At 40.1% G+C, this 52899-nt stretch carries 51 protein-coding genes, 1 tRNA gene and 2 pseudogenes; 33 read left to right on the forward strand and 21 right to left on the reverse strand.

Annotation, left to right across the window (positions count from 1 at the left end; genetic code table 11):
* Positions 1–12: 12 nt before the first annotated feature.
* Entirely contained in the window at positions 13–1062 is a 1050-nt protein-coding gene (gene tsaD / locus H4J65_RS12880) for a tRNA (adenosine(37)-N6)-threonylcarbamoyltransferase complex transferase subunit TsaD (RefSeq protein ID WP_182135592.1), read from the forward strand.
* Positions 1063–1097: 35 nt separating this feature from the next.
* Here the strand turns inward: tsaD and plsY are convergent, their stop codons facing one another.
* The gene (gene plsY, locus H4J65_RS12885; RefSeq protein WP_182198441.1) at positions 1098–1670 is read right to left on the reverse strand and encodes a glycerol-3-phosphate 1-O-acyltransferase PlsY; all 573 of its coding nucleotides are present in this window, start codon (positions 1668–1670) and stop codon (positions 1098–1100) included.
* Positions 1671–1918: 248 nt separating this feature from the next.
* On the opposite strand from plsY, the gene folB reads away from it, so the two are divergent.
* From folB to H4J65_RS12910, 5 genes are all read left to right on the forward strand, one after another.
* A complete protein-coding gene (gene folB, locus H4J65_RS12890) occupies positions 1919–2290 on the forward strand; it encodes a dihydroneopterin aldolase (protein ID WP_182198442.1) in 372 nt (123 codons plus the stop codon).
* Positions 2290–2784, forward strand: a complete 495-nt coding sequence (gene folK / locus H4J65_RS12895; protein ID WP_182198443.1) for a 2-amino-4-hydroxy-6-hydroxymethyldihydropteridine diphosphokinase — start codon at positions 2290–2292, stop codon at positions 2782–2784. The genes folB and folK overlap by 1 nt, the downstream gene beginning before the upstream one ends.
* Before the next feature lie 25 nt (positions 2785–2809).
* On the forward strand, positions 2810–3610 hold the full coding sequence (locus H4J65_RS12900) for an undecaprenyl-diphosphate phosphatase (protein WP_182135596.1): 801 nt from the start codon (positions 2810–2812) through the stop codon (positions 3608–3610).
* A 217-nt stretch (positions 3611–3827) separates the two neighbouring features.
* A complete protein-coding gene (locus H4J65_RS12905) occupies positions 3828–4982 on the forward strand; it encodes an acyl-CoA dehydrogenase family protein (RefSeq protein WP_182198444.1) in 1155 nt (384 codons plus the stop codon).
* A 436-nt stretch (positions 4983–5418) separates the two neighbouring features.
* The gene (locus H4J65_RS12910; protein ID WP_182198445.1) at positions 5419–6264 is read left to right on the forward strand and encodes a tetratricopeptide repeat protein; all 846 of its coding nucleotides are present in this window, start codon (positions 5419–5421) and stop codon (positions 6262–6264) included.
* Positions 6265–6573: 309 nt separating this feature from the next.
* On the opposite strand, the gene msrA is transcribed toward H4J65_RS12910, so the two are convergent.
* Positions 6574–7134 carry a peptide-methionine (S)-S-oxide reductase MsrA gene (gene msrA, locus H4J65_RS12915; RefSeq protein ID WP_182198446.1) on the reverse strand — a complete coding sequence of 187 codons (561 nt, stop codon included), beginning with the start codon at positions 7132–7134 and terminating at the stop codon, positions 6574–6576.
* Between the two features lie 468 nt (positions 7135–7602).
* Positions 7603–8727: a DUF3083 family protein gene (locus H4J65_RS12920; protein ID WP_182198447.1), complete on the reverse strand. Its 1125-nt coding sequence runs from the start codon at positions 8725–8727 to the stop codon at positions 7603–7605.
* 160 nt (positions 8728–8887) lie between these two features.
* On the opposite strand from H4J65_RS12920, the gene H4J65_RS12925 reads away from it, so the two are divergent.
* From H4J65_RS12925 to folA, 3 genes and pseudogenes are all read left to right on the forward strand, one after another.
* Positions 8888–9109 (forward strand): DUF3820 family protein, encoded by a 222-nt coding sequence (locus H4J65_RS12925; RefSeq protein WP_182183792.1) that lies wholly within the window; start codon positions 8888–8890, stop codon positions 9107–9109.
* A 372-nt stretch (positions 9110–9481) separates the two neighbouring features.
* Positions 9482–9655: pseudogene (gene rmf, locus H4J65_RS12930) on the forward strand (ribosome modulation factor).
* A 351-nt stretch (positions 9656–10006) separates the two neighbouring features.
* The gene (folA, locus tag H4J65_RS12935; RefSeq protein WP_182198448.1) at positions 10007–10495 is read left to right on the forward strand and encodes a type 3 dihydrofolate reductase; all 489 of its coding nucleotides are present in this window, start codon (positions 10007–10009) and stop codon (positions 10493–10495) included.
* Positions 10496–10638: 143 nt separating this feature from the next.
* On the opposite strand, the gene H4J65_RS12940 is transcribed toward folA, so the two are convergent.
* The 7 genes from H4J65_RS12940 to H4J65_RS12970 form a co-directional block, all read right to left on the reverse strand.
* Positions 10639–12657 (reverse strand): methyl-accepting chemotaxis protein, encoded by a 2019-nt coding sequence (locus H4J65_RS12940; RefSeq protein WP_182137038.1) that lies wholly within the window; start codon positions 12655–12657, stop codon positions 10639–10641.
* 163 nt (positions 12658–12820) lie between these two features.
* A complete protein-coding gene (locus H4J65_RS12945) occupies positions 12821–13639 on the reverse strand; it encodes a symmetrical bis(5'-nucleosyl)-tetraphosphatase (protein ID WP_182198449.1) in 819 nt (272 codons plus the stop codon).
* 9 nt (positions 13640–13648) lie between these two features.
* On the reverse strand, positions 13649–14041 hold the full coding sequence (gene apaG / locus H4J65_RS12950) for a Co2+/Mg2+ efflux protein ApaG (protein WP_182137040.1): 393 nt from the start codon (positions 14039–14041) through the stop codon (positions 13649–13651).
* Complete coding sequence (rsmA, locus tag H4J65_RS12955) at positions 14034–14855, reverse strand: 16S rRNA (adenine(1518)-N(6)/adenine(1519)-N(6))-dimethyltransferase RsmA (protein ID WP_182137041.1); 822 nt, start codon at positions 14853–14855, stop codon at positions 14034–14036. Before rsmA ends, apaG begins: the two co-directional genes overlap by 8 nt.
* A gap of 17 nt (positions 14856–14872) precedes the next feature.
* Complete coding sequence (gene pdxA / locus H4J65_RS12960) at positions 14873–15865, reverse strand: 4-hydroxythreonine-4-phosphate dehydrogenase PdxA (protein ID WP_182198476.1); 993 nt, start codon at positions 15863–15865, stop codon at positions 14873–14875.
* Positions 15862–17184, reverse strand: coding sequence for a peptidylprolyl isomerase SurA (gene surA / locus H4J65_RS12965; RefSeq protein WP_404851953.1), 1323 nt, complete (start codon positions 17182–17184; stop codon positions 15862–15864). Before surA ends, pdxA begins: the two co-directional genes overlap by 4 nt.
* Complete coding sequence (locus H4J65_RS12970) at positions 17184–19487, reverse strand: LPS-assembly protein LptD (RefSeq protein ID WP_182198451.1); 2304 nt, start codon at positions 19485–19487, stop codon at positions 17184–17186. Before H4J65_RS12970 ends, surA begins: the two co-directional genes overlap by 1 nt.
* 152 nt (positions 19488–19639) lie before the next feature.
* Here H4J65_RS12970 and H4J65_RS12975 point away from each other — a divergent pair, with 152 nt between their 5' ends.
* The 7 genes from H4J65_RS12975 to H4J65_RS13005 all read left to right on the forward strand — a co-directional run bounded on the left by H4J65_RS12975 (position 19640) and on the right by H4J65_RS13005 (position 25756).
* On the forward strand, positions 19640–20647 hold the full coding sequence (locus tag H4J65_RS12975) for an aminoglycoside phosphotransferase family protein (protein WP_182198452.1): 1008 nt from the start codon (positions 19640–19642) through the stop codon (positions 20645–20647).
* Between the two features lie 22 nt (positions 20648–20669).
* Positions 20670–21371 (forward strand): N-acetylmuramate alpha-1-phosphate uridylyltransferase MurU, encoded by a 702-nt coding sequence (gene murU, locus H4J65_RS12980; RefSeq protein WP_182198453.1) that lies wholly within the window; start codon positions 20670–20672, stop codon positions 21369–21371.
* A 36-nt stretch (positions 21372–21407) separates the two neighbouring features.
* Complete coding sequence (gene djlA, locus H4J65_RS12985; protein ID WP_182198454.1) at positions 21408–22217, forward strand: co-chaperone DjlA; 810 nt, start codon at positions 21408–21410, stop codon at positions 22215–22217.
* A gap of 175 nt (positions 22218–22392) precedes the next feature.
* Positions 22393–22683: a DUF2607 family protein gene (locus H4J65_RS12990; RefSeq protein ID WP_182198478.1), complete on the forward strand. Its 291-nt coding sequence runs from the start codon at positions 22393–22395 to the stop codon at positions 22681–22683.
* A 129-nt stretch (positions 22684–22812) separates the two neighbouring features.
* On the forward strand, positions 22813–24072 hold the full coding sequence (locus H4J65_RS12995) for an outer membrane beta-barrel protein (RefSeq protein WP_182137048.1): 1260 nt from the start codon (positions 22813–22815) through the stop codon (positions 24070–24072).
* The gene (locus tag H4J65_RS13000; RefSeq protein WP_182198455.1) at positions 24056–24967 is read left to right on the forward strand and encodes a metal ABC transporter solute-binding protein, Zn/Mn family; all 912 of its coding nucleotides are present in this window, start codon (positions 24056–24058) and stop codon (positions 24965–24967) included. Before H4J65_RS12995 ends, H4J65_RS13000 begins: the two co-directional genes overlap by 17 nt.
* Positions 24968–24988: 21 nt before the next feature.
* The gene (locus H4J65_RS13005) at positions 24989–25756 is read left to right on the forward strand and encodes a metal ABC transporter permease (protein WP_182185591.1); all 768 of its coding nucleotides are present in this window, start codon (positions 24989–24991) and stop codon (positions 25754–25756) included.
* Positions 25757–25841: 85 nt separating this feature from the next.
* On the opposite strand, the gene H4J65_RS13010 is transcribed toward H4J65_RS13005, so the two are convergent.
* From H4J65_RS13010 to tkt, 6 genes are all read right to left on the reverse strand, one after another.
* Entirely contained in the window at positions 25842–26621 is a 780-nt protein-coding gene (locus H4J65_RS13010; RefSeq protein ID WP_182185593.1) for a YdiY family protein, read from the reverse strand.
* Positions 26611–27441: a mechanosensitive ion channel domain-containing protein gene (locus tag H4J65_RS13015; RefSeq protein ID WP_220465144.1), complete on the reverse strand. Its 831-nt coding sequence runs from the start codon at positions 27439–27441 to the stop codon at positions 26611–26613. The genes H4J65_RS13010 and H4J65_RS13015 overlap by 11 nt, the downstream gene beginning before the upstream one ends.
* Before the next feature lie 264 nt (positions 27442–27705).
* Complete coding sequence (fba, locus tag H4J65_RS13020; protein WP_182137053.1) at positions 27706–28770, reverse strand: class II fructose-bisphosphate aldolase; 1065 nt, start codon at positions 28768–28770, stop codon at positions 27706–27708.
* Positions 28771–29189: 419 nt separating this feature from the next.
* Entirely contained in the window at positions 29190–30368 is a 1179-nt protein-coding gene (locus H4J65_RS13025) for a phosphoglycerate kinase (RefSeq protein ID WP_182198457.1), read from the reverse strand.
* A 78-nt stretch (positions 30369–30446) separates the two neighbouring features.
* A complete protein-coding gene (gene epd, locus H4J65_RS13030) occupies positions 30447–31460 on the reverse strand; it encodes an erythrose-4-phosphate dehydrogenase (RefSeq protein ID WP_182185600.1) in 1014 nt (337 codons plus the stop codon).
* 95 nt (positions 31461–31555) lie between these two features.
* Positions 31556–33541 carry a transketolase gene (tkt, locus tag H4J65_RS13035; RefSeq protein ID WP_182185602.1) on the reverse strand — a complete coding sequence of 662 codons (1986 nt, stop codon included), beginning with the start codon at positions 33539–33541 and terminating at the stop codon, positions 31556–31558.
* A 310-nt stretch (positions 33542–33851) separates the two neighbouring features.
* On the opposite strand from tkt, the gene H4J65_RS13040 reads away from it, so the two are divergent.
* On the forward strand, positions 33852–34001 hold the full coding sequence (locus tag H4J65_RS13040; RefSeq protein ID WP_182198458.1) for a hypothetical protein: 150 nt from the start codon (positions 33852–33854) through the stop codon (positions 33999–34001).
* A gap of 378 nt (positions 34002–34379) precedes the next feature.
* Here the strand turns inward: H4J65_RS13040 and H4J65_RS13045 are convergent.
* Positions 34380–34455: transfer RNA gene (locus tag H4J65_RS13045), tRNA-Arg, on the reverse strand.
* Positions 34456–34582: 127 nt separating this feature from the next.
* The gene (locus H4J65_RS13050; protein WP_182198459.1) at positions 34583–35746 is read right to left on the reverse strand and encodes a flagella assembly protein FlgT; all 1164 of its coding nucleotides are present in this window, start codon (positions 35744–35746) and stop codon (positions 34583–34585) included.
* A gap of 431 nt (positions 35747–36177) precedes the next feature.
* Here H4J65_RS13050 and H4J65_RS13055 point away from each other — a divergent pair, with 431 nt between their 5' ends.
* Entirely contained in the window at positions 36178–36822 is a 645-nt protein-coding gene (locus H4J65_RS13055; RefSeq protein ID WP_182198460.1) for a FlgO family outer membrane protein, read from the forward strand.
* Positions 36823–36850: 28 nt separating this feature from the next.
* A complete protein-coding gene (locus H4J65_RS13060; protein ID WP_259367613.1) occupies positions 36851–37315 on the forward strand; it encodes an LPP20 family lipoprotein in 465 nt (154 codons plus the stop codon).
* 97 nt (positions 37316–37412) lie between these two features.
* Here the strand turns inward: H4J65_RS13060 and H4J65_RS13065 are convergent, their stop codons facing one another.
* The 3 genes from H4J65_RS13065 to flgA form a co-directional block, all read right to left on the reverse strand.
* Positions 37413–37844: a flagella synthesis protein FlgN gene (locus tag H4J65_RS13065; protein ID WP_182137061.1), complete on the reverse strand. Its 432-nt coding sequence runs from the start codon at positions 37842–37844 to the stop codon at positions 37413–37415.
* Between the two features lie 26 nt (positions 37845–37870).
* Complete coding sequence (gene flgM, locus H4J65_RS13070) at positions 37871–38185, reverse strand: flagellar biosynthesis anti-sigma factor FlgM (protein ID WP_182137062.1); 315 nt, start codon at positions 38183–38185, stop codon at positions 37871–37873.
* A 74-nt stretch (positions 38186–38259) separates the two neighbouring features.
* Entirely contained in the window at positions 38260–38952 is a 693-nt protein-coding gene (gene flgA / locus H4J65_RS13075; RefSeq protein WP_182137063.1) for a flagellar basal body P-ring formation chaperone FlgA, read from the reverse strand.
* 183 nt (positions 38953–39135) lie between these two features.
* On the opposite strand from flgA, the gene H4J65_RS13080 reads away from it, so the two are divergent.
* The 14 genes and pseudogenes from H4J65_RS13080 to H4J65_RS13145 form a co-directional block, all read left to right on the forward strand.
* On the forward strand, positions 39136–40071 hold the full coding sequence (locus H4J65_RS13080) for a chemotaxis protein (protein ID WP_182137064.1): 936 nt from the start codon (positions 39136–39138) through the stop codon (positions 40069–40071).
* A gap of 39 nt (positions 40072–40110) precedes the next feature.
* Positions 40111–40941 (forward strand): protein-glutamate O-methyltransferase CheR, encoded by an 831-nt coding sequence (locus H4J65_RS13085; RefSeq protein ID WP_310649941.1) that lies wholly within the window; start codon positions 40111–40113, stop codon positions 40939–40941.
* Between the two features lie 65 nt (positions 40942–41006).
* Positions 41007–41405 (forward strand): flagellar basal body rod protein FlgB, encoded by a 399-nt coding sequence (gene flgB / locus H4J65_RS13090; protein ID WP_182185617.1) that lies wholly within the window; start codon positions 41007–41009, stop codon positions 41403–41405.
* Between the two features lie 2 nt (positions 41406–41407).
* Positions 41408–41827 carry a flagellar basal body rod protein FlgC gene (flgC, locus tag H4J65_RS13095; protein WP_182185619.1) on the forward strand — a complete coding sequence of 140 codons (420 nt, stop codon included), beginning with the start codon at positions 41408–41410 and terminating at the stop codon, positions 41825–41827.
* A gap of 18 nt (positions 41828–41845) precedes the next feature.
* The gene (locus tag H4J65_RS13100; RefSeq protein ID WP_182137067.1) at positions 41846–42535 is read left to right on the forward strand and encodes a flagellar hook assembly protein FlgD; all 690 of its coding nucleotides are present in this window, start codon (positions 41846–41848) and stop codon (positions 42533–42535) included.
* A 192-nt stretch (positions 42536–42727) separates the two neighbouring features.
* Positions 42728–44137, forward strand: coding sequence for a flagellar hook protein FlgE (gene flgE / locus H4J65_RS13105; RefSeq protein WP_220461151.1), 1410 nt, complete (start codon positions 42728–42730; stop codon positions 44135–44137).
* Between the two features lie 323 nt (positions 44138–44460).
* Entirely contained in the window at positions 44461–45204 is a 744-nt protein-coding gene (gene flgF, locus H4J65_RS13110; protein WP_182198462.1) for a flagellar basal-body rod protein FlgF, read from the forward strand.
* A 22-nt stretch (positions 45205–45226) separates the two neighbouring features.
* Positions 45227–46015 (forward strand): flagellar basal-body rod protein FlgG, encoded by a 789-nt coding sequence (gene flgG, locus H4J65_RS13115; RefSeq protein ID WP_182198463.1) that lies wholly within the window; start codon positions 45227–45229, stop codon positions 46013–46015.
* Positions 46016–46031: 16 nt separating this feature from the next.
* Positions 46032–46739 (forward strand): flagellar basal body L-ring protein FlgH, encoded by a 708-nt coding sequence (gene flgH / locus H4J65_RS13120; protein WP_182198464.1) that lies wholly within the window; start codon positions 46032–46034, stop codon positions 46737–46739.
* 26 nt (positions 46740–46765) lie between these two features.
* Positions 46766–47860 carry a flagellar basal body P-ring protein FlgI gene (locus tag H4J65_RS13125; RefSeq protein WP_182198465.1) on the forward strand — a complete coding sequence of 365 codons (1095 nt, stop codon included), beginning with the start codon at positions 46766–46768 and terminating at the stop codon, positions 47858–47860.
* A gap of 16 nt (positions 47861–47876) precedes the next feature.
* On the forward strand, positions 47877–48869 hold the full coding sequence (gene flgJ / locus H4J65_RS13130) for a flagellar assembly peptidoglycan hydrolase FlgJ (protein WP_182198466.1): 993 nt from the start codon (positions 47877–47879) through the stop codon (positions 48867–48869).
* A 59-nt stretch (positions 48870–48928) separates the two neighbouring features.
* The gene (flgK, locus tag H4J65_RS13135; protein WP_182198467.1) at positions 48929–50935 is read left to right on the forward strand and encodes a flagellar hook-associated protein FlgK; all 2007 of its coding nucleotides are present in this window, start codon (positions 48929–48931) and stop codon (positions 50933–50935) included.
* Between the two features lie 8 nt (positions 50936–50943).
* Entirely contained in the window at positions 50944–52146 is a 1203-nt protein-coding gene (gene flgL / locus H4J65_RS13140; protein ID WP_182198468.1) for a flagellar hook-associated protein FlgL, read from the forward strand.
* A 367-nt stretch (positions 52147–52513) separates the two neighbouring features.
* Positions 52514–52899 (forward strand): annotated as a pseudogene (locus H4J65_RS13145) (flagellin); the annotation flags it as partial.

A 52899-nucleotide genomic window follows, 5' to 3' on the forward strand; every position in this document is an offset into this window, starting at 1 on the left:
TAAAGAAAAATTATGCGAATTTTAGGTATTGAAACCTCTTGTGATGAAACCGGTATTGCGATTTATGATGATGGGCAAGGCAATTTACCCGCGGGTATAGTTGCACATAAGTTATATAGTCAAATCGCCGTTCATGCTGATTATGGTGGGGTAGTGCCTGAGCTGGCATCACGTGATCATGTCCGCAAAACTATTCCCTTAATAAAAGAAGTCCTAGCTGAAGCTAATTTAACCCCTGCTGATTTAGACGGTGTTGCTTATACGGCTGGACCAGGCTTAGTGGGCGCCTTACTTGTTGGTTGTTCAATTGGTCGTAGTTTAGCTTACGGCTGGAACTTGCCTGCTGTGCCCGTGCACCATATGGAAGGACATTTACTAGCGCCAATGCTAGAAGAGAATGTACCTGACTTTCCCTTCGTCGCTTTATTAGTGTCTGGTGGCCATACCATGTTGGTGCGTGTTGATGGTATCGGTCATTATGAATTATTAGGTGAATCTGTTGATGATGCCGCAGGTGAAGCTTTTGATAAAACAGCTAAATTACTAGGGCTTGATTACCCTGGCGGACCCGTATTAGCGAAAATGGCGGAAAGTGGTCGAAAAGGTCGTTATAAATTTCCAAGACCTATGACAGATAAACCTGGGCTAAACTTTAGTTTCAGCGGTTTGAAAACCTCAGCCGCTGTTACCATTCGAAAAGAAGAAAAAGCAGAATTAACACCTGAGCAAAAAGCACAAATGCAAGCTGATATCGCTTATGCCTTTCAAGAAGCCGTTGTTGATACGCTAGCCATTAAATGTAAACGGGCATTAAAACAGTGCAATTTAAATCGTTTAGTTATTGCGGGTGGTGTTAGTGCCAATACGGCGTTAAGAGAAGAATTAGCAGAAATAACCAAAAAGTTAGGCGGGGAAGTTTTCTATCCTAGGCCTGAGTTTTGTACTGATAACGGCGCTATGATTGCTTACGCGGGTTTACAACGCCTAAAAGCTGGTGTTGATACCGACTTAACCTTTAAGGCAACGCCACGTTGGCCCTTAGACACCTTAGAGCCGATTTAAGCTTGTAGGTTTGCGATTTAAACCGGTAATAAAGGCTACTTCTTGGTAAAAGATATTTTGCTTTCTTTGCCCTGTAGTAGCCTAACTATATTGTCTTTATGTCTAAATATGATCAGCGCTGATAACATCAATACAGGGTAGACATAAATGGGCTTTAATAACCAAGTATACAATGGCGCTATTGATAGGGTAACAATGGCGGCCAAACTCGAATAGCGACTAACTTTAGCGACCAATAACCAGGTTAAAATAAGTAGCCCGCCTAAGTCCAAACCAATAGGTAGTAGCACACCAAATGCAGTAGCAACCGCTTTACCGCCCTTGAAATTAAAAAATATCGGATACATGTGGCCTAAACAAGCGGCGAGAGCAATCATACCGAGATACAAGGGTTCTAAGCCTAAGAAATAACCACCCCAAACCGGTAATATGCCTTTAAGTATGTCGAAAATCAGCACAGACACCGCAACAAATTTATTACTTATACGTAAGACATTTGTCGCACCTGGATTTTTTGAACCTGCTGAGCGGGGGTCTGGTAAGTGCAGTAATTTGCAAAGTAAAATGGCACTCGAAATTGAACCTACTAAGTAAGCCATAATCACCATTAAAAACGTTACAAGTAAACTACTGATACTAAGCTCCTTCTAAAACAGGTGTTAGCAAAGTTATAAAAAAATTTATTCTTTTTAGCTTTTTGACATTGTAGCGCGATGTTTACTAGTTTTTCTAGACCTGCACAGGTAAACTCGCCATTTATTTTCTAAAGTATGTTATGGCGATTGCGGGTTTTATCTCGATTTTTATCTCGATAATGCAATGGCTAAATACTGCCAAGCCATGTAAGGGTTTTAGTGTGGATAAAGTCTATATTGAAGGGTTAACCTTTCAAACAACCATCGGTTTCTTCCAGTGGGAAAAAGAAATAAAGCAAACACTTGTTGTTGATTTAGTGATGGGCTGGAATACGGCGCAAGCTGCAGAAAATGACGAATTAGCTAAAACACTTGATTACGCAACAATTTCTGAAGCAATTGTTGAGTTTGCCAACGCTAATCCGGTAGATTTAATTGAAACGCTTGCCGAGCGTATTGCTGGCTTTCTAATTGCTGAATATAAAATTCCTTGGCTGCGCCTAAAAGTAATGAAACCAACAGCGGTGCATAATGCGACTACGGTAGCTGTTGAAATAGAACGTGGCGAACCGTTGTCAGGCCAAGCATTGTAATGGCTGAAATTTATATTTCGCTAGGTAGTAACATAAATCGTCAACATTATATTGAACAAGGCTTGCATGCTTTAACTGATGTATTTGGCTCGCTTAGCTTATCTTCATTATTTGAAAGTGAGGCTGTCGGCTTTGCCGGTAAAGCTTTTTACAATATGGTGGCTAGAGCAAGTACTGAGCTTACTTTGGCTGAAGTGGCGGCAATACTGCGCGAAATAGAGTTTGCGCACGGTAGAAACCAAGATGCCAAAAAATTTAGTCCGCGAACATTAGATTTAGATTTATTACTTTATGATGACATTATTGCTGATTCTCCAGCGCAAATACCGCGTGATGAAATTAGCAAAAATGCTTTTGTATTATGCCCGTTAGCTGAAGTTGCAGGGCATTTGGTCCACCCGATTATTGGCCAGTGCTATGACGAGTTATGGCAACAATATGATAAAAGCCAACAAAAGTTAAAAACAGTGACTTTTATTTGGCCAAAAAAATAAGAAAAAATAAGGAAATATAACCCCAATGAGCACAATTGAAGTTTTTATTTTAGCGTTAATTCAAGGTTTAACTGAATTTTTACCTATTTCTAGTTCAGCACATTTAATCTTACCCTCAGTAGTTTTCGGCTGGAAAGATCAAGGCTTAGCGTTCGACGTTGCTGTGCATGTTGGCAGTTTACTGGCAGTCGTGCTTTATTTTCGAAAAGAAGTGGGCTGCATGGCTGTGGCTTGGTTTGCCACTTTAAAAGGTGAGCGAAATAATTTTGATGGTAAATTAGCTTGGTGGATTATTTTTGCCACCATCCCCGCCGGTTTATTTGGTTTACTCGGTAAAGACTTTATTGAAGAGCATTTACGCAGTGCACTTGTTATTGCCGCCACCACACTATTATTTGGTTTTTTGCTTGGCTTTGCTGATATTAAAGCTAAACAAAATAAAAGCATTGAAAATTTAGGTTTTAAAGGTGCCATGTTAATCGGCTTGGCACAGGCTATCGCGTTAATACCGGGCACATCGCGTTCTGGTATTACCATGACTATCGGGCTGATGTTAGGGTTAAGCAGAGAAAATGCCGCGCGTTTTTCTTTTTTATTGTCGATTCCAGCCATTGCCATGGCGGGCAGTTATTTAACGTTGAAGTTAATTTTGGAAGCTGGCGCGGTAGATTGGTCAGCCATGGGCTTAGGCAGTGTGTTAGCGTTTGTTAGTGCTTATGCCTGTATTCACTACTTTCTTATTTTAGTGGGTAAGTTCGGTATGATGCCATTTGTGATTTATCGCTTAGTGCTTGGTGCTGGTCTGCTTTGGTTTGTTGCCGGATAATGGTTATAATATATTCAACTTATGAAAATGCACTTTAGCGCATTTTTCATATATACATGTATTTTTTAAATACCAAAAGGGTAGTTTGCTAGCGCTTTTGGTATTACTTTATCACTATCAGTCGTACTAATGCCCATTGTACTTTTTAATGTTGCTAATAAGTTTTAGCGATTAATATAGTGATAGATATTCAGCCAATAAAAAAGTGAGAAGTTTGATGGATTTGTCTCTAACTGAAGAACAAATAATGATTCAAGATATGGCCCGAAAATTTGCCAATAGTGAATTAGCACCTGTAGCCGCACAGCTTGATGAAACAAGAGATCAAAGTTTATTTTTAAAAAATTTAGCGCAACTCAATGCCCTCGGTTTTATGGGCCTAAATATTAAAGCTGAATATGGTGGCGTTGAAGCAGGTAGTGTTGCTTTTAGTTTGGCGATTACCGAATTAGCGCGCGCTTGTGCATCAACGGCGGTGACAACTTCAGTGACTAATATGGTCGCCGAAGTAATTCAAGCGGTAGGCAACGATGAACAAAAAAGTAAATACTTGCCAAAAATTTGCAGTGGTGAGTATCGTGCGGGTGGCTTTTGTTTAAGTGAAGCAGCGGCAGGCTCAGATCCCGCTGGGATGAAAACACAAGCCGTTAAAGACGGCGATGACTATCTTATTAGCGGTAGTAAAATTTATATTACCAGTGGCTCATTTGCTGATGTGTTTGTGGTTTGGGCCGTTACCGACCCAGCAGCAAAAAAAGGTAAGGGTATTTCGTGCTTTATTGTTGAAGCCGGTACTGCTGGTATGACCATAGGTAAATCGGAAGAAAAAATGGGTCAAAAAGCGTCACCAACCAATGAAGTGCATTTTGACCGTTGTCGTGTGCCAGCATCAGCCATGATGGGCGCTGAAAATAAAGGCTTTGGTGTTGCGGTTGGTGAGTTGGCTGGTGGTCGTATCGGTATCGGGTCATTAGCCTTAGGTATTGGCCTTGCTGCACTTGATTATGCTAAAGCTCATATTGTTGAACGTAAACAGTTTGGTCAATCACTGTCAAACTTTCAAGGCTTACAGTGGACGTTAGCAGAACGTTATACCGAGATGGAAGCTGCGCGATTACTCTTAATGCAAGCAGCTTATACTAAAGATCAAGGTCAACCCTTTGGTATGGCAGCTTCAATGGCTAAGTTGTTTGCCGCTGAAAAGGCTAATAAAGCATGTTATGACGCCTTACAGCTTATGGGTGGAGCCGGTTATATTAGAGAATATCCACTGGAGCGTATGGCGCGCGATGTGCGTGTAACATCAATCTATGAAGGCACCAGTGAAATTCAAAAAGTGATCATTGCTCGAGCATTATTGCAAAAAGTCTAAGTGTTTACATCAGTGATTTAAAACGGAGATGAGCTTTGCTGATGTCCGTTTTTTTATGTTTATTTTATAGGTGAATAGACAGACTAGATCAGGATGTGCAAAGCAAAGCTGACGCTATTTAACGGTTGGTATTATAGCGGGTGCAGCAGTATAAATAATCTCATATAGAAGCCTTAAAGCTTAGCCGTTAAAGGCTTAGGGTTCTAAGGTTAGTGTTTTAAGATTTAGTGTCTAACATTTAGTCTCTAACATTTTGACCCTGTAACGCATGTTCTGAGCTAAAAGTTGTGTTATCAGGCTGTAATCCTCAATTGTCTTGTTTTTGACTTTGACTTGCGCTTTGTTGAGTCGTTATAAATATTTAGCCCAGTTGCTTGTATCTTTAATGCTTTGCCCCAATTTAAAAACATATATCTTTATTATTGGAACGGCATTGATGACAAATTCTCTTGCGATCAACTTAGAAAACTTTCAACAAGTTATTATTGAAGAATCAAAAACTAAACTGGTATTGGTCAGTTTTTGGGCTCAGCAAATTCCAGAAAGTGTTGCATTACGCGACAAGTTGACGATGGCATTAGCTAATTGTAGCGACACGCTCTTGTTTACCACAGTCGATTGCGAAAGCCAGGGACAAATTGCTCAGCAGTTTGGTATTCAAAGCTTACCAACAGTAATTTTAGTACAAGATGGTCAGCCACTTGACGGGCTAACTGGACCTCAAACAGATGCAACAATTAATGAGTTCTTGGATAAATATTTACCGAAACAGCAAGATGTTTTATTAGCCGAGGCGAAAACACTATTAGCAGAAAATAAAGTGTCGGAAGCATTTCCTATTATCACTCAAGCCTATCAGCTTGATAATGAACGTGCTGATATTAAGTTAGTACTATCAGATGTTTATATTCAAACCGGTAAGGTTACTGAAGCAGAGGCACTACTCAAAAGTATTAAAATGATCGATCAAGACAGTGCTTATCAATCATTAATGGCAAAATTAGAATTAGCGACGCAAGCCGCAGACTCTCCTGAAATTCAAGCACTTGAACAACAGTTAGCCAATGATGCTGATAATGTCCAATTACAACAAAAATTGGCGGCGCAATATAGCCAAGTTAATCGCCATGACGATGCACTGATGATGCTGTTTTTGTTAGTGCAAAAAGATGGTGCCGACATCGCTAGTAAAGATTTACTGCTTGATGTGCTTAAATCGTTACCTGAGGGTGACGCATTGGCGAGTAAATATAGACGTAAGCTTTATACCTTGATGTATTAAGTCGTTAGCTTAATCAGGCGCGGATTCAAAACTAAGTTAGCCTAACTTATACTGGATTTTACTCAACGCATAGCAAGTAAATTGTTATGCGTTTTTTATCAGCAAATTTTTATTATTTGTCAGACAAGGCGAGTTAAATTACTTGATGTTATATTGCTACATTGATTAATACCAATCTCACTAATTATCTGATCATTTTTACTTGTTAAAATAACCAACTACTGCGTTATTTATTTAATAATTAGCACAACTAGTTATTAAATAAATGCCTTATATTTGGCCATTTTTCCTGCGTATAAAGTTGACCACCTAATTAATGAAATTGGTATAAGTTTCATTTTTTAACAAGTATGCAAACTCGCTTAAAAATGTTTGAATTTTTTTTGCTACAACTAGCTGACAATACTTATTTTCTGGGTTGTTGGTGACATAATCTTGATGATAGTCTTCCGCACTGTAAAAATTAGTGGCGGCTTTAACGACAGTGACTATCGTTTGCTCAGCGTATTGCTGTGCATGCAATTGAGCAATTTTTGTTTTCGCCACCACTTGCTGTGCAGGGGTGTGACATAAAATTGTTGAGCGATATTGACTACCGATATCATCACCTTGACGGTTAAGTGTTGTTGCGTCGTGAATAGCAAAAAAAACCGTTAATAGTTGCTCAATAGCTAACTGCGATGGGTTAAACGTTATTTGTACTACCTCTGCGTGATTAGTGATGCCGCTACAAACTTGCTCATAGCTTGGATTGATAATATCGCCATCTGCATAACCGCTGGTTACCGATAATACACCTTGAATTCGGTTAAAAATATTCTCAACGCACCAAAAACAGCCTGCGCCTAAAGTAATTGTTTCTATGCTCACTGTTCATTTCCTTGTTAAATTTTGCTTAGGCTGACTGAAAGTAGATTTTCAGTCAGATACAAAGACGTGTAGACGTCTATAATGTTTATTTTCAGAAGGTAACACTTAGCCGTTTAGATGTCTATATTTCTTGTTGTTTAAATTATTTTTTAAGTTCTCGTTTAAGCTATTGTCGGTATTAGCCGAGTCAGTAGTAGTGTTGATATGGTTTTTAGGCAGGCAGACAGCTATGAGGGATTTAGCATGAGTTCATTCCACACAAGTTAACTATATATATCGTTAACTATTGCCATGACCTGATGTTATGCGGCTATGCTGCTTAATCGACATGAAATATGAGTATGAATATTGTGTATGGTCTGTGGTGATGTTATTAAGTTTTGATGATGGAATGTTTACAGTAATCTGGTTATCAGTAAATAAGTGACCTAGAGCTCGGGTTCTAGTTAGCTCTAGGTATTATAACTATCAGTTATTATGCGATAAGTTATAGGCAACGTGTTGATGAAAGCGTAAGGTTAATTGCTCTTTTTCAGTTGGAATTTCCAGCTCTGTGGCAAATAAATGCATGGCTTGTTCTATTTGATTGACAAATTTCGCATAGTTTTGTTCTTCGCCATTATGGCAATTAGCAACAAAGATCAGTTGCACGTTATCAACCAATTCATGCGCTTGCCATCTACTGACAATACCACAGGGGCTTTGCTTTGGGTTGTAGCCTAACATTTGCAATTCTCCAACTTTCGAGACTAAATCATGCAAACTATGCCTAACAATGGGCACTAAACCATTAGCGATAAGTGCGCCATTATTTAAGTTAAAATGTTTTGCTACCAATGAAAAAGTGTCGGTTAAATAAGTATAAAGTGGATTATAGGGATCGGTTGCTGCGGGATCTATATCAACCAACGCGGCAATCCTATGATCAAGGGTTAAGTCGACTATGGCGTAAGTGATTGATGACATATTTTCTGCTAATGTAACGTCTTGACTCGCATACCTTTGTTTTATCGGCCTAAATTTATGAGCTTGGCTAGTTCTGTAGCCTTTATTTTTAGCAAAAATATCGTAAGTAAGGTGTTGGTGGTCGCGCATGCGGATACCGTTTATGGGTAAGTCTAATTGCTGGGAAAAATGTGCTAATAGTACTTTTACCCCTTGATGGAAATTGGCCGCTTCGGCTCTGATATCAGCTCCAGAGGCTAAAAATACTAAGGTAATTTTCTTTGCTTTGATATTGGCATCAAAAAATGAATTTTGCAGTACATGCTGATTTGGATCGTAATAAAAGATGATTTGTTGTTTTGTTTGCCATTGGTGCATTTCTTGGCTGTAACGGACACGGACCAACTTGTCGTTGGCAACCAATATACTGTTTTTAATGCCATAGTCGTTACTTAAGGTAAACAGTAAGTTTGCCAAGGTTTGATAACAAGCATAATAATTTATACTGCCGCTATGATTAACCTGTGTCGGTAATTGCGAAAGCAGTTGCTCTGTTAAGGCGAATTCGGCCAAGATATACTGATTGTCACGGGCATTAGTCGGTATATAAGCTTTTACTGCTGCATTGCGTTTCCTAACCATTGACATAATAATTCCCTAAAGAAACATTTAGGCATCATCTTGATGCCAATTAAAGTGTAAATATCAGCAAAATTATAAACACTCGCTGTGACATTTTTATGTCAAAGCATTAACTAATGAGCAATAACTAATAACATCTAGAGGCTCAATTGAGCATGGGTAACTTATGTCGATAAATAATAATGCAGATTTAATTGCGGCGGTAAATCAGGTCATGCCATTTGGAAAATATAGTGGCAGAAAGTTGCTGCAACTGCCTGAGCCTTATTTAGTTTGGTTTCACCGTAAGGGATTTCCAGAAGGAAAGTTAGGTCAACAATTGGCACTCATTTACGAAGTTAAACTCAATGGTTTAGAAGCTATGTTAAAACCTTTATTAAGGGGGTAGGGTTATTCATAGCGTTTTGTCATTAATGCAGTTGTAGCCTTATTTACATTAATTTGTTATCTAATTTATGGTTTTAAGCACTGTTAATTATATGTGGTTTGTATAACGAATTGTTTTGCAATAAATAGTTAATTACGGTGTTTTACACTGGACTATTTTGTCGATAACCAAGGATAAAAGTTGCGTAATTCACTATGGTATCAACTTGCATTCACCGTATTGTTGTTCTTAAATTAACGTTTGATTGAAGTAATACTAAGAAGGTCTAGAGAAAGCCTAGAAAGCATAAGACATAAACCTTCCTCGGTATTTCTTTGGTATTTATACAAAGTATTAGACGGTTATAAAACAGTTAATGGTGAGGTGATATATATGAAAAGACAGAAGCGCGATAAATTAGGCTGAGCACATTCAAATGGCTATCAAGCTGGCCTTTGTGGCAGAACTAAGAAACATTGCCCGTACCAGAATACCGATGTTAAGTCAGAGTGGCTTGGTGGTTGGCGTGAGGCCTTAACCGATAGAAGTATGGGGTTGTTTAAATAAAACATTTTATGCCACTAAACTGAGTTGTATAAGCACATTTGAGCCTGTAAAAAATTTTTTGACCGTGTTGTATTATTTTCATTTTTAGTGGCAAGTTATTGACTTGTTTTTTGCATCTAAGCTGATATAAAGCCCTGATAGCGAAAGGTGTGTTATCGGGTAACTTATATTTATATTAGGGTGTAGTTGAATATCTTCAGAATTTTTTTCCACAAGTTTTATCCTGAGTTGTGCTACTTTTTGTATTAGTTGTTCTAACCGTGTTTTATAGCAATACAATTGCCGCTTTTTTGTTGTCAGTAATAACGTATAATCTTTTAAAATTTAGCTGTCCGATAAAGTAAAAAATCTATGACCATACTTTCAATGATAGTGGCGCATGCCAATAACCGTGTAATCGGTAAAAACAATGACATGCCTTGGCACTTGCCGGCCGATTTGGCCTATTTTAAAAAAACTACTTTAGGTAAACCCATTATTATGGGGCGAAAAACTTATCAATCTATTGGTCGGCCTTTGCCGGGGCGGAAAAATATTGTTATTTCGCGTGACAATAACTTTCAAGCCGAGGGCGTTGAGGTGGTTAATTCTGTTGATGCCGCTTTAGCTTTAGTGGTTGATAGCGCAGAAGTTATGGTAATTGGTGGTGGCGCTATTTATCAACATTGTTTAGCGGCGGCGCAACGACTTTATATTACTCATATTAATGCTGATATTGATGGTGATACTCACTTTCCTGAATATGATTTAACTGTTTGGCAAAAAGTGGCTAGTGATATTCGCCCCAGCGATGAAAAAAACCCATATCAGTTAGATTTCTCGGTGTATGAAAAAGTTTAAAGCTAAGCTGGGCATAATAGCTAAGGGATTAAATATTACTTAGCGCTCAATAAATTATAGCCATTTGATATAAAGATTTTTAGACATAAAAAAAGAGCGTCTAAGCGCTCTTTTTGTTATTTAAGCTTTAAGGTTAAGTCAAACTAAAGCTTAAATTCTTGTACTGATTGTTGTAATTCTTCAGCTAAGCGGGCAACTTCACTGCTCGCTTCTGCCGTTTGCTTTGAGCCTGCTGTTGTTTGTTCAGCAATAGTGACAATTGACTCTAGGTTCTCGCTTATTTCATGAGCAACAACACTTTGTTCTTCTGCGGCGGTTGCTATTTGCGAGCTACGGTCAAAGGCTTCATGCACCGCGTGTGTAATAGTATCAAGTGCTTGTTCGGCTTGAATACTTTGTTCAACACAGTTCGTTGCTTGCTTTTTACCTGTATCCATCACTACCACGGCTTTTTCTGCACCGGTTTGTAGTACTTCAATCATATTTTGAATTTCTTGGGTAGACACTTGAGTTCGGCTCGCCAAGGTTCTCACTTCATCAGCGACCACAGCAAAGCCTCGACCTTGCTCACCGGCACGAGCAGCTTCTATCGCTGCGTTTAGTGCTAATAAGTTGGTTTGCTCTGCAATACCTCTGATCACATCAAGAATGCCACCAATTGATGCGCTATCTTGTTGTAATTTATTAATGACTTGTGAAGCAGACTCTACTTCATTAGCTAATAGCTCAATAGTTTGGCGGTTATGACCAGAAATAACTTTAACCCGCTCAGCTTCGTCATCAGCATGTTTGATTTCAACTAAGGCATCATTCGCACTTGATAACACACTTTGTGCCGTACTGCTCATTTCAGTAGTAGCAGACGCCGCTTGTTCTACTTGCGTGCGTTGCTCTTCAATAGCTTTGGTACTTTGGGCAGTTACTGTCGACGTTTGCTCAGCCGCTGTTGCTAGCTGGGTTGAACGACTAACAATACTTTGAATTAAGTTGCGTAAACTATCGATTAATAAGTTGCAGTTAGCGGAAAGCTGAGCGAACTCATCATTGCCACTTTCATCTAGTTTGTGAGATAAGTCACCAGAAGCAACAATATTGAGCATTTCATTTACTCGTCTTAATGGGCGAATAATGCTGGTTAACGTTACCGACGCGATCACTATAGCTAGCACAATAGAAATTAAGGTGATAATAAGGGTATTAAGTGTGCCGTCAGATACAGACGTTTTGACTAAATCGCCGGTTGCTATGGCGGTTTTATTAGCTAAATTTACTTGTGTGGCTAATATGGCATTAGCACTATTAATACCATTTTCTGCGAGGTGTAAACTCGCCTTTGCCGTGGCAATTGCGTTTAGCTGATTATTTTTATGGCTAAAAATTCTCCCACTGCCAATGAGATAAGCTTGCAATGCTGAAAAGCTATCGGTTAACTCATCAGCAATATTAGTGACACCTTGTTGCTTTAATTCATTAACGACATCATCGATTGATTTTTCAATATCATTAAATGTGTTTTCGATTTGACTGGCAACCAGTGATGCAGATTGTTGATCTTTAATGTCATGATAATTAAGTGATGAACTCACCATACTATTGAGTAAGGTTTCTAAGCGTCTGGCTAAACTAACCGCACGTTGTAATTTGGTTGTTGCAAGTTTATGGTCGCCAAGATCTAATAAAATAGTCGCCATGTCGTCGGCTTTTTCTTCGATAATATATATTTTATCTAGCAAGGTTAGGTGTTGCTCTATGGCAAACTTTCTATTACGAAGTACATTGTCGATTTCTTTCTCTAAGCTATTGTAAACCGGATCTACTTCACGTAGGTTTTCGATTAAACTCGCTTCGTTTTTAACAATATCTTTCAAGCGCTTGAGCTGAGCTCTAAATTCACTCTTTTCAGTTTCAAAAGCGTTAAAGTTTTCTGCCAATGGTGCTAGTGCTGTTTGGTAATATGCGCGCAGCGTTAGGTTGCCAATATGGGTTAGATCGTTCGCTAACTTGTTACTTGTTTTTAACGTTGGTATCGCTAGTTCATTTTGCTGTTTTGTAGCATCGCCAATAGTATTTAAACTATTCCATGATATTACGCTGGTTAAAATGAGTAAAAGCGAAATAATGGTGAAGCCACCAATTATTTTTGTTGCTACGGTTAAGTTCATAAATCCCACCAATATATAAATTAAATCATACTTAGATCACACAATAAATAATAAGCGTTATTATTTATCTAGGTGATCATTCATTATTAGACTACAAAGGAATGTACATATATCTTTTGGCTAGTATAACAAGCTCAATTGCATTTTAAACCAATGCTATACATTATTTTGTGTTTATATGTGCTTGTTCAATAAATATTTTTTTATCGTGCCATCTTAGCATCGTCAGATGTTGTCCCCAAACACAGCCAGTATCAAGTGCATATATATTATTGGCTGGGCAATAACCCATCAAAGCAGCCCAATGGCCAAATATCCAATGGGTATTCTCATTAATATGGCCAAAATCAAACCAAGGTGATAATGCTTTTGGGGCGCTGCTGGGACTTTCTTTACAGCTAAAATCTAAACTACCGTCAGCGAAGCAATAGCGCATACGAGTTAGCGAATTGATGGTAAATCTAAAGCGAGCAACTTCATCGTTTGCCCTTAGCCAACTGATAGGTTGTTCGCCATACATCTTGCTTAACCACGTATGGCTTGCTGAAGAGGTTAAATGCTGTTGTGCTATTTTGGCTTGTTCAAGTGCTTGTTGAGGTGTCCACTGCGGGGAAAGCCCCGCATGGCTCATATAAGTTTCTTCATCAGGCAGTTTTTGAATAAGTGGCTGTTGAATTAACCAGTGCATTAATTCTGCTACGTCTGGAGCTGATAATAATGGCGCTAGGTGATCTTGCTTTTTCACTTTTTTAATACCGTGATAAACGGCAAGTAAGTGCAAGTCATGATTACCTAGAACCACTTTAGCACTTTGCCCAAGCGATTTAATAAAGCGCAAGGTCTCCAGAGAATTAGGCCCGCGGGCGACTAAATCACCGGCAACATAAAGCTGGTCGCTAACAGTGGAAAAGCTCACTTGAGTTAATAAGGCCTTTAGTTCGCTGTAGCAGCCTTGAATGTCACCGACGAAATAAACAGCCATTAGTGCTCTCTAGTTTAATATATTGGGCTTTGCTAAGCGAAACAGTGGGATTTCAACTTGCACTAACTTGGCTGATTTTCTTTGCATTTGGTAGTGCCCTTGCATATTACCCAAGGGAGATTTTAATACACAGCCACTGGTATAGGTAAAATTTTGGCCGGCCTTAATAAAAGGTTGCTGACCAATAACACCTTCACCTGATACCGTGCTAGATTCACCGTTAGCGTCAGTAATTAACCAATAGCGACTGAGTAGCTGTACAGTTTCATCACTGTTATTTGTTACTGTGACAGTGTAACTAAAGACAAATTGTTGTTCGGCTTCGATAGATTGTTGCGCTAGATAGTCACTAACGACACTCACCTCAATATCAGCAACTGTTGCTACTTGGTTATCATTCATTGTTAAGCTCTATTGGATTGTCAGTAACAAAATTAGCTAACATGACAAAATCGGCTAAGGCTAAATTTTCAGCACGCAGTCCTGGGTCAATACCTAACGCCGTTAACTGTTCAGCAGAAATCAGCTTTTTAAAGCTGTTACGAATAGTCTTGCGACGCTGATTAAATGCCGCTAAACAAACTTTATTGAGCGAGTTAATATCCTTAACAGGATTTTTAATCACTTTATGCGGTATTAATCTGACAATGGCCGAGTCTACTTTAGGTGCGGGCTTAAAGGCTTCAGGGCCTATTTCCATGACAGGTATAACTTGGCATTGGTATTGTGTCATGATGGATAAACGACCATAAGCTTTACAGTTTTCACCCGATGCCATACGTTGTACCACTTCTTTTTGCAGCATAAAGTGCATATCTTTCACTTTGTCTTTAAAAGTCAGTAAGTGAAAGATCAGCGGGGTTGAAATGTTATAAGGCAAATTACCAAAAATACGTAATGGTTTTTCGTCACTGGCTAATTGGGCAAAATCAAATTTTAAAGCATCTTCTTCATAGATAGTTAATTTAGCCGCTAAAAATGGATGATGACGTAATCTATGTGCCAAATCTCGGTCTAACTCAATGACGCTGAGTTGACCCGCACGTTCGATAACAGGTTCGGTAAGTGCGCCTAATCCAGGGCCAATTTCAACTAAATTTTCATTGGGCTCTGGGTTGATAACGTCAACAATATTGCTGATGATGGCGTCATTATGTAAAAAGTTTTGTCCAAAGCGTTTTTTGGCTTGATGACCCAAATGGGAATTTTTACTCATAGTATTTTTCTACTCAATTAATCTTCTACATGGTTGTTAGCTAAGGTTATCGCTGTGTTTATCGCTTCTTTGAAACTACCCACATCTGCTTTATCGGTGCCAGCCAAATCTAAGGCGGTACCGTGATCAACAGATGTTCTGACGAATGGCAGTCCTAAAGTAATATTCACCGAAGAGCCAAAACCTTTATATTTAAGTACTGGTAAGCCCTGATCATGAAACATAGTCAATATGGCATCAGCATCATCCAAGTATTTAGCTTGGAAAATGGTATCAGCAGGCAAGGGGCCAATAAGGTTCATGCCTTCTAAACGCAATTCATCTAAAGCGGGGATCATCACATCGATTTCTTCACGGCCCAGATGGCCGTCTTCACCGGCATGCGGATTGATGCCACAAACATAAATCTTAGGATCATGAATGCCAAATTTTTCAATCAAATCTCGATGTAATATGCGGGTAACTTTTTGCAGCCTTTCGTGTGTGATGGCTTTAGAGACATAAGCTAAAGGTATATGAGTCGTAACTAGCGCCACTCTTAATCCTTCTGTCGCTAACATCATCACCACATCAGAACAGTTTGCTTGATTAGCAAAATATTCGGTATGGCCGCTAAACGCGATACCGGCTTTGTTGATTAAACCTTTATGAACAGGGCCAGTAACTACTGCATCAAATTCGCCAGAAATATTTTTCTCACTGGCAATACGCAAGGTTTCGACTACGTAGCGACCATTGTTAGCGTTAAGTACGCCAGGCTCGCAAATATCGTCTAATGCTACCGGTAATACAATCAGTGTTCCGGCTTTATGCGCGGTTATTTCATCATCGGCGTTATAGGGCTTGATGAGCAGTGGTAAGTTTAATAATTTCGCTCGTGCGATTAATAACTCAGGAGACACGACCGCAACCATTTGCATAGGCCAATCTTGCTGCGCGACTTTTATCATCAAATCTGGGCCAATACCTGCTGGCTCTCCCGGTGTTATTGCTATTCGTTTTAACACTATTTTTTACCTATTTCTAAAACTTCTATATACGCTTCGTCACGCAATTCTTTGATCCAACGTGCGCCTTCCATGCCGAATTTACGGTTGTAAAGCAGTTGGTAGACGCGGTTCTCATTCATTTGCTCAGTGGCGTCTAATGTTCTACGGCCGGTTAATTTAGCAATGTGCCAACCAAAAGACGAACGAAATGGTTTATGCACTTCATCAATATCTAAACTTGCCAATGCTTCGGCAAAGGCGGGATCATATTTACTTGGCTCTGACCAACCTAAGTCGCCACCACGAACAGAGGTAGGCCCCTCAGAGTGCTCTTTGGCAAGCTCAGCAAAGTCAGCTTCACCAGCATTTAATTTGTCGACAAAACCTTGTAATAAAGCTTCTGCTTTGGCTTCACTGAGAATAATTGAGGGCTTAATTAAGATGTGGCTTGCTTTTACTTCTTCAATTTCCATGGTTTTACGACCACGAATATCGACTAATTTGACGATACTAAAACCTAAGCCAGTACGGATGGGACCAAAAATACTGCCCTTTTCTTGACCATCAACTATTTCAGAAAATAAGGTTGGCATTTCATTAATGGTTTTCCAACCTAAATCACCACCATCAAGGGCATTTCCGCCGCCAGATGAGGTCATAGCAATATTAGTAAAGTCGCTGCCGTTATTTAATAATTCAAGCACTTTTTCAGCACGTACTTTAGCCGCGCTGATATCCACTTGCTTTGGATTATTAGGAAACTCAATTAAGATATGGCCTAAACGATACTCTATATCAGCATTAGTTTGTTCTTTCATGACCGACAATAGGTTAGCGACTTCTTGTGGTGAGATATAAATGCGCCGACGTAAACTAGCGCGTCGAACTTCGCCTGAAATTAACTCGTTACGAATACTCTCACGATATTTTTCATAATCTAGGCCGTCTGCAACAAGTGATTGGCGCAATTCCTCAAGTGATTGCTTATTCTCCTGTGCCATATTTGATATGGTTTCATCAAGTTGGGCATCACTGATCTGAACGCCCATGCGCTCACCCAGTTGCGAGATTATCGCGTCATTAATTAACTTTTCCATGACTTGAACACGTAAAGCGCGGTCTGATGGTAAGGTTTGGTTATTTTTTTTTGCTTGTATAGTAACAGAGGCGATCAGGTCTTTAACTTCAGACTCTAATACAACACCACTATTAACTACCGCTGCTACTCGGTCAAGTTCAACCTCAACGGCCATACATTTCCCCAGTGAGCTTAAAATAAACACCGAGCTAAGCAGTAATAATTTCAATGAATTTTTCATGTAACGTAGGTTTCTTTTAATTAGTTATTGAGGAAGTAGGGGCGTTTATAGCCGAATATACTTGAATTAAACATATCTCCAACACTGTTGGACGATTTATTGCTATTTATACCATTATATACAAACTGAATATTAAAACTGCTATCAAATGCATCTCGATTTTCGTTTATGTTACTCGTGTCGTCAATGGTCGAATTAATATTGCGATGGTAGGTAAAGCGAATACCCCAACAGCAGCTACTATATTCAAGGCCAGCATAACTTTCGATACTGCGTTTACCTTGTAAGTCTTGGCTAAATCGGCCAACAATTTGCCAGCGCTGTGCAATCTTAATATTAGTGGCTAAAGACATTTGCTCTAATGACTCTCCTGAGACATCACGCGCATATCGATGGTTCAATTGAATTGTTTGATTATCGGAAAATAAATAATCAAATGAGGTTTGACTTTTATTCGTCACGCCTAAATCGCTGTTGTATTGAATGTCAGAACTAAATTGCCACTGGCGATTTATGTGGACAAAAATATCGGCAGCGAATGCTGATTTATCCACTAAAGCCTCTTGGTCGCTATCGTCAAAGTTACTATCATTTAAATAAACGATTCGCCCTAAACTCAAGCGCAGCACTTCAGTATTATCTGCGGTTAATAGTCGACTTGTTACCCCCCAAGATAGTTGATTAGCTTGTGCTATGCGATCAATGCCGCTGAAACGGCGGTCGCGAAATAAGCCGTTATAGTCATCTTGCAAGGTGGTTGTATCGTAAATACCGATATTTTTTTGCTCTTTATCTGGAATATAAAGATATTGTAATTGCGGCTCTAATGTTTGGTTATAGCCTTGATTAAATAAGCTTAGGTTGCGGTCAAAGTTTACTCCACCATGGAGACGTATTTTGGGTAAAGTTCTGCTAATATTTTTTTCTAACAGACTACCACTACGAATATTTTTCTGGCTGTAATTGGTTTGAAGTACTTTAAATTCTGAATTTAAAAACCAGGCAGGGGTAACTATGGGATATAACAAGCCCGCTTCTACATGGTACCTTTGTGCGGTGGGCTTGGTTTTATCCGCGGTATCAAAACTTGAAAACTCAGAATAAAGATCAAAAATACCGTCAAAATCAGCTAATGATTGCTGAAGGCTGAATTCTATTTGCGGTAAGGTTTTGTAACTCAGTTGATGGTTTCCCAAAAGCTCAAAATCTTGCATTTTTATCTTCGTTTGCCAATTATCTGCAAAGTAGGCAAGCTCGCCAATTTGATAAAGATAAGCGTCATTGGCGTTAAATTGATTACTGCCTAAATCCACCAGGTAATTATCATCACTGATAGCGGTGTAATCAACATGGGCCCTAAATCGCTCTGAAAATGTACCAATATGCTGAAGTCGTGCTAAATATCGTGCATTATCACTATTAATCAGCTTTGTGTCTTTATCGAGATATTCAACATCAATCTGCCCTGATTGTAAGTCCTGTAAATACCTAAATTGAGTAATTAATTGTGTGCCTCTTTGTGACATATAACGCGGTGTGATGGTGGCATCCATGTTTTCTGCAATGTTGAAATAATAGGGAGCCTCAACCTCTAAACCTGAATTGTTGGAGGTACTGATTGTTGGGTATAAAAAGCCTGACATTCGGTCATTACTGAGTGGCATAGTTAAATAGGGAATATATAAAATCGGGATATCGAAAAGGCTAAAGCGTGCATGATAAGCTTCAAGCGATTTTTTATCTGATGAAATGGTAATTTCACTAGCCCGCATTTGCCAATCAGGTACGGCGTCGTAACAGGTGGTAAAGCTTGAGTCGAGAAAGCTTAGGGTTTTACCATTGCCATTAATGTTGATTTTTTTCGCATTACCATGGCCAGCAGAGCCATTAAGTTGATACGAAGCGGCGTTCAGTGAGGTCGTTTGTTGCAGCTGGTTGATATTGAGCGAGTCGGCAAATATATCTATGCCTTTATTTTGAAAGTGAATGTCGCCATTTGCATCGACTGTAGCTGTGTCGCGGTTGACCGTTAATTGGTCAGCAACAACCGATTTATCTTGATTTAATAAAGTAACACCACCGGTAAAGTTCGCATATTGACCTTTTTTGATGGTTGAGGTTGTTGAGATAATCGTAAAATTTTCGTTGGCCTGCTTACCGGTTTCGTCAGCAATATTTGCGTAGAATGGAATCGGGCATTGGCTGGCTAGATTAGTATTTATTTCAGTACTTATTTTAGTACCTATTTCAGTATTTTGCGCCTTGCTACCAAATGTAAACGATATTAGGCAGACAAAGATAATTTTGTTTAGGGAAAAGCGCATTTATGGTCCGGGTAATTAACTTGAAAAATACAAAGCCTAGATTTAGAACGGCATTTTACCGCTAATAGCAATAATATAGCAATTTTCATTAGTCTGCTAATTAGTTATATTGGCAGAATCATTGGCATAATTTTTTTTAGAGCGATATTTCATTGAGTAACTTAAGAACTAGATATTTATTACAGTGGCTAGAAAGTCACTTTTCGGCGGAAAATATTAGCCTAATCCCCTTGACTGGAGATGCAGGTTTTCGACGTTACTTTCGCTTTCATAATCAAAGTCAGTGCTATATAGCGGTTGATGCACCCGTAAAATTATCAAATAACCAAGCATTTGTCGATGTACAGCAAGTTTTGCAGGACCTTGGGGTCAATGTGCCTAATATTATCGCGGCAGACCTTGAAGCCGGTTTTCTTTGTCTGAGTGATTTTGGTGACACTGTATTGGCTGAAAGACTATCAAGTGAAAACATGCAGCATTATTATGCGAACGCGATTATTGAGCTGAGCAATATGCTTAAATGCAAAACAGCAGTCGTTGCAAAATTGCCTGATTATAATGCCCCATTTATCCTGACTGAATTGGTAATATTTAAAGAATGGTTGTTAGAAAAACACTTAGGTATTTATTTAACTGCGGATGAAGAAATAGCATTAAGCGCTTGTTTTGATGTTCTGGTTTCTGCCATTATTGCACAGCCTAAGGTTTTTATGCATCGTGACTATCACAGTCGAAATATTATGCTGTTGGCCGATGATAAACTGGGTGTTATTGATTTTCAAGATGCGGTAAAAGGCCCGGTTATTTATGATTTGGTGTCGTTACTTAAGGATTGTTACGTACGTTGGCCTAAGCAGTTAATAACGCCATTGATGGAAGATTATCGTCAACAAGTACAAAACTATTTTCCTGATGAAAACCTAAGCAAAGAAAAGTGGCAATATTGGTTTGATTTAACCGGACTACAACGCCATATAAAAGCTAGCGGTATTTTTGCCCGCTTGCATCATAGAGACAACAAGTCAGGGTATTTAGCGGATATTCCACTTACTTTGACCTACATACAAGATGTTAGCGCACAATATGATAAACTCAGCTTTTTGCACGAGTTAGTCACTAAACGAGTAATATCGGCAGTAAATAAACGCAGTGGATTTTAAACTAAATTTTGGATGATTTTTCATGAAAGCGATGATCTTGGCCGCAGGACGGGGCGAACGTATGCGGCCCCTAACAGATGATTGCCCTAAGCCATTGCTGCAAGTTAACGGCATACCCTTGATTGAATATCACATCAAAAATTTAGTCGCGGCGGGTATTCAAAATATTGTCATCAATCACGCTTGGCTGGGTCAACAAATTGTTGATTATCTTGGCTGCGGTAAGCAATTTTCGGCTGATATTAGCTACAGTGCAGAGCCGGTAGCGTTGGAAACAGCGGGGGGAATTATTAAAGCACTACCGATGTTAGCCGAGCATGAAGATGACGTATTCATGGTGGTTAATGCGGATATTTATTGTGACTATAATTTTAAAAAATTACCATTGTTATCCGCTAATTGTAACGCACACTTGCTGTTAGTTGAAAATCCAGAGCACAATCGGCAAGGCGACTTTGCACTTGTTAAGGACATGTTAGCTAATCCCAAAAATAACCAGCAAGCCACTTACACCTTTAGTGGTATTGCGCTTTATAGAAAAAGCTTTTTTGAGCAAGAAAGCACAAGCGGGCATAAAGCCTTAATGGCACAACAAGCAGTGCAACCTTTAGCGCCGATGTTAAGAGCTGCTGCTGATCAGCAAAAAATCTCAGCGAGTGTGACAGACACGGCCTGGACTGATGTTGGCACACCTGAACGTTTAGCTAGACTAAACACTATTTAAAACAGTTTTACAGTTAATTAATTATCGAGTTTTACAATGCGAATTTGGGGTAAGGTTTTAGGTTTCTTGTTTGGTTTTATGCTAAGCAGGAGTATTATTGGTGCATTAATAGGGGCGTGGATTGGACATCGTTTTGATAAAGGCATAGGGCTAGATTTTAGTGCTTTAGGTGGCGCTAAAAGTGATACCGACCGTCAAGCGGCATTTTTTTATAGTAGCTTTTCAGTTATGGGCTATATGGCCAAAGCAGATGGTCAGGTTTCGCCACATGAAATTGCTTTTGCCAATGCCTATATGGATAAGTTGGGGTTAAAAGATGCCTTACGCCAACAAGCCCAAGAAGCATTTAGAGACGGTAAAACTACCGGTTTTCCACTGAGCGAACAATTAAAGAAATTAAAGTCTGCAGTAGGTAATCGCCGAGATTTATTATTGTTGTTTTTAGAAATTCAAATTCAAGTCGCCTTTGCCGACGGCAGTTTAGAGCAAGATGAACGTGATGCACTGCACCAAATTGCTAAGGGTTTAGGCTACTCAGCGCAAGAGTTAGATAAATTATTAGAAATGATTATTGCGGGTGCAAACTTTCATCAACAAGGTCAAAGTGGCTCAAATCATAGTTTTGCGCAATCAGGAAAACAACTGGAAAATGCTTATAAAGTGCTAGGTGTAACGGATAAAAATTCAGCGAGTGAGATTAAAAAAGCTTACCGCAAACTGATGTCTCAGCATCATCCTGATAAATTAGTCGCGAAAGGCTTACCCCCTGAAATGATGGAGACGGCTAAACAAAAAGCGCAAGACATTCAAGCCGCCTATGAGTTAGTCACTGCACAAAATAAGTGATCAGAGCCAGAACAATTAGCATGTTACCGCGCTGATGCGTGTGGTTACTTAAACACTTGCGATAGAAGTACCGTTAATTGTGTTAAACGGTACGTGCTCTGCTTGCAAGATAAGTTGTAAGTCGCGTACACTATTATTGAATTTGATTCATTCATTCATTCATTGGGTAGCACAAATGTACTTTTCAGTAACTAACAGGCGACTTATCGCAATATGGCTCAGTGCTATATTGTTATTTTTGTCTGTGGCTGCTGCTGCGCATAGTGTTGAACATATTGATGATGGTGTTACAACTCACTGTACTTTGTGCTTTCACCAGCATCAATTTGATCAAGTACTGCCGCAGCATGACGTCAAACTTGGCTTTATTTCTCAACCAATTGAACAAACTACTAGTATTCGACTAATAATAACACTGACTCATAGTGTTACTTACCTTAGTCGTGCCCCTCCTCTCACACTCTAAAACATCTTATACCTAGTTGATAACGTCGATAGTCAAACTGGTATTTTTTACAATTTAAAGTTTTATTAAGCGTTTGCTGTCTATTAGCACACGATATTTGTATTTAATTTATTTTAGAGATTTTTAACAATGAAAAATTTTCAATTTTTACCTGCCCGCTTATCTGCACACTTGCCGATAAAATTTAGCGCAGCAATCGTTATATCTAGTTTTTTCCCACTACTTTCACAAGCGCAAACCCCGACACTTTCCAACCTCACTGTTAGTGCGGTCTTAGACGGCTATTATCAAAGCGATGATCGCCTGATGACTGAACGGGCAAAAGGTTTTGGGCTAGGTGAAACTGAATTGGCGTTCAGTGCCAGTATTGATGATATGTTCTTTGGTAAACTGACTACGGTTTTTGAGTCACATAATGGTGAAACAGAAGTTATCGTTGAAGAAGCCTTTGTTCAAACTATGGCCTTACCCAACGGCTTTACTGTACGTGCAGGTCGATTCCTATCAGACATTGGTTATTTAAATAACCAACATCTTCATACTGACTCTTTTACCAGTAGACCCAGTGCTTATCGAGCATTTTTAGGTGGGCATTACTTCGACGACGGCTTGAGATTTAGTTACATTGCCCCCACGGATTTGTATTGGACTATGGGCGTAGAAGCCTTTTCAGGTGATAGTCTTCGAGCGGCCGACGAGCATGGTGAACGAGCGTTTGACAGTACAGGGGTTTATACCGCGTTCACTAAAATGGGTGGCGATATCTCTATTGAAAGTTCATGGCAGTTAGGGGTGAGTTATTTACGCAATGAAAATGGCCAATTAACAGCGGAAGAACATGAAGAAGCGGAACATGAAGAAGCAGGACATGAAGAAGCAGGACATGAAGATGAACATGATCATGGCCATGGCGCAAGTTATACCGGGAAGAATACTTTTATAACTGACTTTGTTTATAAGTGGGCACCTGATGGTAATTATAAATATCAACATTTAACCCTCAGTGCTGAATACTTTAGAGTCAGTGATTTTATGGTTCCAGAGCTGCATGAAGAATTTGCTGGAGCAGCAGATCATGACGAGGAGGCTAATAGTAAAGATTATCATGAAGCTTGGTATGTCAGTGGAGTGTATCAATTTTCACCAAATTGGTCAGCAGGATTACGCTATGGCAAGTTAGATAGTCAGTTGCAGCATGAAGGTCACTTTGATCAACAAACACTGAAGGAAACTGAGCTCAGTATTGCTTGGCACAATAGTCACTTCTCTACCGTAAGAGTGGAGTTTAGTCATCAAAGTAATGTGGGTTTTGAAATTGAAAGTAATGATAATGTTGTTACTTTACAATATACTATGATAATGGGAGCTCACAGTGCGCATCAATTTTAAATTACTATTAGGCAGTGCTTTACTGACCTTAAGTCACGGTGCTTTGGCGCAAATGAATATTTTTGCTTGTGAGCCTGAGTACGCCGCTTTAGCCAAGGAACTTGCGCCAGATGCTCGTATATACTCGGCTACAACCGCGATGCAAGACCCACATCAAGTGCAAGCTCGGCCAAGTTTGATTGCTAAAATGCGCCAAACAGATCTGGTTATCTGCGCCGGTGCTGAATTAGAAGTTGGTTGGTTACCTATGTTGCAAATGAAAGCAGCTAATGTGCAAGTGCGTAGCACAGACAAAGGTTTGTTTTTTGCGGCAGAGCAGGTAAAAACCTTAGATCAAATGAGCAATGTCGACCGTAGTATGGGCGATGTACATAGCTTAGGTAATCCGCATGTACATTTTTCGCCGCCGCGTATGCTAACTATTGCTCAAGCGTTAACAGATAAGTTAATTCAACTTGATGAAGAGCAAAGTGCTAAGTATCAACAGCAGTTAAGTCGTTTTTCTGCACGTTGGCAATTAGCCATGACCAAGTGGCAAGTAAAAGCCCGTGGTTTGCAAGGCATGAAAGTGATCGCGTATCACTCAAGTTTTCGTTATTTGTTTGACTTTGCCAATATTGAACAAGTAGCAGACTTAGAGCCTAAACCTGGTTTGCCGCCAACCAGTAGCCATCTTGCAAGCTTGTTAAAACGGGCTGACAACGGTGATATAGCGGCAATTATTATTGCGTCTTATCAAGACAAACGTGGCGCGAATTGGTTAGCAGAAAAGTCTAATTTACCTGTTATTGTATTGCCACTATCGGTTGGCGGTAATGAGCAAAGTAAAGACTTATTTAGCTTATATGACAGTACTCTAGATTTATTGACGCAAGCATATCGCACACAAAAATAGCATTAGCTGTTAGAGGTACCTTTGATGGATTATGAATTACTGACCATATTATTGCCGGCCTTTGCTGCGGGTATATTAGTGCTTTCAACCCATGTTGTGCTAGGTAAGCAAGTATTAAAGCGTGGCATTATTTTTATTGATTTAGCTATCGCCCAAATTGCCGCTTTAGGCGCTATTGTTGTGCGTATGGATCATGATATTGCTGAACTTGCCTATGCACATGTTTGGATGCCAGCGCTATTTGCTTTAGCGGGAGCGGGCATTATTGCTTGGTTAGCTAAGCATATGGCAGAAGAATTGGAAGCCATGATAGGGTGTTTTTACGTCTTATCAGCCGTGAGCGCTATGTTATTGTTAGCTAATGACCCTCATGGCGCTGAACTGCTTAAACAGCTCATGTCAGGACAAATCCTCTGGGTAAGTTGGCAACAATTGTTGTTACCTACTGTGGTCTATAGTGCGATTTTGGCGCTTATATTTTATAAGCCTAAAATATTAGATGGCGCAGCTTTCTATCTAATATTTGCGCTAGTGATAACATTATCGGTTGAGCTTGTTGGCGTTTATCTTGTGTTTAGTACCTTAATATTACCCGCACTGGCGATTAATAAATTACAGACAAAACGGGTATTACTCTGGGCTTATGGCGTGGGTTTGGTGGGTTACTTATTTGGTTTGTGTTTATCAGCCAGTTTTGACCTACCCAGTGGTGCGGCGATTGTGGCTACATTAGCCCTAAGTGCGGTAGTTTTTAGGCTAGTCAGTAAAGTCGCTTTAAAAAATCAGTGATGTTTTAATACCTAAAAAGAATAAAGCCAGCATGTTGAACATGCTGGCTTTATAAAACAAAGTTATCACTCACTGCGCTTAATACTTAGAAACTGTAGACCAGAGTCATGGCAGTTTCGGTATTAACATTTTCTTTGTCATCTTCCACATCAGTGTTGTAATCTAAGGTAAAGCTAAACTTAAGCTGCAAAGTTTCAAGTAACTTTGTGGTGATTGATGTTCTCGCTTGATAAGTGCTATTTTCGTCTGCTTTTGGTGCGTACTTAGCGACAACTAATTGCTTAAATAAAACGTGTTCATTTATTTGACGCTTGTATAAAGCCTGGGCTTGAATAATAAAAGCAGATTTAGATTGTTCTGTTTGAAGGTCAGTTTTGCGAATAACGTCGCGCTTGAAACCTGGGCCAATATCGGCATCTAGTGTTGCTTGTTTAGATTCGAACCAACGACGACCCCAACCGGTTGAAACTGAACTTTGGCTTTTGAAATTACTAAAACGATTATCTTCATAAGAAACGTTACCATAGATATAGTTTGGGCTCGCTGTATCAATATTGTAATTTGTTTGGCCAACAGCAGTCCATTTTTGATCACTGGTGGTAAAATGTTCTTCACCGTTTTCATCTTCTTGCTCACTCTTCTTGACCAGTAAGCCCAGTGTTACTGTGGATTTCCAATCATCAACTTCGTAAGTAAAATCAAAACCGGATTTAATATCAGCACTATTAGTGTCACCTGTTTTAAAAAGCATACCTAACTCTGCCGAAGCCGTATAAGGTGACTCTACTACTGGTGTGCTTGCTTCTTCTGCTAGCGATGTTAGTGATACACAACATAATGCGGCTGATAATAACTTATGACTCATTTTTTTCCTCTTTATTCATGTGAATAGATAATTGTGGGAATGGGATTTCGATACCTGCGCTATCCAATTCAGTTTTAATTTTTTCTAGTAAATCGTAGTAAGTTGGCCAGTAATCTGTAGAGTTAACCCAAGGTCTTACCACGAAATTAACGCTGCTGTCAGCAAGTGCTGATACACCTACGGTTACTGCTTGGTCTTTTAATACTCTTTCGTCGGCACTGGCTATAGCGAGTAACAGTGCTTTAGTTTTTGCCAGATCGGCTTCATAGCTTACCCCGATGATTAAATCGATTCTTCTGGTTGCTTTGGTTGAGTAATTGGTAATAGTGCCACTAGTGATCGCACCATTTGGGATAATAACGGTTTTATTATCCCCGGTTCTCAATTGAGTGGAGAATATTAAAATTTGTTCAACCATACCGGCAACACCAGCGACTTCGATAAAATCGCCTGATTTAAAGGGTTTAAAAACAATCAGTAATACGCCCGAAGCAAAGTTTGATAATGAACCTTGTAATGCTAGACCTATCGCTAAACCGGCGGCACCAACAATAGCGACTAATGACGTGGTGTTAAAGCCTAAGTGTGATATAGCGGCAACAATAACAATGAAAAATAACATACCGTAAAGCAAACTGCTAATGAAGGAAATAATCGCTTCATCCATGCCCTTATGGCGCATCACTTTGATTACGCCTTGGCGAACCATTTTGGCAATAAACTTACCGACGATAATGATGGCTACTGCAACGATTAATTTAATCGCAAAATCGATCAACAATGTTTGGTTATCGACAAACCAGTTTTGAATAGTGTCCATTATGTATCCTAAGGTTTCTGATAAAAGTTTAATTATAATAAACATCAATTGAAATATCATTATATTGTTAATAAATTAAGCGATTTATTAACGATGTGATTATATTTCAATTGATTAGCTTTTTGATGCACGTTTGTCTTTAAAAGTGATCGTTAAAAAGCAGACGAAAAAAATCCGATGAATAATATCCATCGGATTATTTGCTAGCGTATTAAACTAAATAGGACTAATAGGTTGTCGTTATTTTTAACTTTAATTACTTACTTACTTAATTAAAGCATCCAATTTGCCAGTAGAATATTGCATAAACATGTTATCAAGCGAGATAGGCTTAATTGCTGATGCATGTCCAACGCTGCCAAAGGCTTCGTAACGCGCTTTACAAATATCGTACATAGCTTGTGTTGATGCTTTTAAGAATTTACGTGGGTCAAATTCACTTGGGTTTTCGGCTAAGAAACGACGAACGGCACCCGTAGACGCTAAACGTAAATCGGTATCTATGTTGATTTTGCGCACACCATTTTTAATACCTTCTTGAATTTGCTCAACCGGTACACCATAAGTTTCTGGTATCTTGCCACCAAATTCATTAATAATAGCTAACCAGTCTTGTGGCACTGAAGAAGAACCGTGCATCACTAAATGTGTATTAGGAATACGGTTATGAATGGCTTTAATACGATCAATCGCTAATATATCGCCCGTAGGTGGACGGGTAAATTTATAAGCACCGTGAGAAGTACCACAGGCAATAGCTAAGGCGTCAACTTGTGTTTTTTGCACAAAGTCAGCGGCTTCTTCAGGATCAGTTAGCATTTGCTCCATGGTCAATTTACCGACCGCGCCAATGCCATCTTCTTCACCGGCTTCACCTGTTTCAAGCGAACCTAAACAACCTAGTTCACCTTCAACTGAAACACCACAGGCGTGCGCCATTTCAACAGTACGGCGAGTAACATCAACATTGTATTCATAGCTTGAAGGCGTTTTACCGTCAGTCATTAATGAACCGTCCATCATCACAGATGAAAAACCTAACTGAATTGAGCGTTGGCAAACACCTGGTGAGGTGCCGTGATCTTGGTGCATTACCACAGGTATATGAGGGAACTCTTCAATAGCAGCTAAAATTAAGTGCCGTAAAAAGGGTGCGCCGGCATAAGCTCTGGCGCCTGCTGAACCCTGCAAAATTACCGGACTGTTGGTGTCGTTGGCGGCAAGCATGATAGCTCTAACTTGTTCTAAATTGTTAACGTTAAAGGCTGGGATACCGTAACCGTTTTCGGCCGCATGATCTAACATTTGGCGCATAGAAACTAAAGCCATGAACTAACTCCTGTGATTGTAAATAGTGACAAAATTGATTGTTAACAAGTTTCATTGTGAAACTTATTGCTTTCGTAACGTAAGTATATCAGATGAATTTAGTAATTTGCACTAGAAAAAAATGATCAATATTGCTTAAAATATAAATTTTTTTTAATTTACAGCTTCTGTATATTAATTACGTAAGTAATGGTGTTTTAAGCAGGCTTTAGCATAATAAGTTGTAGTATTGGTGTAAATTTACTACGAAATAGACAGTGAAATAAATAATATTTTTATGCTTAATTTGAGTCACTGAAAATAAATAACCTAATGAAAGTTTTATTGAAAAAAATGTGAAAAAAAAGTGAAAAAAAAGCTGAGAGCACAATTAAGTGCCATCAGCTTTTTAAGATAAAATATTTACTTGTCGAGCGAGTTTATGCTTTAGCGCGCGCTTCTAAAATTTCTACAGCAGGCAATTTTTTGCCTTCTAAAAATTCAAGAAAAGCACCACCACCGGTTGAAATATAAGATATTTTATCGGCAATACCATATTTATCAACCGCGGCTAAGGTGTCACCGCCTCCGGCAATAGAGAATGCCTTGCTATTGGCAATAGCGTGGGCGATAACTTCAGTGCCTTGTCCAAATTGGTCAAATTCAAAGACACCAACGGGGCCATTCCATACGACGGTACCGGCATTAGCGATAATATCTGCCAAGGCTTTTGCGCTCTCTGGGCCAATATCAAAAATCATATCGCCATCGGCTACGTCGCTAACATTTTTAAGTGTTGCTACAGCGGTTTCAGAAAATTCTTGACCAACCACCACATCGGTCGGTACTGGAATTGAACCATTATTGTCGCTCGCTTGTTTAGTTAAGCGTTTTGCTTCATCAACTAAATCAGCTTCGAATAATGATTTACCCACATTGTGACCTTGTGAGGCAATAAAAGTATTGGCAATACCGCCACCCACAACCAGTTGGTCAACAATACCGGCTAATGAGTCTAGCACGGTAAGTTTAGTTGACACTTTTGAGCCACCAACAATCGCCACCAATGGACGGGCAGGGTTATCAAGTGCTTGTGATAACGCGGTTAATTCACCCGCTAACAGTGGGCCTGCACAGGCAGTAGCGGCATATTTTGCGACGCCATGTGTACTGGCTTGTGCGCGATGAGCCGTGCCAAATGCGTCCATAACGAAAATGTCACACAACGCGGCTAATTTTTTCGATAAGGCGTCATCATTGCTTTGCTCGCCAACATTAAAGCGAATGTTTTCAAATATCACTAATTCGCCAATATTAACCTCTACGCCATCAAGGTAATCTGTGACTAAACGAACCGGTACGTTAAGTGCGGCACTTAGATAATCGGCGACAGGCTGCAAAGAAAATTCGGCATTATATTCGCCTTCAGTTGGACGACCTAAGTGCGACATAACCATCACTTTTGCACCCGCATCTAAGGCTAATCTCAGTGTGGGTAAGGCCGCTCTTAAGCGCGCATCAGAGGTGATTTTGCCCTCTTTAACTGGTACATTTAAGTCTTCACGAATGAGCACACGTTGGTTGTTTAATGCTAAGTCGGTCATTTTGATTACTGACATGTTTATTCCCTGTTGGTAGAAGTTTAACGGTTAAGTAAATTTTAAGTTATTGTATTTGTTAACGACATCTATGCTCAATTAACCCACTTTTGCCATAGCAGAAGCGGTGTCTAGTAAACGATTAGCAAAACCCCATTCGTTATCACACCAAATAAGTAATTTTACTAAGCGCTTGTGACTAACCCGCGTTTGATTGCCATCAACAATGCTTGAGTGTGGGTCATGATTAAAGTCGATGGAAACTAACGGTTCGGTGGTATAACCTAAAATACCTGCCAAACCATTGTGTTGAGCGTCAACAATGGCTTGATTAATTTGTGCAATAGTAGCGTCGCTTGATAAGTTTAAGCTTAAATCCATAGCGGTTACATTGATAGTGGGTACTCGCACAGCTATTGCTTCAAAGCGGCCAGCAAACTTGGGTAATATTCGTTCAATACCTGCGGCCAATTTAGTATCTACCGGTATTATCGATTGGCTGGCGGCACGAGCACGGCGTAAGTCAGGATGATAAGCGTCAATCACTTGTTGATCATGCATCGAAGAATGAATGGTCGTGATAGCACCACTTTCAACACCAAAGGCTTGATCTAAAACCTGAATAACAGGCACCACACAATTGGTGGTGCAAGAGCCGTTTGATACCACTTTTTCAGCCGCAGTGAGTTGTTGATGGTTAATACCATAAATAATGGTCGCGTCTAAATCTTGTGAGCCAGGATGTGAAAACAAGACCTTTTTTGCGCCTTGCTGAATATGTAACTGGCCATCTGCTTGGCTACCAAACTTACCGGTACAATCAATGACAATATCGACATTGTGCTCTTGCCAAGGCATATTGCTTAACTCGGATTCATGGCTTAACGATATTTCGTCACCAGCAATAAATAATTTGCCAGCACTTTGTTGCACCGCAAATGAAAAACGACCATGAGTTGAGTCATATTTTAATAGGTGAGCTATGCCTTCAGGCTCGGCAAGTTCATTAATAGCGACTAAGTTAAATTCGTTGGTGCTGCCGTTTTCATATAGTGCACGAACAACATTTCTGCCGATTCGGCCAAAGCCATTGATAGCGATATTAATTGACATGTTTTTGGCTCTTATTGATCACGAATTTAGTAAAGGAGATAGCCAGTTAAGTATGTGTTAACTGGCTATAAATGCCATTTTTGTAGCAAAGGAGATTAGTTTAGGCTGTTTACTGTGTTAACTACGTTTTCAACGGTAAAACCAAAATATTCAAGTAAGACATTACCCGGTGCTGACTCACCAAAAGTGGTCATTCCAACAACTTTGCCACTCAAGCCTACGTATTTATACCAAAAGTCAGTATGTGCGGCTTCAATCGCCACACGTTTGGTTACTGCTGGCGGCAATACTGATGCTTTGTAATCATTATCTTGGGCATCAAAAATATTGGTTGATGGCATAGAAACAACGCGGACATTATCACCTAAGCTTTCAGCTGCTTTTAACGCTAATGACACTTCAGAGCCGGTAGCAATTAAAATAACTTCTGGTGTGCCAACACTATCTTTTAAGATGTAGCCACCTTTAGCAATATCAGCTACTTGCGCACTGGTACGTGTTAATGCAGGTAAACCTTGGCGAGAAAAAATTAATGATGTTGGTGCATTTTGGCGAACAACAGCGTTTTTCCATGCCACAGCTGACTCAGTGGCATCGGCTGGACGCCAAGTCACCATGTTAGGCGTGGTACGTAGGTTAGTTAACTGCTCAATAGGCTGATGCGTTGGACCATCTTCACCTTGACCAATTGAATCATGGGTGTAGACGAAAATATTTTGAATACCCATAAGTGCAGACATGCGTACCGCGTTACGAGCGTATTCCATAAACATCATGAAAGTGGCACCGTAGTTGATAAAACCACCATGCAATGAAACACCGTTCATGATACCGCTCATACCAAATTCACGCACACCGTAGTAAATGTAGTTACCGGCCGCATCATCTTGAATGCCTTTTGAACCAGACCAAAGCGTTAAGTTTGAGCCGGCTAAATCGGCTGAGCCGCCCAATAACTCAGGTAACATAGCACCAAAGACTTCAATGGTGTTTTGTGATGCTTTACGTGAAGCGACATTTTCAGCTTTTTCCTGACAGGCTAAAATGTAGGCATTGGCTTTTTCTTCAAACTCGGCAGGTAAATCACCTTTAATCACACGACGTTCATATTCTGCGGCTAAGGCTGGGTGAGCAGCTTGGTAAGCGGCAAATTTATCATTCCAGTTGGCTTGTTCTGTGGCGCCATTTTCTTTTTGATCCCACTCGGCATAAATATCAGCCGGTATTTCAAATGGCGCATGAGGCCAGTTAAGAAATTCGCGCGTTGCCGTAATTTCGTCGTCGCCTAATGGTGCGCCGTGACAATCGTGCGTACCAGATTTATTGGGTGAACCAAAGCCAATCACGGTTTTACAACAAATCATAGTAGGTTTATCGGTGACGGCTTTTGCTGCGGCAATGGCAGCAGTGATAGCCGCGCTATCATGACCATCAACATCGCTGATCACATGCCAACCGTAAGCTTCAAATCGTGCTGGGGTATTGTCAGTGAACCAACCTTCAACATGACCATCAATTGAAATACCGTTATCATCCCAAAAGGCCACTAATTTGCCTAAACCTAAGGTACCGGCTAATGAACAAACTTCATGCGAAATACCTTCCATTAAACAACCATCACCTAAAAATACATAAGTGTTGTGATCGACAATGTTATGACCGTCACGGTTAAACTGTGCCGCCAAGGTTTTTTCAGCTATTGCCATACCTACAGCATTAGACAGACCAGCGCCCAACGGACCCGTGGTAGTTTCTACGCCTGGCGTGTAGCCGTATTCAGGATGACCCGGTGTTTTAGAGTGTAATTGGCGGAAGTTTTTTAATTCACTCATCGGCAAGTCATAACCGGTAAGGTGCAATAGTGAATAAATTAACATGGAACCGTGGCCGTTAGACAAAATAAAGCGGTCACGATCAACCCACTGTGGATCAGACGGGTTATGTTTTAGAAAGTCACGCCATAAAACTTCAGCGATATCTGCCATGCCCATTGGGGCTCCAGGGTGTCCTGATTTAGCTTTTTGCACGGCATCCATGCTTAAAACTCGAATTGCATTGGCTAGTTGTTGACGCGACGGCATATTTGCTCCAATTATTATAAGATTTGATGGGATATAAATTGCGCTTATTTTCGCCTAGACTACCCCTTAACTGCAAATGTTATTAGCATTTTTCTATGATTATTTTTAACTTAGCTATATTTATATACTTTAAGGCTTACTTAGCCGTGTTAACTGTCGTGAATAGATCTGGTGATTAAATCGACAATAAAAGCTGAATGGGCCGAGTAAGCGCTTGAAATTAAAATTAAGATCCTTTAGTGTTGATGGCTTGTATGTAAAAAAAAATAAAAACTTAATAAAAACATGCAAGCTGACATAGGATTAAATAATGAACAGCTCGTCGTCACGTGGAATTAAGCTGACTACGGTAATATTAGCAGTATTAGTATTAGCCATATCAGCATTGTTGAGCACTGGCTCAGCAGCAGACAACAAGGACGTTGTAATAGAACAAACAGATAGTGAACTAGTGATTTAGCGCATTTAATAATCAAAGCCTCGCAATTGCGGGGTTTTTTTATGTACGCTAAGTCAGTTGTATCAGGGTGGTAGGATGCATGCTCTAGGGTGTAGGTCGTTATTTATCACTTATTTTACAATCTGTTACACTGAAAATAAGTCAACAAGTAAGTGTGAGAAATTGACACGACATACACAATTTATATTATCTTGTGTTGACAGCCTCTAGTCGCAGATCGCTTTAAAATAATGCCAATAGATTAATTTTTTGCTATTTACCAGCGTCTTAGCCAAACATCAGGCTAGATAAAATAACTCACCATAAAATTTCAGTACCGCTAGTTATAGTACCGATAGTTATAAAGCGCTTACCTGCAAAGTTTGTATCAATAATTACTGGCGTCCCCACCAGGACTCGAACCTGGAGCAGCAGCTTAGGAGGCCGCAGTTTTATCCAGTTAAACTATGAGGACATGATGCAAATAATTATAGTGCTAGCCTATGCTACAGCTATTTTATAAATTAGTATTCAAAAAAATACACTTTACAGCGGATAACTATTTAATTAATAGTCATAATTTGTAACCTTGATCAAACTTTCTAATACCTTACCGCTAAGTCGTTAATTTGGATGTTGTCTAATATGTGCTGCTCAGTGGTGGTAGCCCGGGCACTGTCTTGACTCACAGAAGTTACCATAACTTTATAAGGGCTGATGTTAAAACCTGAATAAGAGCGCTTATCATCACTGATAAAATTATTGAAATGTAGCAAAGAAAATTCATCACCTATTTTAACCCCGTGTCTTTTTCCTAAGTTAAAAGTCAGTGAGTTACCTTGTACTTGCACAATTCTGCCCTGGGTTGGCTGACACATCATGTTCTCATCAATATCACTGACCATGTTGTCTAAGGTCAGACTAATGCTTTGGCCATAGTCACTTTGCCAAAAGTTATGGCTAGTAACGTCAACTTGTTTGCGCTTATCGAATTGCCAAGGGGCAGAGCTTTGATAGTGTTTAGCCAAAACTCTTTCACCTGTGGTACCGTCGTGAATATAAAGGGCAAGATTAAATTGGCGTTGATAGACGTTTTTTTGCCAAAACTGCCAGTTATTATTTTCGTCATTGGCGAGAGAAAGATCTTGGATCTCTGAAAACAGAACATACTGGCTATCTGTCATGTTGGCTAATGACATGGTTAAGTTTTTTAAACTTTGGCTTTGCAAGCTTTGGTTATAACGTGAAAATTCTGTTTTAGTTTGCAAGGCCAGTTTAGTCTCCAAATAAATACCTTGCTGCTGTATTTTATTAGCGAGTTGTTGGATTAAGGTGCTATCAATAGCGTAGATGTTACCAATATTAGCTTGTTCACGGTGTAGTATATTACTGCGGGTTAACAGCATGGATTTTTTATAATCAGCCGCGAAGCACTTTTTTTCTTGTGGAAAAATATCAGCCCGAATGGTGACAGTGACCAAGTCGTCGCTATAGTGTTCACTGACCAACTCTAATGAATTCACACTGCCACTGGCACGAATGCTAATTTCGTCTTGGGTCAGTAAACCATTAACCACTTGTTGAACACTTGACACTGAAGCACCGGCAACCAGTAAGGCTTTTTTCAACGCGTTGTGCATGGCTTGTGTTTTTGCTGTTTTGTTATCAGCATTTACTATGCTCGCCACACCTTGCGATACATACCATTGTCCGACACTAGCGCTACTATATATAGCACAGCAAAGGCAAAATAAACTTAAGCGCATAAAGGTCTCTTTTAATAGGGAATCAATCTCTGTTTTTAAATATGCAGGTTTTGTGCCTATTTCAAAGAAAAGTTCAACTCAAGATAAGTAAAGCGGCCCAATAAGCTAGTTTCATCGGTATTAGGTTACTGATAGAGATGCAGCCTTAGGGTTTTACCAGGCATTAAAAATCCTATATGGTTTGGCAAAAGCTGGCGCTTGGATAAAAAGGGGTCTTGAAAGTGATAAAGCATCAGTGCTGAAAAAAAGGTGACAATAGGCAGAACAATAAGGCATAAAACTATGCCCGCTAATCTGCGAGTATAGTTTAATCTACCATGCTTTAGGCCAAGTTGAGGTGAAATAAAAATATTGGCGCGGATCATGCTTTAATATTTTTATTAATTATTTTCATTAATTTTATGACATTAGCATTAATTGAGGAGAGCTCAATGAAAAATTGGCTTATAGCAATAATAATACCGACAGTGATGTCGTGTTCTGTGACAACCAAGGACGATTTTTATCGATCTTCTTATGCCGATAAACAAGAAATTGACAGTTTTAAGTTACCTCGTCATGCGATAAATGACGTGGTGAAAGGTCTTGCCTATCAAATGCTGGAAAGTAGCACCTTTGTTACGCCTAAAACGCCAATCGCTGTTGCATCATTTGTCGATTTGAAAAATTTAGAATCAACTAACTCGTTAGGCAATCAATTGTCAGAAAGTTTTATCCATGAAATGCAACGACATGGCTTGGTTGTTATTGATTTTAAAACTACCGGACATATTCGTGTAACGGCCGATGGTGATTATGTTTTTAGTCGCGATTGGAAAGAATTGCCCGAACGTCAGATAATTGACTATGTTGTTACAGGCACTATGATGCAACAAGATGAAGGGGTGTTAGTCAACGCAAGAATGATTGGCATGCAATCTCGAGTTGTGGTGGCAACGGCGCAGTCTTTTATTCCTGCTTGGGTTGTTGGTGATGATTTTAATCGCCATGAAAATGTTAAAATGAAAGATGGCATGATCTTGCGTGACAGTACCAAACTCGCTGACGATGCACGTGCCATTGCGATACAAAAGTAATATTATCAAACAAATGTCTAAGGTCAATATGAATACTTTACGTTATGGTATCGGGATTTTTTTAAGTGCTTTAGTGTTAAGCGCCTGTTCTTCGGTGTTTGATAAACAGGTGGAATGGCAAAACGTGAAACCTGAAAAATTTCCTGTCTTAACCGCCATAGGGCAAGCACCAATTAGTTTGCAGAATTCTCAAAACAAAACCCAGCGTATGCTAATGGCAATAAAAGCTTCAAAAATTGCTGCTTATGCGGAGTTAGCTGAACAAGTTTATGGTCAAAATATTAATGGTAGCACCACCATGTCTAATTTAGTGCTTGATAATCAACAATTACAGGCATCAGTACGAGGCATTATTCGTGGCGCAAAAGTCGTTAAAAGCTATCCGGTGGGTGACAGTTATACCACTGAGTTGAGTTTAGATTTTAAAGATGTTTATGAAATTTATATCGCGACATCTAACCGCAAAGAAATAAAGCATATCTCATATTACTAGCATTATTACTAGCGTCATTGAATTGCGCTGTATTTTAGTACCATTAAAAAAACCAGCTATTGCTGGTTTTTTTGTAGATAACCTAACACATATAAAGCTAAGCTTTTATACCTAAGCTACTGAGTCCGCCTGAGGTTTTTCCTTTACTATTATAGGTCATGGATGACTTGTTATGATTCTCTAGTAATGAGGTCTTCATGCGTTCTACAGATAATTGTGATTGCTGAATGATCAGGCCATTAATTTGATTCTGTTTTTTACAGCGCACTAAAATGGCTTCGATATCTGATAGTAGGCTGGTGAACTTGCCCGCTAGTTTTTCTTGTTTGAATTCAAAACTTTGACCAATGGCATTGTCAATTCTCTGAATCGCCAAAAGCAGGTCGTTTTTGTCTGCGGTAAGCTGAATAAGTGCATCAGGGTTTTGCTGTTGCAGTACATCTTTCTCAGTGTCTAATAACGTCTCTAATTGCGTTAATTGCGATAATTGTTGAGAAACCAATTGTTGCGGTGTTAGTTTTTCAGACACTTAATGTACTCCATTTTAGTAACACGTTAGCCAAGTTCAAATTCAAAATTGGCGATACTTGCTGCTAGCTTTTCTGGATTTATTTTATAATCGCCAGAGGCAATAGCACTCTTTAATTCAGCAATTTTTTTCTCATTGACTACAGGAGAATCAGCGGCTTGTTTTTGCAGCTCATTCATTTGTTTTGCTTGCGGGGTAATAGATACCGAATCACGCGTTGCCAATTTAGCTTGTTGCGAGGCATTGCTACTTTCGCTAACTTGCTGTTTGGTCTGAACTTGCTGTTCAAGTTTTTGTTTTACTTGATTGGTGTTATTCAAGTTGTTGATATTAATAGCCATTATTGTATCCTACTTACAACAGTTATTGGTTTCTAACCTTTTATCGGCAAAACAGCAGAAAACTTAAGCAATTATTATAAATTAATTATCACTTGGTTAATAGCGTTAACTTGCCCCTGAACCACACGACCAGACTTCCTATTTCGCACCGATATAATTTCGCCTAAACTGCCGTCATTTAAGGCAATGCCAAAAGACTTAATTTCAAAATGTGCCGACTTAGCAATAATATTCACCGGCTCGCCTTTACAGACAAAACAGGTATTTTGATTAGTAATAGCACTACCTTGAGACAAGTTTCTTTTTGTGCGAGCACCCACCACTACTTTAGGGTCGGTAAGCACTGTGCCTCGTATTTGCCCGTTATCTTTAAATATAATTTCGATATTAGCGTTACTAAGCAAAGTACCTTTGCTTATTCGCATTTGCGTTACCAATACAGGTACAATGGTGTGAATTTTTACTGGGATATACAACTGCCAAGATTCTTCGTCAGGACAAACAATTTTAACATTTACGTTTCTACCAATATGCTTTTCAGGTATATTTGCCGTCAATGGTAATAAACAAGGCTGTAATGTAATTCGGGGGTCTATTTCAGAAACTTCAATCTTCAGTTTTCCTCGTGCTGGCAAACTGACATTGTCTTCAACATAGGATTTGATGAAGTTATAGAGATAATCACGATCGAATGTCATGGCTGAACTAGCGTTAATACTGGCCAAATAAATAAGGGTGATTGCTATTACTATCTTTAATTTGTTCATAAGTTATATCTGACTGCTAGGAAAATAAAAATACACGTCCAACTTAATTAAGTTTAATTCAGTACAATTTAGCACGAATAACGTCAAAGTATTTACGTTGTTGCAATGCTAGTGCTTTAAACGTTAAAACAATCAAGAATCGTGCCTTTGTTATACTTTCATTGGCACACCAAAGAGGTTTTTATGGCAAGTATATTAGACACAGTTAATCAACGTACCCAATTAGTTGGCCAGAACCGACTGGAGTTGTTGTTATTTAAACTCATTGGTAAACAGCGTTTTGGTATCAACGTATTTAAAGTGCGTGAAGTTATGCCATGTCCTAGGTTGACCGTAATACCTAAGCAAAACAAATTTGTTAAAGGTGTTGCTCATATTCGTGGTCAAACTATTTCGGTTATTGACTTAAGTAAAGCCACGGGTGGTCCGGCCATTGTGCAAACAGAAAGCAGTTTTGTGATTATTTCTGAGTACAACCGAACTGTGCAGGGTTTTCTTGTTGCCGGTGTAGAGCGCATTGTAACCTTGAGCTGGAAAGATATTATGCCGCCGCCAGAAGGTGCGGGAAAGTTAAGCTACCTTACGGCGGTAACCAAAATTGACGACGAACTGGTATCGATTCTTGATGTTGAAAAAATTCTCAATGAAATCAATCCTATTTCAACAGAGTTAAGCGAAGGTGTTGCTGATGCAAGCGTTGGAGAGGCTATTGGCGAACGAGTGATTATGATTGCTGATGACTCGACCGTGGCACGAAATCAAGTTAAACGTGCTCTTGAACCTTTGGGGTTAACTATGCTGTTAGCAAAAAATGGTCAAGAAGCGCTCGATCAATTACAGGAAATTGCTCAAGGGTGTCAAAACAGCATCACTGAAAAAGTCGCTTTGTTGATTTCTGATATTGAAATGCCCGTGATGGATGGTTATACCCTAACAGCAGAAATTAAGCAGAATGATCGCATGAAAAATATGCCGGTTATTTTGCATACTTCGCTAAGTGGTGTTTTTAACAATGCCATGGTAGAGAAAGTAGGGGCTGAAGATTTTATTCCTAAATTTCATCCCGACGAGTTAGCGACTGCGGTTAAAAAGTGGTTAAAGCATGATGAGATTGCTTAATCTTTGTTTGCAGTATTTAAATAAGGTGGACCACAGCTAGTGTTAACTAAACAACTTGATGATAAAAGTTATCATCAATTTAGAATGTTTCTAGAGCAGCAATGCGGCATTGTTTTAGGTGAAAGCAAGCAGTACCTGGTGAAAAGTCGCCTGGTACCTCTGATGGCAAAATTTGATGTCGCGTCTTTGGCTGAACTCGTCGCGCAAACACTTAATCCCGTTAAACGACAATTACGCGCTGCCGTTATTGATGCCATGACCACCAATGAAACCTTATGGTTTCGAGATGGCTATCCCTTTGAACTATTGAAAAAAGATCTACTGCCAGGCTTTAAAAACCAGCGAGCGCCATTAAAAATTTGGTCAGCGGCAAGCTCATCAGGACAAGAGCCCTATTCAATAGCCATGGCGATTTATGAATTTCAACAGAGTAACCCAGGCGCATTTCCTGGCGGTGTTCAAATTATTGGCACTGATATATCTACTACCATGTTAGATCATTGCAAACATGCTCATTATGACAGTTTAGCCTTATCACGAGGCTTATCTTTGGAGCGGCAACGACAGTTCTTTGAAAACAGTGGTAATGGCATGTTAAAGGTGAAAGACGTGATTAAAAAAATGGTCAGTTTTCGCCAACTTAACTTGTTAAATAGTTATAGTTTACTGGGCCAGTTTGATTTGGTTTTTTGTCGTAACGTATTGATTTACTTCGCTCCTGAACTAAAATCAAAAATAATTTCTCAAATACACGGTACGTTGAAACAAGACTGCTTTTTATTTTTGGGTGCCTCAGAATCGCTGTCAGGTATTAGCCAGAATTTTAACATGATCCGCTGTAATCCTGGTATTGTTTACCAAAAAAAATAACCTCTTCGTATAACTTTGGCATAAATATTGAATAAATACCTTCATTCTTCTGGAGGTATTTTTTTATGGCTATTAGTTTTGATAAAGCATTCGGTATTCACCCGCAAGGTCTACAAGTGCGTGCTCAACGCGCTGAACTTATTGCCAGTAATATTGCCAATGCCGATACACCAGGCTACAAAGCCAAAGGAATGGACTTCAAAGCCGCATTAGCACAAGCCGCCTCAAAACAACAAACCGGTATGACCCGTACCAACGAGAAACATTTCGACGTGCGTATGGAACTTAACAACGGTGTCGGTTTTCGTATACCTGATCAAGCCGATACAGGTGACGGTAACAGCGTAGACGTACAAGTGGAACGAAACTTGTATCTAGAAAACTCTATGGAATATCAAGCAAGCCTACAATTTCTTACTAGTAAGATTAAAGGCTTAAAACAAGCAATTACTGGAGGGCAATAATAATGAGCCTATTTAATGTATTTTCTATTTCCGGTTCAGGCATGAGCGCACAATCTGTCCGCTTAAATACCACCGCGAGTAATATTGCTAACGCTGATAGTGTTAGCAGTAGTGTCGGTGAAACCTATCGTGCCCGCCATCCAGTTTTTGCCGCCGAGATGCAAAAAGCTGCCGGAGGACAAAATGAGTCGGTAGGTGTGGAAGTACTTGGCATTGTGGAAAGCAATAAACCACTTAATGTTGAATATGCTCCAGATCATCCAATGGCTGACGGCGAGGGCTATATTTACAAGCCGAACGTTAACGTTATTGAAGAAATGACCAACATGATTTCTGCTTCTCGTTCATATCAAACCAATGTGCAATTAGCGGAGTCAGCAAAAAACATGCTGAATAAAACGCTAACACTTGGTCAACGCTAAGGTTAAATAGGACTTATCATGGAAACAGTATCTGGCTCTAGCCTATTAGATAATATTCGTTGGCAACAAGAGAATTCAACTCCTGAGGCCGATGACACGCGCGGTATGTTAACGCAGGAAGATTTTTTCGCCTTGCTCACCCAAGAACTTTCAAATCAAGACCCGACTAAGCCGGTTGAAAATAATGAGATGATATCTCAGATGACCGCATTCTCAACCACTGATGGCGTGACAAAGTTAAACGATCAATTTTCCAGTTTTGCTGCTTCAATGTCGTCTAGCCAAGCCCTGCAGGCATCGTCGCTGGTTGGTCGTAGTGTTTTAGTTGAAGACAACGTCTTTGGTACAGAAGAAGGTCAAGCGGTAAAAGGCAAGTTAGTGACCGACCAAGCGGCAAGTAATGTCAATATTTACGTCGAAAATGTTGCCGGTGAAGTTATTCAAACCGTACCTGTGGGGGATGTATCCGCAGGTGAGTTTACCTTTACTTGGGACGGGAAAAACACCAATGGCGAACCGGCACCAGAAGGGGCTTATCGTTTTCGTGTTGCCGGCCTAGTCGATGGTAATGCATCAGAATTACAAGCGATGACTTACCGTAAAGTAGACAGTGTCACTTTGGCCGGCAACGGCGGAAGTATTTTATTAAATCTTAACGGTGGTAGCACCATGAAACTTTCTGATGTAGTCGAAGTTTCTCAAGGTTAACTATACCAATATCACTAATTATCTGATCATTTTTACTGGTTAAAATAACCCACTACTGCGTTATTTATTTAATAATTAGAACAACTAGTTATTAAAATAAATGCCTTATATTTGGCCATTTTTCCTGCGTATAAAGTAGACCACCTAATTAATGAGATAGGTATTAAACAATTTTTTGTATGAGGTGAAATTATGTCATTTAATATATCATTGAGCGGATTAAACGCAGCTCAGAAAGATTTGGATATAACATCCAACAACATTGCCAATGTAAACACCACTGGCTTTAAAGAATCACGAGCAGAGTTTGTTGACGTTTATGCGTCTTCACTTTTATCAGCCGGTAAAACTAAAGTCGGTGACGGTGTTTTGACAGCTGATGTGGCGCAACAATTTTCACAAGGTAGTATTAAGTTTACCAACAACTCCTTAGACTTGGCAATTACCGGTAACGGATTTTTTGCTACCGTACCAGAAATTGGTAGTTTAGAAACTTCATATACCCGATCGGGTCAGTTTAAATTGAACCAAGACAATTTTATTGTTAATTCTCAAGGTGGGCACTTATTGGGCTTTCCTGTTAATGGCGATGGTTCATCGACCTCAGTAAATTTAAGTACCGCCGAGCCTATTCGTATTCCAACCGCCTCAGGTGCACCACAGAGAACCTCAGAAGTTGATGTGCGAATGAATTTACCCGCAGGTGAAGCCTATATTAAAGATGCGCCAGGAAACTTTGACTCCACGGATCCATCAACATTTAATCATTCAACATCAGCAACGGTATTTGACTCATTCGGTGACAGTCATATTATGACTTATTACTTTGTCAAAGATAATCCAACGACCAACCCTAATCAGTGGATGATGTTTACCGCTGTTGATGACGAGATGGTTGATTTAGAGGCTGATCCTGGGCAGAGTAACCCCATTGCGGGGGCAGCGTCTGGACCGCTATCTGATCGCATATTACCTACACCGCCTTATGATGGGGTAGAGACCGGAGTTGTTGGTGCCAGATTAAGCTTTAATTCAGTAGGCGATTTTACTGGCATAGTGCCAAGCTTAGATGACGGCGGATTAACGACGCGCGCTCTTGGCGGCAACATCTTATCGAACGGTGCAGATCCTACTCAGACCATAAGTGTTAACTTTAATTTAGATCCCTCAGGTCCGAATCCAGATGAACCCACACAGTTTGCTTCCAACTTTCAAGTCACCTCTTTACAACAAGATGGACTAGCAGTTGGTCGATTAACCGGTATTGATATCGGCGGTGATGGTTTGGTCAGGGCGATATACAGTAATGGTACTTCCGAGCCTTTATCACGTATTGCGATGGCAAATTTTGCCAATGATCAGGGCTTAGAACAGGTTGGCAGCACTGGTTGGAAAGAAAGCATCGCCTCTGGAGAAGCGCTAGCGGGTGAAGCGGGTGCGGGTACCTTTGGTTCGATAAGTTCTTCAGCATTAGAGCAATCTAATGTTAATTTAACCTCTGAGTTAATTGACTTGATCTCGGCGCAACGAAATTTCCAAGCTAACTCTAGAGCACTCGAAGTTGGTAATCAGTTAAACCAAACCATTTTACAGATTCGTTAATCTCAATAGTGGTTAATCTCAGTAGTGGTTAAGAGCAATAGACAATAATTGCTCTTAGCTACCAGATTAATTTATAGCACTCAGCGCTAGTTATTGAGTCAATGAAGTTAAAAAGCCAGATAATCATCCATTGATATCTGGCTTTTTTATACTCAGGACGAGCAGACCGTAAAGGAATAGTGGTCAGTACAAAAGCTTAGTAAAAAAGTCATCAGATCATAAGTTTAACACCATTCGTATTCCACCTTATTAAGCCTTCTTAATTTTTGGCACTTTATTTGCAACAGTTTCAATATTATTAATATTATTGAGTGAAGTTCATTATGGATAAGATGTTGTATATCGCCATGAGTGGTGCAAAGCAAAACATGCAAGCCTTATCAGTCAATGCTAACAACCTCGCTAACGCCAAAACTACGGGCTTTAAAGCGGATCTAGCCAATGCTAGATCCATGCAAGCCTTTGGTGAAGGCATGCCTTCTCGGGTATTTTCAATGACCGAACGAGCAGGCCAAAACTTTGACACTGGTGCCTTATTGACCACAGGACGTGATCTTGATATTGCCATTCAAGGCCAAGGTTGGTTAACGGTACAAACCGAAGATGGCACTGAAGCCTATACCCGCAATGGTCAGTTGAAGTTGAACGACAACGGGGCACTTGAAACCTCAAGAGGTGACATAGTTATTGGCGACCGTGGGCCAATTTTTTTACCTCTACCGGTAAGTAATATCAATATCACGTCTGATGGCACCATTATGGTTCAGCCTGAAGGAGCACCAAGCTCTGCTCAAGAAGAAGTCGGCAGAATTAAATTTGTTAAGCCAGATAATCGCTTGCTAGAAAAAGGCAGTGATGGCTTATTTCGTCGTCAAGACGGCAACAATGAACCGGCCGATGTCACAGTAAAAGTGGCGAGCGGGGCATTAGAGTCTAGTAACGTAAACCCTATTAGTGAAATGACCGATATGATCGCGCTACAGCGTCAATTTGAAATGCAGTTAAAAATGATGAAAACCGCAGAAGAAATTGACGCAAGTGCAGCTTCATTATTAAAAGCGTTCTAAATAAAATTTTTCGAGGTGATGTATGAATCCAGCATTATGGATCAGTAAAACAGGCTTAGACGCCCAAACCAAAGAGATTGCGGTTATTTCCAACAATCTAGCCAACGCCAGTACCATAGGTTTTAAAAAGAGTCGCGCGGTATTTGAAGACTTACTTTATCAAAATATTAATCAGCCTGGTGGGCGTTCAGCACAAGACACTGAAATGCCGTCAGGGTTAATGTTAGGTGCGGGTACCAAAGTGGTAGCAACACAAAAAATTCACACCCAAGGTGACATGCTTAATACCGACAATGCCTTAGATCTGATGATCCAAGGTGAAGGTATGTTTGAAATTTTAATGCCTGACGGCTCTTCTGCTTATTCACGTAATGGTCAATTTACCATGAACGATGAAGGCAGCATAGTGACCCCAGGCGCGGGTTATCTAATGCAACCGCAAATAACCGTGCCAGAAGATGCCTTGAGTATTATTGTGTCGCAAGACGGCGAAGTCTCCGTCACCTTGCAAGGCCAAGCTGAACCCGCTGTAGTCGGACAAATTAATACCGTTAACTTTGTCAACCCAACCGGATTACAGCCAATCGGGCAGAACTTATACATTGAAACTGCAGTAAGTGGTGCAGCACAAGAGGGTGTGCCAGGTTTAGCGGGTTATGGCATGATAGTGCAAGGTGCGTTAGAAACCTCAAATGTTAATACCACCGAAGAGCTGGTTAACCTGATTGAAAGCCAACGAGTTTATGAAATGAACTCGAAAGTCATTTCTGCGGTTGACGAAATGCTTAGCTACATTAATCAGCAACTATAACGTTGAGGAAGGTATCATGAAAAACACCCGAACTTCGTTATTAAGCACAGTATTTACCGTCAGTATGGTCGCGCTATTATTCACGGGTTGTGCTAGCACTAAGCAAGAAAAAACATTGCCTAATGATCCTGACTTTGCCCCCATTTTACCAGAAATGGAGGATAAACCTTTAGTGCCAACGGGTTCTCTTTTTAACGTCAATTATGTTAATAACATCTATTCAGACTCTAAAGCGCATCGGGTTGGCGATATTATTTCCGTGATTTTAAGTGAAAGTACCCAAGCGCAAAAAAGTGCCAAAACAGAGTTTAAAAAAGCCAATAGTGCCACGCTCAATCCTATTACCGGTTTTGGTGGTGCAGCGGTAAATTTCAACAACAAAGCTATACAATTTGGTTACGACCAAAGCTCAGATTTTAAAGGTGATTCAAAAGCCAATCAGGGCAACAGTTTAGCCGGCAATATTTCGGTGCATGTCTTGAGAGTTTTACCCAACGGTAACTTGATGATCCGTGGTGAAAAATGGATGTCATTAAATAATGGTGATGAATATATTCGCTTAACGGGTATTGTTCGTTCGCAAGACATCAGTTCAGATAACACAGTTACCTCGAGTAAAGTAGCGAACGCCCGTATTGAATATGCTGGCACCGGCACATTCGCTGACGTGCAAGAGCAAGGCTGGTTGTCGAAGTTTTTCAATAGTTCATGGTGGCCTCTTTAGTAGGATCATAGCAGTAGGATAAGAGAATGAAAAAATATTTAGTTAGCTTTGCTTGTTTAACCTTGATGCTTTTATTACCAGAAGCCAATGCCCAACGCATTAAAGACTTGGCTGATGTTGCTGGTGTGCGCAGCAACCAATTAATTGGTTATGGTTTGGTGGTGGGTTTGCCAGGTACGGGTGAGCAAAGTCCTTTTACCGAGCAAAGCTTTAAAACCATGTTAAGCAATTTTGGCATTAAAATGCCGGCGAATTTAAAACCAAAAATTAAAAATGTGGCTGCTGTGGCAGTCCATGCTGAATTACCTGCATTTGCCAAACCAGGGCAAACCATTGACGTTACCGTGTCGTCTATGGGTAGCGCACAAAGTTTACGTGGCGGTACCTTAATACAAACTATTTTAATGGGACTAGACGGTAATGCTTATGCGGTTGCCCAAGGTAGCTTGATTGTTAGTGGTTTAGGCGCTGAAGGCTTAGACGGCTCAAAAGTAATTGCTAATACCCCCACCGTAGGTCGTATCGCCAATGGTGCTATGGTTGAGCGCGAAGTATTATCGCCCTTTGCTTCAGGTGACCATATTACTTTTAATCTTCATAACGCCGACTTTACCACCGCAAAGCGCCTTTCTGACACCATTAATAACTTAATTTCTGGCTCTGCACGCGCCATTGACGCTGCGTCGGTACAAGTTACTGCGCCAAGAGATGCTGCGGATCGGGTGAGTTTTTTGTCAGTATTAGAAAACTTAGAATTTGAACCTGGTTCGCCAGCGGCAAAAATTATTGTTAACTCACGCACAGGTACTATCGTTATTGGCGCTGATGTTCGCCTATTACCGGCGGCAATTACCCATGGTGGCATTACCGTCACTATTAACGAAGTGGCGGCTGTTTCACAGCCCAATGCCTTTGCTGAGGGTGTAACGGTAGCGACTAATCAATCGATTATTGACGTTAAAAAAGATGACTCACGGATGTTCGTTTTTGACCCCGGCGTTACGCTAGACGCACTCGTGCGGGCTATCAATCAAGTAGGCGCTGGCCCTGGTGATGTGATGGCGATATTAGAAGCCCTAGACCAAGCTGGTGCATTACGTGGAGATTTGATCATTATTTAATGAACAAATAAAGCTTATGACAACACGTATTGCAGACGCACAAAACTTTTTAGACGTTAATGGCTTAAACTCGATTCGCCAAGACGCGAAATCGGGTGATAAAGCCGGTAAAAAAGACGCATTAGAACAGGCTGCTAAACAGTTTGAAGCTATTTTTATGCAAATGCTGATGAAAAGCATGCGTAAAGCGCAAGAAGTGTTGGAGTCTGACAGCCCATTTAATTCAGAATCGACAAAATTTTATCGTGACATGCATGATCAACAAATGTCACTAGAGTTGTCTAATAATGGTGCCTTAGGTCTTTCTGAACTTATTGTTCGCCAGCTAGGTGGCGACAGTGAAAACTTTACCCCACATAATATTTTACGCAGCGATGGCAATCTCGATAGTCGTGGCAGTTTGCGTATTAGCGAGCCGGCATTGCTCAGCAATATAAGCACAGTCAATGACTCGTCAGCGCATCAGGATCCTAGTAAAGATCGTCAAACAAATGGCTCTATTGCTGCCCAAGCGGCCAGCATGATGCAAAGCCCAACCTTCGAACAGCCAAAAGATTTTGTTAGCGCCTTAACCGCTGATGCTAAACGTGTACAAGATAAAATCAACGTACCCTTTGAGGTCGTTATTGCCCAAGCCGCGCTAGAAACCGGTTGGGGTCAAAAAATAATCAAAACCAATTCAGGTGAAAGTTCGAATAACTTATTTAATATTAAAGCGGATAGCCGCTGGGCTGGCGAGAAAACACACAAAGAAACCTTAGAGTTTGAAAATGGCGCTATGGTGAAAAAGCGTGAACCGTTTAGGGTTTACGAATCTATTGGCCAAAGTGTTGATGACTACTTAAATTTATTGACCAAAAGCGAACGTTATCAGGGGGCATTAGAAAATTCGGCCAATGTGGAGCAATTTTTGCATAACCTACAAAGTGCTGGTTATGCCACTGATCCTGATTACGCTAAAAAAATCATAGGAACACTTCGGACAGTAACCAGCTTATTAGATAAATAATAAATAAGTTTACCGCTAATTTCACTGTTGAAATTAACGTTACTGTAGGAGTTTAGGTCATGTCGATTAATCTGTATCAAACTGGTGTTAGTGGTTTACTGTCCGCGCAGCAGCAGTTAGGCACTACAGGTCATAACATTGCTAACGTTAATACTGAAGGTTATACCCGCCAACGTGCTGAACAAGCCGCAATGGCAGGAAATGCTAACAGCGGTAATTTTATTGGCGCGGGTACTTATGTTCAAGACATTACTCGGCTCTACGATCAATTCTCTTATAAAGAACAATTACTCAATAAAAGTAACTTGGGTAATGCGGACTCAATTAGTACAGACCTCAACCAATTAAATCAAATCATGTCATTTTCAAACGAAGCTATTGGCGGCTCTATTGATCGGTTTTATCAAGCGGCTAATGGTATTGCTGACAACCCAAGTGACATTGGCTTACGTAATATCGCCCTCAGCCAAGCCGAGGTATTAGCCAAAGATTTTAACAGTTTAAATGATAATTTAGACCAGCTTGAAAAGTCGACTAACGGCGAAATCGAGCAAATAGCGAACAAAATATCGCAAATATCTCTTAATTTGGCCAAAATTAATGAACAAATATTAGATAGTAAAAACCTAGATCAAACTGGCCAACCCAATGATTTATTAGACAAGCGTGACCAACTGGTGAGCCAACTGGGCGAATATACCTCGGTTAATACCATTGAAGACTCTAATGGGGTAATGACCGTTATGATAGGTAATGGCGCAACGCTTGTTGCCGGTACTACGGCTTTAACGGTGAGTGTGCAAGCGGGCGATCCGGACCCATTAAAAACAAAATTACAGTTAAATAGTCGCAATGGCGCGGTCGCACTTGAGGGCGCTAAGTTGGGTGGTGCTATTGCCGCCAAAATAGAATATCGTGATGAGCATGTTGCCAAAGCGCGCAGCGAACTCAATCGTTTAGCCATGTCAGTGTCACAAACCTTAAATCAAACCCAAGCACAAGGGCTAGATTTAAATGGCAAGCAGGGCCGAGATATTTTTACTGATATTAACAGCACCAGCCTACAAAATTCACGCGTACTCGCCTCATCAAAAAATTCAGGCAGTGTGCAAGCGGGCATAAAAATCACTGACATTTCATTAGTGCCTACCAATGAATTTAGCGTTAAGTATGACGGCTCAGACTATATTATGACCAATGAACTTAATGGCAGCAAAACCACCTTAGCCGAGTCATCTTTGGGCTCGGGGGTTTACCCAACCGATTTTGGCTTTGAATTTACCCTTAATTCAGGCACAGCCAATACAAATGATAGTTTTACGCTGCGCTCAACCGAAAACAGCGCTGCATTAATGCATCTCACGCTTAACGATCCTAAAGGCATAGCTGCAAGCTCTGCCATTTCGGTAGCGGCGAATGATAATAACGTTAGTAATGGCACTGTGAATATTGTCAATGTAACGAATCCAGAAATTGCCCGCGCTTTTACCGAAGGCAGCAATGAAAAATTAACCGTAGATGTTTATGAAAGTGTGCCAGGCACCTTCGAATACCGAGTTTATGACGCGGCTAATCCACCACCGGCGCCATCATTAGCCAATGGTAGCTTTGCCGCTGGCGCATCAGCGGTTATTGACATGCCACCATTGCCAGCAACCGCCGCTTTTCAAATAGATATTGCCGGTTTACCCGTTGGGCAAGGGCCATTTGCTCGGGAAAAATTTACTATCTCAGATGCTTTTGGCTCAGGTAACGCCAGTAATGCCAGCATAATGGCGGCCACGCAAGAACAACAGATTTTAGGTGGCGGTAAACAAACCTTTAACCAAGCATTAGCCACGGCCACGGCGGATGTAGGATCAAATGCCAGTTCGGCTGAATTTGTTGCTGACACAGCGCAGGCACTGTATACCCAAGCCTATAACCGCAATCAATCTAAGTCAGGGGTAAATCTTGATGAAGAAGCGGCAAACTTATTGAAATACCAACAAGCCTACCAAGCGTCGTCACAGATAATTTCAGTGGCAAATACCATTTTCGACACATTACTAGCGGCCACTAGATAGGAGTTATTATGCGCGTTTCTACAGCACAGTTTTATATTCAAAGTGGCGTAAAAATGTCTGACCAGCAGTCTAGCCTTAACGAACAAGTTAATCACATTTCTACGGGTAAGCGGGTTGTAACCGCCAAAGACGACGCCATAGCCTATGGCACCTTAGCCGGTTATAAAAATGATTTGGCCAATATTGATAAGTACCAACGTAATATTACCCAAGCAGAAAATCACAACAGTTTAATTGATACCACGCTAGCCAGTGCTGAAGGCATGATAAATGAATTAAAAGACTTAATGCTACAAGCTAATAATGGCGCTTACACCGCAGATGACCTTGCCGCTATGGGCAAACAGGCCAGCCAAAATTTGCAGCAAATACTCGGCATTGCCAACACCCAAGATCAATCGGGCAGTTATGTTTTTGCCGGTTACCAAATTAACGATGCACCGTTTGCTTTACAAGCCGATAACTCAGTGAACTATCGCGGTGATAATGGTGTGAGAGAATTACAAATAGCCAAAAACGTCACCATAGCGACGAATCAAAGTGGTGAACAGGTTTTTGAAAAAGTGCCCAATGCTATTGGCGACTTTTCTGCCACTTACAATAGCAATAGCTCAGGCATAGCGGTTGAACGTGCCGTTGTCGCCGATGCGAGTAGTTATAATAGTGTGGCTAATCCAGCAGACTTTACCTTTGAATTTAGCACAGCCACTGATTTAAGCATTACTGACGGCGCCGGTAACGTGACCAATATCGCGGATTACGCACCAGGGCAAACCATTGCCTTTAACGGTATTGAGGTTAAATTAAGCGGCAACCCATTGCCGGGCGATAACTTCTCGCTAACACCGGAACAAAATGTCGGCATTTTTGACACGATAAAATCAGCCATTGATTGGATTAACAACAAGGCCAGTGGCGAAGAAGACCCACAAGTACAAGTTGACTATAATCAAATTCTTAACCAACTAGGTGATTCAATTAACCACCTAACGTCTAGCCGAGCAGAGTCGGGTATTAACTTACAAGTTATCGACCGTCAAAAAAGTAACCATTTAGATACTGAGTTGTATTTAACCTCAGGTAAATCATCGATTGAAGATTTAGATATTGCCAAAGCTTATTCTACTTTTGAACAATCAAAAGTAGCCTTGCAAGCGGCGCAGCAAACCTTTACGCAGGTACAGGGTTTGACTTTGTTTAATTATATTTAATCACACTTTCAAACGCTATTTTAAGCATTATTTAAGCTAAAACTCGGTATTTACATTAGCTTGCTTAATTTTGGTACAGATGTTGCTTTAGTAGAAGTAGGAAGCATAAAGATAAAGAAAAATATAAAACTGGCGGTTTCAGCTTGTAAAGCTTAATCGCAAAAATCATGGCTACTAAGGCCAATATAGCCCGAATGCATGGCAACAGTTGTTTTAGCCATAAGTTGTTTTAGCATTGATAAGTTTTAGTAATGATAAACACGGGCTGAAAACTACAGTGTTGGCAGTTTGTACACAAAGCAAACCGACTAATGCATAACCTAACGTATCACTATGTTAAAGATAATTTAATTTCTAGGAGTCTATCATGGCCTTATCAGTAATGACCAACACGGCATCATTGAATGCTCAGCGTAACTTAACTAAATCTAGTAATGATTTGGCCACCTCAATGGAACGTTTATCATCGGGTATGCGTATTAATAGCGCCAAAGATGACGCGGCCGGTTTGCAAATCTCAAATCGCTTAACCACACAAATTAATGGCTTAGCTGTAGCCCAACGAAACGCTAACGACGGTATTTCAATGGCGCAAACCGCAGAGGGCGCTATGTCCGCCTCTACTGATATTTTACAACGTATGCGTGAATTAGCCCTGCAATCATCGAATGGTTCAAATAGTCAGGATGACAGAGATGCCATGCAAAAAGAAGTTGGCGCATTACAAACTGAGTTAACTCGTATTGCTGAAAC

This window comes from Colwellia sp. MB02u-9, assembly GCF_014077085.1.
Classification (GTDB): Bacteria; Pseudomonadota; Gammaproteobacteria; order Enterobacterales; family Alteromonadaceae; genus Cognaticolwellia.

Bases quoted from the DNA above. Each gene is read 5' to 3' on its own strand.
- H4J65_RS13040 (WP_182198458.1), top strand. From the start codon at position 33,852: ATGAACAGCTCGTCGTCACGTGGAATTAAGCTGACTACGGTAATATTA.
- flgE (WP_220461151.1), top strand. From the start codon at position 42,728: ATGTCATTTAATATATCATTGAGCGGATTAAACGCAGCTCAGAAAGAT.
- apaG (WP_182137040.1), bottom strand. From the start codon at position 14,041: ATGAATGATAACCAAGTAGCAACAGTTGCTGATATTGAGGTGAGTGTC.
- H4J65_RS13125 (WP_182198465.1), top strand. From the start codon at position 46,766: ATGAAAAAATATTTAGTTAGCTTTGCTTGTTTAACCTTGATGCTTTTA.
- H4J65_RS12940 (WP_182137038.1), bottom strand. From the start codon at position 12,657: ATGAACTTAACCGTAGCAACAAAAATAATTGGTGGCTTCACCATTATT.
- H4J65_RS12995 (WP_182137048.1), top strand. From the start codon at position 22,813: ATGAAAAATTTTCAATTTTTACCTGCCCGCTTATCTGCACACTTGCCG.
- flgA (WP_182137063.1), bottom strand. From the start codon at position 38,952: ATGAACAAATTAAAGATAGTAATAGCAATCACCCTTATTTATTTGGCC.
- djlA (WP_182198454.1), top strand. From the start codon at position 21,408: ATGCGAATTTGGGGTAAGGTTTTAGGTTTCTTGTTTGGTTTTATGCTA.
- flgK (WP_182198467.1), top strand. From the start codon at position 48,929: ATGTCGATTAATCTGTATCAAACTGGTGTTAGTGGTTTACTGTCCGCG.
- epd (WP_182185600.1), bottom strand. From the start codon at position 31,460: ATGTCAATTAATATCGCTATCAATGGCTTTGGCCGAATCGGCAGAAAT.
- flgJ (WP_182198466.1), top strand. From the start codon at position 47,877: ATGACAACACGTATTGCAGACGCACAAAACTTTTTAGACGTTAATGGC.
- H4J65_RS12905 (WP_182198444.1), top strand. From the start codon at position 3,828: ATGGATTTGTCTCTAACTGAAGAACAAATAATGATTCAAGATATGGCC.
- H4J65_RS12910 (WP_182198445.1), top strand. From the start codon at position 5,419: ATGACAAATTCTCTTGCGATCAACTTAGAAAACTTTCAACAAGTTATT.
- H4J65_RS12970 (WP_182198451.1), bottom strand. From the start codon at position 19,487: ATGCGCTTTTCCCTAAACAAAATTATCTTTGTCTGCCTAATATCGTTT.
- murU (WP_182198453.1), top strand. From the start codon at position 20,670: ATGAAAGCGATGATCTTGGCCGCAGGACGGGGCGAACGTATGCGGCCC.
- flgL (WP_182198468.1), top strand. From the start codon at position 50,944: ATGCGCGTTTCTACAGCACAGTTTTATATTCAAAGTGGCGTAAAAATG.
- flgB (WP_182185617.1), top strand. From the start codon at position 41,007: ATGGCTATTAGTTTTGATAAAGCATTCGGTATTCACCCGCAAGGTCTA.
- H4J65_RS13055 (WP_182198460.1), top strand. From the start codon at position 36,178: ATGAAAAATTGGCTTATAGCAATAATAATACCGACAGTGATGTCGTGT.
- fba (WP_182137053.1), bottom strand. From the start codon at position 28,770: ATGGCTTTAGTTTCTATGCGCCAAATGTTAGATCATGCGGCCGAAAAC.
- flgC (WP_182185619.1), top strand. From the start codon at position 41,408: ATGAGCCTATTTAATGTATTTTCTATTTCCGGTTCAGGCATGAGCGCA.
- flgM (WP_182137062.1), bottom strand. From the start codon at position 38,185: ATGGCTATTAATATCAACAACTTGAATAACACCAATCAAGTAAAACAA.
- H4J65_RS12990 (WP_182198478.1), top strand. From the start codon at position 22,393: ATGTACTTTTCAGTAACTAACAGGCGACTTATCGCAATATGGCTCAGT.
- H4J65_RS13100 (WP_182137067.1), top strand. From the start codon at position 41,846: ATGGAAACAGTATCTGGCTCTAGCCTATTAGATAATATTCGTTGGCAA.
- H4J65_RS12925 (WP_182183792.1), top strand. From the start codon at position 8,888: ATGTCGATAAATAATAATGCAGATTTAATTGCGGCGGTAAATCAGGTC.
- flgF (WP_182198462.1), top strand. From the start codon at position 44,461: ATGGATAAGATGTTGTATATCGCCATGAGTGGTGCAAAGCAAAACATG.
- H4J65_RS12920 (WP_182198447.1), bottom strand. From the start codon at position 8,727: ATGTCAATGGTTAGGAAACGCAATGCAGCAGTAAAAGCTTATATACCG.
- H4J65_RS13010 (WP_182185593.1), bottom strand. From the start codon at position 26,621: ATGAGTCATAAGTTATTATCAGCCGCATTATGTTGTGTATCACTAACA.
- plsY (WP_182198441.1), bottom strand. From the start codon at position 1,670: ATGGTGATTATGGCTTACTTAGTAGGTTCAATTTCGAGTGCCATTTTA.
- flgH (WP_182198464.1), top strand. From the start codon at position 46,032: ATGAAAAACACCCGAACTTCGTTATTAAGCACAGTATTTACCGTCAGT.
- folK (WP_182198443.1), top strand. From the start codon at position 2,290: ATGGCTGAAATTTATATTTCGCTAGGTAGTAACATAAATCGTCAACAT.
- H4J65_RS13015 (WP_220465144.1), bottom strand. From the start codon at position 27,441: ATGGACACTATTCAAAACTGGTTTGTCGATAACCAAACATTGTTGATC.
- rsmA (WP_182137041.1), bottom strand. From the start codon at position 14,855: ATGAGTAAAAATTCCCATTTGGGTCATCAAGCCAAAAAACGCTTTGGA.
- flgG (WP_182198463.1), top strand. From the start codon at position 45,227: ATGAATCCAGCATTATGGATCAGTAAAACAGGCTTAGACGCCCAAACC.
- H4J65_RS12945 (WP_182198449.1), bottom strand. From the start codon at position 13,639: ATGGCTGTTTATTTCGTCGGTGACATTCAAGGCTGCTACAGCGAACTA.
- H4J65_RS12900 (WP_182135596.1), top strand. From the start codon at position 2,810: ATGAGCACAATTGAAGTTTTTATTTTAGCGTTAATTCAAGGTTTAACT.
- tkt (WP_182185602.1), bottom strand. From the start codon at position 33,541: ATGCCGTCGCGTCAACAACTAGCCAATGCAATTCGAGTTTTAAGCATG.
- H4J65_RS13080 (WP_182137064.1), top strand. From the start codon at position 39,136: ATGGCAAGTATATTAGACACAGTTAATCAACGTACCCAATTAGTTGGC.
- H4J65_RS13060 (WP_259367613.1), top strand. From the start codon at position 36,851: ATGAATACTTTACGTTATGGTATCGGGATTTTTTTAAGTGCTTTAGTG.
- H4J65_RS13050 (WP_182198459.1), bottom strand. From the start codon at position 35,746: ATGCGCTTAAGTTTATTTTGCCTTTGCTGTGCTATATATAGTAGCGCT.
- tsaD (WP_182135592.1), top strand. From the start codon at position 13: ATGCGAATTTTAGGTATTGAAACCTCTTGTGATGAAACCGGTATTGCG.
- folA (WP_182198448.1), top strand. From the start codon at position 10,007: ATGACCATACTTTCAATGATAGTGGCGCATGCCAATAACCGTGTAATC.
- H4J65_RS13025 (WP_182198457.1), bottom strand. From the start codon at position 30,368: ATGTCAGTAATCAAAATGACCGACTTAGCATTAAACAACCAACGTGTG.